Source organism: Xanthomonas cannabis pv. cannabis (assembly GCF_000802365.1).
GTDB classification, from domain to species: domain Bacteria; phylum Pseudomonadota; class Gammaproteobacteria; order Xanthomonadales; family Xanthomonadaceae; genus Xanthomonas; species Xanthomonas cannabis.
Map to the genome: position 1 here is coordinate 1 of NZ_JSZE01000008.1, position 57,671 is coordinate 57,671.

Genomic DNA, 57,671 nt, shown 5'->3' on the forward strand with positions numbered 1-57,671 from the left:
ATATCGAAGGCCTTGGCGGCGCGCTCGGGGTTGGCGCTCACCGCATACAGGCGCTCGCTGCCACCGAGCCAGGCATGCAGGATGCCGCCATTGAGCAGCGTTTCCTGGGTGCCGAAGGTCTTGGAAATCAGGATGCCGGCGGTGCGTGCCGGGTCCAGCGTCGCCAAGGTGCGCTGCATCGCCGCGCCATCGACGTTGGACACGAAATGCACGCGGAAGCGCGCACCGGTGACCGGGCGCAGCGCATCGGCCACTAGGCGCGGGCCCAGGTCCGATCCGCCGATGCCGACACTGACGATGTCGGTGACATCGGTGGCTTCCAGTTGCCGGATCAAATCGCCCATGCGTTGGCGCACTTGCGCAGCCGTTGCATACGCCTCGGAGGCAACCGGCGCATCGGTCAGATCGCCGCGCAACGCGGTGTGCAAGGCCGCGCGTTGTTCGGTGACATTGACCTGCTCGCCACGGAACAGGCGCTGGAACGCACCGGCCAGATCGCGCTCGCGCGCGATGGCAAACAGTGAATCGAGCGCGGCGCGGTCGTACTTCTGGCGCGCGAAATTGAAATACAACGGACCGACGTGCCTGGCGTACTGCGTCGCCCGTTCCGGCTCGGCGGCAAGCAATGCGGGGATGGCAGCGCCGCGCAGGCGCTGGGCGTGGGCGTGGAGCGCGTCGAATCCGTTGGTCTGTGTCATGCGGCCTGGGTGGGGATGCTGTGGTTGGTGTGGGAGATCGCGTTGTGCGCGTTCACGTATACCAGATTGGGCTTGAAGGTCTTGGCTTCGTCTTCGCTCATGCTGGCGAACGCCGCCACGATGATCAGATCGCCCACCTGCACGTGACGCGCAGCGCCACCGTTGAGCGACATGATGCCGCTGCCGTCTTCGGCGCGGATGGCATAGGTGCTGAAACGCGCACCGTTGGTGACGTCCCAGATATGCACCTGTTCGAATTCGCGGATGCCGGTCGCTTCCAGCAGCAGGCCGTCGATGGCGATCGAGCCTTCGTAGTTGAGCTCGGAGTGGGTGACGGTGGCGCGGTGGATCTTGGCTTTGAGCAGGGACAGGTGCATGGACGCAGGCAACAACGAAAGGAAAGCCGGCATTTTAGCGGAAAGCGCCAGCGCCCACCGGTTTGCCGCACGCCCGGTCGTGAGGGCTTCAGGCCGGCCGCGACGCCGGCGCCCGCATGCGGGTCGCGCATGCCCGGCGCCAGCGTCGATCCGGCCGTTTGGCGCGATGCGGCGGATCAGAATTCCAGATTGTCGATCAGACGCGTCGTGCCCAGCCGCGCGGCGATCAGCGCCACGCGGGCGCCGGCATGGCTCTCGCCCGGCTCGTTCAGGTCGGGCAACCGCACCACCGCGTAGTCGACACGGAACCCGGCCTGCTCCAGCGCCTGATGCGCGGCCTGCTCGACCTGCGCACGCGGCGTGCCAGCCGCGTAGCTGTCTCGCATCTGCAGCAGCACCTTGCGGATCTGCGCCGCGATCGGGCGATCGTCTGCCGACAGATACTGATTGCGCGAACTCATCGCCAGGCCGTCGGCCTCGCGCACGATGCTGCCGCCGAGGATCTCGATCGGAAATGCCAGGTCGGCCGCCATCTGCCGGATCACCGCCAGCTGCTGGTAATCCTTCTTGCCGAAGGCGGCCACGTCCGGCTGCACCTGATTGAACAGCCGCGCCACCACCGTGCAGACCCCATCAAAATGCCCCGGCCGGCACACGCCTTCCAGCACGTCGCTGACGCCGGGCGCATGGACCGGCGTGGCCAGCGCGGTGCCGAGTGGATACATGGTCTCCACGTCCGGCAGCCACAACGCGTCGCACCCGGCATCCTCCAGGCCGCGCAGGTCGGCCTCGGGTGTGCGCGGGTAGCGCGCGAAGTCTTCGTTAGGGCCAAACTGGGTGGGGTTAACGAACACGCTGGACACCACGCGGTCAGCGTACTGGCGCGCCAGCATCACCAGCGAGTAATGCCCGGCATGCAGGTTGCCCATGGTGGGCACCAACGCCACGCGCAGGCCTTCGCGCTTCCAGCCGGTGACCAGGGCGCGCAATGCGGAAAGATCGGTCAGGGTCTGGATCATGCGGCGTACGCGTGCTCTGCATCGGGGAAGCTGCCATCGCGCACGGCCTGCGCGTAGGCGCGCACTGCGCCGGCGACCGAGCCGCCTTCGGCCAGGAAATCCTTGACGAACTTCGGCCGGCGGTGGCCGCTGTCCAGGCCCAGCATGTCGTGCATCACCAGCACCTGGCCGTCGCAGCCGGGGCCCGCGCCAATGCCGATGGTGGGCACGCTGAGTTCGGCACTGATCTGTGCGGCGATCGGTGTGGGCACGCACTCCAGCACCACCAGGCTGGCGCCGGCCTCGACCACCGCCTGTGCATCGCGGCGCAGCTGCTCACCGGCTTCGCCGCGGCCCTGCACCTTGTAGCCGCCGAACCGCAGCACCGACTGCGGGGTCAGTCCCAGGTGCGAACACACCGGGATTTCGCGCTCGACCAAGTAACGGATGACCTCGAGCTTGTGTCCGGCGCCTTCGATCTTGACCATCTCCGCACCGGCCTGCAGCAGCTGCGTGGCGGCATCGAGCGCGCGTGCCGGCGTGGCATCGGCCTGGAACGACAGGTCGGCCACCAGCAAGGCCTGCTGCAGCGCCCGCGCCACCGCGGCGGTGTGGTAGACCATGTCGGCGGTGGTCACCGGCAAGGTGGAGTCATGCCCCTGTACCACCATGCCCAGCGAGTCGCCAACCAGGATCAGGTCCACGCCGTTGGCATCGAAGGTGCGCGCAAAGCCGGCGTCGTAGGCGGTCAACATGACCAGTTTTCGACCCGCCCGCTTGGCCTCGGCCAGGGCGGGCACGGTCCAGGGCTTGCTGTCGCTATGGCTGCTCATGAACTCATTACGTGGGGTGATAAGCCGGCCATTATCTACCCAATCGGCTCCAGCCCGCAGCGATCGATGGCTTGCAGGGCGTGCCGCACTGTTCCATGGCCTGGAATGATGGCGTCCGGCGCCAGCTCGGCCAGCGGCAGCAATGCAAAGCCACGCAGGTGCAGATGCGGGTGCGGCACCTGCAGGCGTGGCAGGTCGATCACCTGATCGGCATACAGCAGAAGGTCCAGATCCAGCGTGCGCGGTCCCCAGCGCTCGCCGGCCCGACGCTCACGGCCGAAGGCCTGTTCGATGCCGAGCAAGGCCTCCAGCAGCGGCAGTGGCGCCAGATCGGTGCGCAGCTGCGCGACGGCGTTGATGAAGTCCGGCTGGTCTTCGCGGCCCCAGGCGGGCGTGCGGTACAGACGCGAGGCGGCCACCAGGGTGGTCTGCGGCAGCGCATCCAGCGCGGCGATGGCCGAGCGCACGCTGGCCTCGGCCGGGCCCAGGTTGGCACCCAGGCCGACAAAGGCGATCTGCATGGCTTATTCGCCTGCCGGGGCGCCGGGGCGGCGGCGGCGGCGACGACGCTTACGTGGTGCGCCCTCCTCGCCCTCGTGATCGGACTGCGCCGACTCGATCGCATCCACCAGCTCCTGGCCGGAGGACTTCTGCGCCTCGCGCCAGAACTCGACGTCGGCAGCATGATCGGGCGATGCAAATTGGCGCAGCACCAGGAAATCGAACGCCGCACGGAAGCGCGGATGCGACAGGGTGCGGAACACACGCTTGCGCTGACGCGAGGAGAAGCGCGTCTGCAACAACCAGATTTCCTGCATCGGCAGCGAGAACCGGCGCGGCAATGCGACGCGCTCCAGCTGATGCAAGGTAACGCGGTCGGCGGCACGACGCTGCGCATCTTCCGGTTGCACGCCCTGCGCCTGCAGCCCCATCAAGGTGCGGCAGAACGCCGGCCACAGCAACAGCGCGAACAGGAATGCCGGCGACACCGGCTCGTCGTTGGCAACACGCGCATCGGTATTGCGCAGGCCTTCCAGCACCATCGCGCGCAACGCGCCGCTGCGGTTGGACTTCAGCGCAGCCGCGCTCTCGGGGAACAAGGCGCCGAGCAGGCCGTAACGCTCCAGGCCCTGGAAACTGGCCACGCCATGCCCGGACAGGAACAGCTTGAGGATCTCTTCGAACAGGCGCGCCGGCGCTGCCTCGGACAACAGACCGGCCAGGCGCGGGATCGGCTCGGCAGTGCTGGCTTCGATGTCGAAATTCAATTTGGCCGCCAGCCGCACCGCGCGCAGCATGCGCACCGGGTCTTCCTGGTAGCGCAGCTCCGGGTCGCCGATCAACTTCATCAGCCGTGCCTGCACATCCTCGAAACCGCCGCAGTAATCACGCACCGAAAAATCCTCGATCGCGTAGTACAGGGCGTTGCAGGTGAAGTCGCGGCGGATCGCGTCGTCTTCGATGGTGCCGTAAACGTTGTCGCGCACCAGGCGGCCGTTATCCAGCTCGCGGTCGCCGCTGCCGTCGTCGACGTTGGCGCGGAAGGTGGCAACCTCGATGATCTCGCGGCCGAACACCACATGCGCCAGCCGAAAACGGCGGCCGATCAGGCGACAGTTGCGAAACAGCGCCTTGACCTCTTCGGGCGTGGCGCTGGTGGCGACGTCGAAATCCTTCGGGTGGCCGCCGACCAGCAGGTCGCGGACCGCGCCGCCGACCAGATAGGCGCCAAAGCCCGATTCGCGCAAGCGGTACAACACGCGCAGCGCGTTGGGGCTGATGTCCTTGCGCGAAATGGTGTGCTGATCGCGTGGGATAACGCGCAGCGTGAACGGGGATGTAACTGAGGGTTCGATGATGGCGCTTCCGTCTTGTGTTGCAGGATTGCCCAACGGCTATTACCTCACTATACTAGCGCGCTGCACAAGACGCGACAAAACGCTCCCTTCGTCTAATGGTTAGGACGTGGCCCTCTCAAGGCTAAAACAGGGGTTCGAGTCCCCTAGGGAGCACCACGTCGGTCCTGCTGCAGATCACGCCAAGACCCCGCATTGCGGGGTTTTTGCGTTGTGGGGGTGCGCATTTCCCGGCGATCCAGGCGTGAGCCTTCATTGGGCCGCCACCGCGCGGTACTGAAGCAAACCCACGCCTTCGCCCTTTGTCGGCAATTCCTGCCCCGCCCCATCGGTCGAGATCGGTTGCCGTTACAGGCTGGCTGCCGCGCAAGTGCCCCACGGACCTGCACGCGCCACGCCTGACCCGGTGCGTGCAGCAAGCAGCACCAATCACATCAAGCAATGTGTGTCGACGCACCGGTAGCAGCGACGCAACCTGCGTTGCGCAGCTCGTGCAGGCCGCTGCACCGGGCGGTGAACCAGCGACTGCTTTTGCTCGCAGCGCACACAAGACGCCTCGCACATTTGCAGTACATGCTCGCTCCTCATCTGGCGAATGCGTGTAGGTCAGCCACGTCGCTATCGGTTTCGGCGACCGCATCGTGGGCATGCAGGCTTTCGAGATGGCGTACCGCCACATGAAATGCCGCATAGCGTTCGGCAAGCGCCTGACGCAGGCGCCGCGCGGCATCTTCGACGTACATCAGGTTGGCGCCATTCAAACGGGCGAAGGCCTGCTCGTCGATGCGCCGCACCGCTGCCTGCACCTGCGTGGCCAGTGCGCGCTCGCACACGCCGATCAGCTCGCGAATCTCCAGACGCTGCTGGCGGGCAAGCAGGTCCACCCGCACCTGCGCAATGCTGCGCTGGCTGTGCGGTGTGGCATGCGAGCCATTGACCCGCAGCCACTGCGCCACGTCTTCTCGCTCCAGCGTCTCGCGTCCGGCATGCTGCTGCAGGAAGGCATCGCTCAGCAATTGCCGCGACAAGGCGGCCGAACATGGGCAGGTGGAGGCGTAAAGCACATCGATCTGCAACTGCAGATGGCATTGCCCTGCCCTGCACTGGGCCTCCAGACGCACCGGGTATGCGCGCCACCCGGCCAAGCCCTCGCTCAACAGCGCCGGGGTCCGCAGCATCACCTCGAACGCCAGCGAGACCCGCGCGGCACGACTGCCGCAATCGGCATGGCTGTCGATCAAGGCCTGCAGCAACCGCGACATCATCGCTGGCGAGACCGGCTGTTCCAGATGCCGGTCCAGCAAACGGTACAACCGCGACATATGGATGCCCTTTAATTCGGGCCGCGGCAGATCCACCTGCACGCTGGCGCGCGCGCCCACGGTTGCGCCGGGCTCGGCTTCGTCCAGGCGCACAGGAATGGCAATGTCGTGCATGCCCACCCAGCGCAGCGGTGCGCTCAACGTGGAGGTTTCGGAAACGGCAACATCGGGAAGCGTGGCGGACATCGCAAGCTCGTTGATCGGAAAGTGGGAATACGCGTCGTGCGCGACGGGGAATGCCTAAGAGCGGCTGATGTGCTGGGCGTTGAGAGCGAAGTAGTCGTCGATGCCGGCATGCAGCGTCTGCGCCAGCTCGTCCTGATGGTTGTCGCCGCACAGGCGTCGACAGTCGTCGCGATTGCTCATGAAGCCGGTCTCCACCAGCAGCGACGGAATATCCGGCGATTTCAGCACCGCAAAACCGGCCTGCCCGACCTCGCCCTGATGCAGGTGCGTGACTTGCTGCAAGCGCCCGAGCATCAACCTGCCGAACGCCACACTGCTGGCAATGGTGCCGCTCAACGACAGATCGGCCAGCACCTGGGACAGCACCGGATTGCCCGGAACATGCAGCCGGCGCGCGGTATCGCCCATGGCGTCAGCAGCGTTCTCGCTGTCGGCCAGCCAACGCGCTATGGCCGAACTGGCGCCGTTCGCCGACAGCGCATACACCGATGCACCGCGCGCCTGTGCGTTAGGCGCGGCGTCGGCATGGATGGACACGAACAGATCGGCATTGCGGCGATGGGCGATCAGCACCCGCTCGTGCAAGGGCACGAAACGATCGTCGCTGCGGATCATGGTCGGCCCGTAGCGCACATCGGCGGCCAGACGCTGGCGCAGGCGCGCAGCAATCGCCATCGCAACATGCTTCTCATAACGTGCATCGGCGCTCACCGCACCCGGATCCCTCCCCCCGTGGCCGGCATCGATCGCCACCACATAGGGATGCAGGCGCGATCGGTCAGGCGCGCCCTTCTCGGCCTGCTCTATCGGCGCTGCCACCGCAGCGGCCTCGCTCGCGGACAACGCCACGCCATTGGGCCTGGCAGCAAACTCCAGCACCAGCGTACTGCCCTCCCAGTGCGGGTTGACCGAACATGGCTGCTGCAGATCCAGCACCACGCGCAGACCATCAAGATGCGGCGCACTGCGGATGCGGGCCACCGCTGCGTCGGCGGGTACCGGATCGATACGCGGCAACTGCGACGACACGCCAGGCAGATCGATGACCAGACGGTCGGGATCGGACAACCTGAAACTGCGGTAGGCAAGCTGCGTACTCAGCTCCAGCCGCAGGCGCAACAGCTCGCCCTGCTGCTGCACACTGCATGCCCGCAGGACTGCAAGCCCCTGCGCAGATCCCAGCGCAGATCCTAGCGCAGGCGAAAGCATCAATGCGGCAGCTCCGCCATGCAGCAGGTGCCGGCGCTTCAACACGCCTTCCCCTTACAAGGCAGGCAATCGACTCGCCACGACAAACGGCAGCAAGGCACTCGCGGCGATTCCGGACGGCACACCTGGGACGCAAGAAAACAGGACACGGTAGGCAAGACTGCGCAGCTGCGGATAATCGTTATAACGTAACACCAATCTAGCAAAAGCGAGAGATCACTTGCGGCCCACGCCTCCGCGTTCATCTTTCGTCCAGAAGCCGCCCATGTCACACGATCTCCCCGAGAGCTATGCCGCCTGGCGTCGCTGCATCGAGATCGACTGCGCTCAGCTGCTGACAGCAAACTTCATCGCCCGACGCCTCGCAGCGCTTTCAAGATCCCGCCGAACATCACACCCAGCAATTCCTGCGTCGCTGGGGGCAAGCGCATCATGGGCGGGTGATTAGATGGTTTGAGCGGGCGCTGCAGGATCTAGAACCAGAGCGTTGGTCAGCAGGGCATTCCAAAACATCGTCAAAAACTGCAATCCAAGCGACCTGGGCAGTATGCCAAGCCTATAACACTTGCCGTCTGCTGTTTTGCATATGGAGATCGATGCAACTTTCGTTGATGCCCCGCGCTACGCAGTCGGCAAAGTGTCAAGTACCTGACTTTGCTCGTCTTTCATTAGCAAGGCGGATGTACGAAATTAGCTACAACTCAAGAGGCGGAGCCAGTCCCTCTCAAACATGGACGGTACGAGACGAGTAACTGCCAGCAATTTCGAGTGAAAGCCACCACTCGTCTACTTTATGGCCGTAACGTAAGCGAGCCTGAATCGCAGGCGGAATCGCCCCTAGCAGGGGAAGGCGAAATCATGGATGTAAAGGCGAACGTACTGAAAACGGTATGCGTACTGGCAGGATTTTTGATCTTGGACGAAGCGCAGGCACAAGTCTGCTGCCCGTCTAGCGGCGGTGTCGGTGCGCATGCAATGACGGGACTTGGCGACAGCAACCCCAAGGCGGCTAACCTCTCATTGGATGCTGCATGGTCAATCGTCGAACTCCAACGGGATGGCGTGACCTACCTGCAGATCAACGACACAGCAGGCACCGTGCGGGCGGTGGTGGCACGTGTCGACAATGCGCTCTGGGTAGTACCAATGGGCAAGGATGTAGACCGCGTTTCAATACCAGCCACCAATTCCATTTGGGCCAACACAGCCCCTGCGGTTGCCAACACAGCAATTAGCTACGGGCTTCGCATGGTTTATCGGACTGCAAACTTCACAGTGCACGTCGAGTCGCGAGCCAACGGGGAACACTGGAAGGTCTCTCCTTCAAAGTAACGACAGACGTTTCCGCGACAAGAAAGGTCAGCGTTAGCGCATGGCGGCGACGGAACATGCCGCCATGCGCCTTTAATCTAGCACGAAATTCCGCCTCCGCCTCCGGCGAATCACGCCGCACAGCTTCTACCAGAGATGTATCCGCGAACACACGCAGTGCAACCCCTTGTCCGCCTCGACCCCGCCACACTCGGGCTTGGATAAAATGCTTATCCGAGCGGGGCAGCAACTCGATTGCACTCAGCGTGCAACGATAGGCAGCCAACTGAAGACCAAGCGAGAGCTGGCGGCAATCTCCCTGCAACAGGTATTCAAACTTCGTAGATTTAAAGCGCGCCAACGCTGGAGAACGAAGCGACTGGAACAAGCCATGTGTTTCGATCTCCAATGGATACAGGTTTGCCACATACTCTTGAAGTAGTCGCGATTCAATCACCGCAACACGTGTAATCTCCATTGCCGCCGCGTGATGCCCCCGGGCACGCAAGTCTGCGACGATGTCTTTACGCATCCGATTGATCTGCACATTGACGTCAGAATACTCTACGACTTGGCTGCGCAACGTGCGCTCAGCAGCCAAATAGCTATCTTTTACAGTCTGCTGGGCCTCCGCCCTAATACGACGAATGGTATCAAAACGCTTCAGAGGAACGGTTAACCGAGCACCAAAGATAAAAAGACCCGTACTGACAAAAACATGGAACAATTGAATCAAAAAAAGATTCGGATCGTAATATCCAATCTGATAGACCTTTGGAATACTGATGGCAAGTGCAACAATTGCCACCAAGGCACCTAGCGCAGTGCCTATAAAGCCATGACGTCGAGTCAGAAAAATGGCAGGCCCAATCAAGGAAATCATCAGAACGTTCCGCGGGAGCGGGTCATGCACGTAAGTAAGCATGTAAAACAACGCAACAATGACAATCACCGAAGCGCCAAGATCACGCGGCAAATCAACCCTAACAGGTTGAGACCGTTTAGGCGACCAAAGCATCACTGGAAGCAAGAACATCAGTATACCGAGATAGCTACCAAGCCAGTAACGGAGCAGGAACTCCCAAAAATTTACTGTGGGCGGACCATCCAGCATCGCGTTGACCACAATGCTCCACAACGAATTACAGAAAGCAATGGCAATACCAAAGGGAACCAACCAACGAGCTTGTTGAGCAAGCAGCCGCGCGTGATGCCGGGCTAGCCATATAAAACACGCGATCATCGGCGCGTGCAAAAACGGGCTGAGATAGGCCCATAACATGCTGTAGTCCTGGCGGTAAGCCAGGGGAATGCGAAGCCAAAGCATGGCGGCGGCGTCGCCAGCCAATAAGAATGGCCATTCACGATAAGGCCGAAACAGCAAGGTGACGAAACGCAAACCAACAGGCAAGTACCACTGATCGATAGAGAAGAACCAGAGCATCACGAACGTCAGTCCGTAGCACACGCTGATCATCATGCCCCTGAGGACTTCTTTGGCTACCGGCATACCACCACTCCTTGGTTCCACGATGCTTCCTAGTCTGGAGGGAACTGCTCGACGGAGTATAGCGATGGCGCACACATTGCGATAAAGGCCTACACGTCCCGGCCTACAGCGCGTGCGTTTAACGACACGCATTGCACTTTGCTGGTGCATCCGCCCCATGCATGGGTGAATCATGGGTTCGAAGGCAACGCCAAGTAGCGCATCTCATCGAGGGTCCGCGAAAGCTTGACGCGATCAGGCGAATCGGACCTGGCCGCGTTGCTCGCATTGCCGGTGTCGCTTATGCCTGCATGCATAAGGCTTGGACATGAGGAGGAATTCAAAAAGAAGGCCGCGCATTGCGCGGCCTTCTTCACCTTCCATGCCGATATCAGCATAACTGCCGGAATCAGCCCTCCATTTGTTCCAGTTCCTTGCCCTTGGTCTCGTAGACGTACTTGAGGACGAAGAACACCGAGATGAAGGCGGCGACGGTGTAGATGCCGTAGGCGCCGGCCAAACCAATACTGCCGAGCAGGATCGGGAAGCTGACGGTGATGGCGAAGTTGGAGGTCCACTGCGCGGCGCCGGCAATGGCCAGGCCCGAGCCGCGGATCTGGTTGGGGAACATCTCGCCCAGCATCACCCACATCACCGGACCCCAGGAGGCGTTGAAGAACACCACGTAGACGTTGGCGGCCACCAGCGCGAGCATGCCCATGGCATCGGACATGGCGAGCTTGCCATTGGCGTCCAGCGAAGCGGTGGCGAACGCGTAGGTCACCAGCGCCAGCGACACGGCCATGCCGGCCGAGCCGATCCACAACAGCGGCTTGCGGCCGATCTTGTCGACCAGCATCACCGTGACCAGGCAGGCGCCGATGCTGAGGCCGCCGGAGAGCACATTGATCAGCAGCGCGTCCTGCTCGGAGAAGCCCACCGCCTGCCACAGCACCGCGCCGTAGTAGAACACCACGTTGATGCCGACCAACTGCTGGAACACCGCCAGGCCAATACCGATCCAGACGATCGGGCGGATCTTGCCGGTGGTCTTGTTGATCAGGTCGGAGAACTTGGGCTTATGCTGGTCGGCCGACATCGAGGCGGAAATCTCGCTCAGCTTGGTCTGCGCGGCGGCATTGCCGTACAGGCGCTTGAGCACTACCAGCGCCTGCTCGCGGCGGCCCTTGACCACCAGGAAGCGCGGGCTTTCGGGGATGACCAGCAGCAGCAACAGGAACAGGATCGAGGGGACCGCCTGCATCCAGAACATCCAGCGCCAGGCGGCCTGCCCGGCCCACAACGGCTCGGTGGAGGCACCGGCGGCGTTGGCCAGCAGGTAATTGCTCAGGAACGCGCAGAACAGCCCGCTGATGATGGCGATCTGCTGCATCGTGGCCAGCCGGCCGCGATAACGGGCCGAGGCAACTTCGGCGATATACGCCGGTGAAATGACACTCGCCGCGCCGACGGCAAAGCCGCCCATCACGCGCGCGAAAATGAAAAAGCCGGAGCTGTGCGAGGCACCGGCACCGATGGCCGAGAGCAGGAACAGCGCCGCAGAAATGATCAGGACCGCGCGGCGGCCCCAGCGGTCGGCCAGGCGGCCGGCAAAGAAGGCGCCGATGGCGCAACCCAGCAGCATCGAGGCGACTTCGAACCCGGTCTCGGCGGCACTGGAATTGAAGGTCTGCTTCAGGCCATCGACAGTGCCGTTGATCACGCCGCTATCGAAACCGAACAAGAATCCGCCGATCGTGGCTACGCAACTGATCAGGACGATAAAACGGGTGTTCTCACCGGCATCGGGGGCGCCGTTTACGGAGACACTGGACATGGGTTCACCTGGAAGCATGCAAAGGAGCAGCCACGGGGGTGGCCGACATCGGCCGGCGACGCGCAGTGCGCCGCCGGCCACGGGACATCAACGCGTCAGATACTGATTGATCAGGTTTTCGTAGGCTTCCTGACGGCCGCTGATCTGCTTGGGCGCATTGCCGGCGGCGTACTTGGCCAGATCCGCCAGCGTGCTGGTGCCGTTGGTAAAGTCGGCACCGGCGCCGCTGTCGAAGCTGGCGTAACGCTCGGCGCGCCAGGTCTCCAACGGCGAAGACGTCAGCAATGCGTTGGCCACTTCCAGCCCGCGTGCAAACGCATCCATGCCACCGATGTGCGCCAGGAACAGGTCCTGCGGATCGGACGACTCGCGGCGCACCTTGGCGTCGAAATTCAGGCCACCCGGTGCCAGCCCGCCCTGGCGCAGCACCACCAGCATCGCGCCGACGGTGTCATACAGGTCGGTCGGGAACTGGTCGGTATCCCAGCCGTTCTGCGGGTTGCCGCGATTGGCATCGATGCTGCCGAGCAGGCCGGCATCGGAAGCCACCTGCAGGTCGTGCTCGAAGCTATGGCCCGAGAGCGTGGCGTGGTTGGCCTCGATATTGAGCTTGAAATCCTGGTCCAGGCCGTGCTGACGCAGGAAGCCGATCACCGTGGCGCTATCGAAGTCGTACTGGTGCTTCATCGGCTCCATGGGCTTGGGCTCGATCAGGAAGTTGCCGGTGAAGCCGATCGCGCGGCCGTAGTCGCGTGCCAGGGTGAGGAAGCGCGCCATGTTGTCCTGCTCGCGCTTCATCTGCGTGTTGTGCAGGCAGGCATAGCCTTCGCGGCCGCCCCAGAACACGTAGTTTTCGCCGCCCAGCTCCACCGTGGCATCGATCGCCGCCTTGACCTGCACCGCGGCACGCGCCACCACATTGAAGTCTGGGTTAGTGGATGCACCATTCATGTAGCGCGGGTGCGAGAACAGGTTGGCGGTGCCCCACAGCAGCTTGATGCCGGTGTCGGCCTGGCGCTGCTTGGCGATGCCCACCATGTGCTTGAGGTTGCTTTCGTATTCGCCGATATCGTCGGCATCCGGCGACAGGTCGATATCGTGAAAGCAGTAATACGGCACGCCGAGCTTGGTGAAGAATTCGAACGCGGCATCGGCCTTGGCTTCGGCACGATCGAGCGCGCTGTTGCCGATGTCCCACGGATACGCACGCGTACCCGGGCCGAACGGATCGGCGCCGTTGCCGCAGAAGCTGTGCCAGTAGGCCACGGCAAAGCGCAGGTGCTCGGCCATGGTCTTGTCGCCGATCTTCTTGTTGGCGTCATAGACCTTGAACGCGAGCGGGTTGTCGGAGTCGCGGCCTTCGAAGCCGATCTTGCCGATGCCGGGGAAATATTCCTTCGCGCCGATGAAAACGGTGTTGCTCATGGGGTGTGATGTCCTTGCTGCTGGGGGAGTTGTAGAAAAAAGCGTGTCGCTCAGCCGGCGTAGAGCGGGCTAACGACCTGCAGGTGCTTGAGAAAGGTCTGGTAATGCTGCTGGTACTGGGCCACGCGCTGCGGGTCGGGCTGCGCGGCAAGCGTATCGTCCACCTGCAGGTGCTCCAGCACCACATCCGACAGCGCGGCATCGCCACCATCGTCGCGGTCGCAGGCCCACAGGGCCTGCAGCGCGGCACCGAAGGCCGCGCCTTCGGGCTGGGTTGGCACCACGACCTGCAGGTTGAACACGTCGGCGACCATCTGCCGCCATTGCGCGCTCTTGCTGCCGCCGCCGGTGAGCAGGATGGTGTCGAACTGCAAGCCGGCCGCCACGAAGGCGTCGAAGCCGTTGCGCAGGCTGTAGGTCGCCCCTTCCATGGCGGCGCGATAGAAATGCGCGGCGGTGGTGTTGTGCAGGTCCATGCCGAACAGGCAACCGCGTGCATCGGGCAAGTTGGGCGTGCGCTCGCCGTTGAAGAACGGCAGCAACACCAGGCCGTCGGCGCCCGGCGCGGTGTCGGCGATCATCGCTTCGGTCTGGTCGCGGGTGATGGAGAACATGCGCATCACCGCCTCGGTGGCGACGGTGCAGTTCATCGTGCAGATCAGCGGCAGCCAGCCGCCGCTGGACGAGCAGAACGCCGCCCAGCGTGCCTCGTCGTCCACCACCGGGTGATCGGCGTAGGCGAACAAGGTGCCACTGGTGCCCAGGCTCATGGTCAGGCGGCCCGGCACCACGTTGCCGGTGCCGATGGCGGCCATCATGTTGTCGCCACCGCCGGTGGTGACGCGTACGCCAGCCGGCAAATTCAACGCCTCGGCCGCGGCATCGGACAATGGGTAGACCGCGCCGGTTTCCACCAGCGGTGGCAATGCGTCACGCAGGTCGCGCTGCGCATCCACCGCGCCAAGCATGCGCTCGGACCACTGGCGCGTGCGCACGTCCAGCCAGCCGGTGCCGGAGGCATCGCCGACTTCGGCAAAGCGCTCGCCGGTGAGCCAGAAGTTGATGTAGTCGTGCGGCAGCATCACCGTGGCCATCGCGGCGTACGCCTCGGGACGGTGCTTGCGCGTCCACGGCAACTTGGAGGCGGTGTAGCCGGCCATGATCGGGTTGCCCGCGGTTGCGACGCTGCCTGCCGCGCCGCCGACCGCATCCATGATCTCGTCGCATTCCGGCGCGGTGCTGGTGTCGCACCACAGCTTGACCGGTGCGGTAACGCTGCCATCGGCGGCCACGGGCACAAAGCCATGCTGCTGGCCGGAGACGGAAATGCCGCGCACGCGCGCACGCTGCTCGCCATCGAGCTGCGCAAAGCAATGCACGATGCCATCGATCCACCACTGCGCCTGTTGCTCGCGGGTGCCGTCGTCGCGGCTGATCAGCTCCATCGGCGCTGCGATGGTGGCGACCACGGCGCGGTCCTGCGCGTCGTAGGCCACCAGCTTGACGCTCTGCGTGCCCACGTCCAGTCCTACGTACAAGCTCATTGCTTCACCAATCGGTTGTTGTTGAGTCCCACCTGCTGGGTGCGGCCTGCGCCCAGTTCCAGGTCCAGGGTCTGCCCGGCGTAGGACAGTTGATAACGCCCACCACGATCGCTGTGCACCCGTGCCTGCTGCAAGCGACCGGCGTCCCATTCCAGATCGACGCTGGCACCGCCGCGCACACGCAGGCCGCGCACGCTGCCGCGCGGCCATGCGCTGGGCAATGCGGGCAGCAGGAACACGCTGCCGCCCCAGCTTTGCAACAGCATTTCGGTGATACCGGCGGTGCCGCCGAAGTTGCCGTCGATCTGGAACGGCGGATGTGCGTCGAACAGATTCGGGTAGGTGCGCTCGGGCGAGATCAGCAATTGCAGGATGCGATACGCATGCTCGCCATCGGCCAGCCGCGCCCACAGGTTCAAGCGCCAGCCGATGCCCCAGCCGGTGGTGTTGTCGCCACGGATTTCCAGCGTGCGCCTGGCTGCGGCGGCCAGCTCGGGCGTATCGCGCAGGTTGATCTGGCTGGACGGATGCAGGGCATACAGATGCGAGACATGCCGGTGCTGCATCTCCGGCGCCTGCATGTCCCAATCCTGTTGCCACTCCTGCAATTGGCCGGCCTTGCCGATGCGGTTGGGCGGCAACTGCTCGCGCAGCGTGGTCAGCTGCCGGGCGAAATCCGCATCCACGTCGAGCAGCTTGCTCATGGCGATGCACTGCGCGAACAGGTCACGCAACAACTGCGCATCCATGGTCGGCCCGGCGCACACCGCCGCACCGAACGGGTGCTGGTTTTCCGGCGAGATCGAGGGGTTGGTGACCATCGCCCCGGTCTGCGGGTCGCGTACCAGGGTGGCAACGAAGAACTCCGCCGCGCCCTTGAACAGCGGATAGATCTTGCCCAGGTACGCGCGGTCGCGGCCGTAATCCCAGCGGTCCCACAGCTGCTGCAGCAACCACACCCCGCCCATCGGCCACAGGCTCCACTTGGCCCCATCGATCGGGCCGGCCTGGCGCCACAGATCGGTGTTGTTGTGTACCACCCAACCGGGCGCGTCGTAGAGCGCCTTGGCGGTATGCGCGCCGGTCTTGGCCAGATCGAACAGCATGGATTCCAGCGGTTCAACGCACTCGTGCAGCGCGTTGGCCTCGCTGGGCCAGTAGTTCATCTCGGTGTTGATGTTGATGGTGTACTTGCTTTCCCACGGCGGCTGCATCAGGTCGTTCCAGATGCCCTGCAGGTTGGCCGGCTGGGTGCCGGGCCGCGAGCTGCAGATCAACAGGTAACGGCCGTACTGGTGATACAGCGCGGCCAGTGCCGGGTCGTCGCCGCCTGCAAAGCGTTGCACGCGTTCGCCGGTGGGCAGGCGTGCCGCGTCGCTGGTGCCCAGGTCGATCGCCACGCGCCGGAACAGGCGTTGATGATCGGCCAGATGCGCACGCAACAGCGACGGGAAATCCAGTTTGGCGGCTTTTTTCAAACTTGCTGCGGTCAATGCAAGCGGATCGCCATCGACCGCATCGAAGCGTTGGTAGCTGGTGGCTGCCGTGAGCAGCAGCACCACTTCATCGGCCGCCTCGATGCGCAGACGGTCGCGCAACGCGGTCACCGTGCCGCCCTTCACCTGCGGCAACACCCGCAATGCAAACCGCAGCTTGCCTTCGATGCCGGCGAAGCTGCCGTTGCGGCCGCTGAACAGCAAACCGCCCTGCTCCGCGGTGACCTCGCCGCTTTGCGGGCTGTCGATGCCCACGCGCAGGGAAATGGCGCGTGGCCGGTCGCACGACAAGCGCACCACGATGCAGTGCGATTGCGCCGAAACGAACACCTCGCGCGTGTGCACCGCACCGCCGGAGCGGAACGTGGTGGTGGCCACGGCGGTGTCCAGATCGAGCTGACGCCGGTACGCGCTGATGCCGTCGGCACGATCGAAATCCAGCAACAGGTCGCCCAGCGGTTGATACGGCATCTGCTTGAGCGGGCGCGAGAGCAGCTTGGCATCGGCCAGTTGTTCGGCCTCTGCATAGCGCCCGGCGAAGATCAGCGCGCGCACCTGCGGCAACGCCGCCAATGCGTCCGGGCTGGTGGAATCGTAGGGGCCGCCCGCATACAAGGTGTCTTCGTTGAGTTGCAGACGCTCGTGGGCAATACCGCCCCACACCATCGCACCGAGCCGGCCATTGCCTACCGGCAAGGCCTCCACCCATTCATTGGCCGGTTCGCGATACCACAGCTGCAAGGCACCGACGGGCGCCACCGCTGGCAAACCGCCGGCGGTTGCAGCACGCGCCGCCTGTGCAGCCACCGGCGCGGCGCCCAGGACCGCAAGTGCGGCCCCGGTTGCCTTGCACAGTTCGCGACGGGTCAGCACGGCCACCGCCGTGCTGCATCACCGGAACCGCCCGCGACTGCCTTGCGGCGTTCCGGCATCTGCTTGCTCATCGACTGAAGACAGCCTGCGATCATCGACGACGCGCTTTGCCGGACGCAATCTTGCGCTGCAACACGCTGACCGGCTTGCCGTCGTACTGGATGGTGGTGTCGGTCTTGGGCGCGAGTGCGCCGGCGTCGTCGCGCGGGCCATCGACGAAGCGCACGTTGATGGTTCGTTTGGCCTGCATGCCGGTCCAGCTGCCTTCGCGCTTGCCGATGCTCAGCTCGCCCTTGGCCTGGTTCCAGACCAGCGGGATGCGGCTGAACTCGCCCTTCTCGTAGCCATAGCCCTTGCCGTCGTCCTCATACAGCGAGAACTGGCCATCGGCGCCGGTGTAGACCACCACGGTGAGCGGCGCATCCGGGATCTGGTCCACGTATTCCTGCACCGGGCCGGTCGGCACGATGGAGCCGGCACGCACGAACAGCGGCATGCGTTCGATCGGCGCGGCGGCTTCAATGCTCTGGCCGCCCTCATAGCGCTTGCCGGTGGCGAAATCCAGCCAGCTGGTGCCGGCCGGCAGATACACCTGCCGCGAGGTGGCACCGAAGCTGGTGACCGGTGCGACCAGGAATGCCGGGCCGAACAGGTACTGGTCGTTGATGTCGCGCGCCTTCGCGTCGTTGGGGAAGTCCATCATCATGCCGCGCATGATCACGCCATCGCGCTGGTAGGTATCACCGGCCAGGCTGTAGATGTACGGCAGCAATGCGTAACGCAGGCGGTTGTAGTACGCCATGCTCTCGTAGAACGGCGTGCCTTCCGGGGCGATGTTCCAGATTTCGCGGTACGGGAACTGGCCGTGCGAGCGGAAGATCGGCACGAACGCACCGAACTGGAACCAGCGCGTATTGAGCTCACGCCATTCCGGCAAATGCGCCGGGTCCTGGTTCTCGTAGCGCTTCTCCACCGCAAAGCCGCCGATGTCGAAGGTCCAGTTGGGCAGGCCCGACAGCGCCATGTTCACGCCACCGGAAATCTGCTCGCGGAGGTCATCCCAGCGCGAGACGATGTCGCCGCTCCACACCGCCACCGCGTTGCGCTGCGTGCCGGCGTAGCCCTTGCGCGAGAGGATGAACACGCGCTTGTCGTCGGCCGCGCGATCACCCACGTAGACGCCGTGGGTGTGCGGCAGCGGATAGGAGTTGAAGTACTCGGTGGACGAGCCCAGCGCATTGGGCGTGGTGCGTGCCTTGCGCTCGGCGATGTCCAGGTTGGAATGCACGTCCGGTTCGTCGGCGTCCATCCACCAGGCATCGAAGCCCTTGCTGTTGAGCTTTTCGTTGACCTGACGCCAGAAGATGGCCTGGGCCTTTTCCGAATACGGGTCGTAGAACGAGTTCTTGTAGCCCTTGCCGATCCAGTCCAGCTCACCCACCTCCACGTTGCGCTTGAACATGAAACCGGCAGCGTCCAGTTCCTTGTAGTTGGCGGTGGTGGGATAGAACTTGGGCCAGATCGAAATCATGATCTGCGCGTGCATGTCGTGCACGGCCTTGACCATGCCATCCGGATCCGGGAAGTGCTTGGGGTCGAAATCATGCGAGCCCCAGGCGTCTTCCGGCCAGTACGACCAGTCGAGCACGATGTTGTCCAGCGACAGCTTGCGCTTGCGGTATTCGGCCACCGCGCCCACCAGCTCGTCCTGGCTCTTGTAGCGCTCACGGCTCTGCCAGAAGCCATAGGCCCACTTGGGCAGCATCACCGACTTGCCGGTGAGTTCGCGGTAGCCGGCCACGGCCTGGTCGTACGAGTCGGCCGAGACAAAGTAGTAGTCGATCATCTGCCCCGCTTCGGACCACAGCGACAGGTCCTTCGCTTCGGCAGCCGGCAGCGGGTCGCGATGCAGCAACGCGATGTAGCTGGGGTCGATCAGGTCCCATTCGATCTTGACGGTGTGGCGCGTGCCCGGTTCCAGATCGAGCTTGAATTCGTGATTCCACGGGTTCCAGTTCTGGCGCCAGCGGTCGATCACCAGCTTGCCGTCCACATACAACTTGGCGTATTCGCTCGAATACAGCGAGAAGGTGTGTTCGCCACCGGTGAGCGCTTCGATCTCGCCCTCCCAGGTCACTTGCATGCGGCTGTTCTTGTCCTTGGTGATCGCCTTTTTCGGATACTTGGGCAGATCGCTCAGGTACTGGTAGTTCACCTCGCTCTCGCGGCGTTCGAGGATTTGCTTGCCGTTGATCGCATAGCGTGCGGTGAGCGCGCCGGCCTTGCCCTTGGCGTCGTACAACTTCAGCGTTTTCGGCAGCGGCTGCAGGCCGCGCGGGTCGCCCAGGCGGGTGATCGAGTTGTTGTCCCACAGCAGGCCGTAGTTGCGGCTGGACACCAGGTACGGCACCGCCATGTCGATGTTGTTCTGCTGCAGCTCGACGTTGCGGCCCTTCTGGTTCATCCAGCCCTGCTGGTGCTGGCCGAAGCCGTACAGCGCTTCGTCATCGGGCGACTGGAAGCGCTGACGCACGCTCAGGTATTGCTTGCCTTCCACCTTCAGCGGCGCAAAGCTGCGCCCGCCGGCCACTTCGGCCAGCACCGGCTTGCCGTTGGCATCGGCGAAGCTGACATGGCCATCGACGGTGGAGACGGTGGCGGTGACCTTGCCGGTCTTCAGCTGCACGTTGTCGCCCTGCTCGGCCACCTGGAAGGCGGTGTCGCCCTGCACCGGTACGCGCATCAGGCTGGGGCTGCGGGCGAAGTCGCCGTCCGGGTCCGCGCTGACGCGGATGATGCCGCTATCGACCACCTGCAGACGCACCGGCGCAGCGCCCTTGGCGCTCGGCACCACGGTGACGCCATCGGCGGCCTTGCGGACTTCCTGCGCATGCGCGGCATTGGCCAGCAGGGCCAGCGACAACGCCAGGCAATGGGCCAGCGGTGTACGCCGGTTGGCGGGCACGTTGCCGGCGGAACGGATGGTGGTTTGCATGGTCACTCCCTTTGAATTGCGAAACAGGCTGCGGGGGCAGCGTTGCGTGGTCTTGATGATGGTGTGGTCAACCGCGTTGCAGGCAGTCGTCCGGTGAGCGTGGTAGCGGCCAGGTGCATCGGTGCACCATGCCGCGTCGGTCGCATCTGCTGCGCCGGCATGACGCCGGCGCAGCGGGTGTCACCCACGCTTACTTGAAGGTGGCGAGCTTGATCTTGAGCAGCTGCGGCGCGCTGGAGAAATTGACGCCGTAATCGGTCTGGTCGCCATTCCAGTTGCGCTCGAACTTCCAGTCCGTGCCTTCGTAGACGCCCTCTTCGACGCGGTCGTAAATCATGTTGGCGGTCGCTTCGCTGGCCGGGTGCAGGGTCACGCGCGCGTGGTAGCCGGTGACCAGGAACTCGTCCGGGCCCAGCTCGGCGATCAGCGCAGCACCGATCGGCTCCGGGTTGCCCGGCGGCTCGCCCTTGAACCAGAACTGCGGCACGCCGTAAGTAATGGTGGCGCTCCAACGGTCGTTGAGCTTGAGCTCCTGCACGGCCTGGCCGGGTTCTTCGGCGGTGCCGTGCAGCTTGCCTTCCGACGCGGCCTTGGCGAACGGGCGCATGCCGCGCTTGACCAGGTCAAAGCCCAGCGCGAACGGTGCCAGGGTTTCTTCGTTGACGTGCTTGGCACCCAACGGATAGTTGGAATAGCGCGTGTAATCCATGCCGAACGCCGACCAGCCGATGCCATCGTGGCCCAGCGTCGGGAACAGGTAGCGCGCGTACTCGGGGCGGTTTCCGGTTTCGGCAACGAACAAGGCATTGTCCGGCCGCGCGTAGCGCTCCAGCACCGTGGTGTACATGCGGTATTCGGGCATGTAGATGTCCGGGGCCAGCAGGTCGATATGCGGGCCGGCGGCCTTCCACACATCCAGGACGTTGTCGGTGGGGCCACCGCTGGCGTACTGGCCGGGCTGGCCGGGATTGAACGGGCCACGCAGCGCGGCGTTGACGTACATCGGCAACGGATATTCGGCCTTGCCGGCTTCGGTCACCTGGTCGATGTAGCGGCCGATCGACCAGGCATGGAAGAACTCATCGGCATCGGCACCGAACACCTGCGCCCAGCTGCCGGGCTGCTTGTTCAGGCGCTTGAGCAGTTCCTCCGGCACCGGGCCGTCGAACAGCTTCTGCGCCATCGGCGAGAAGTCGCGCACGCTGCCATAGGTGCCCGCCTCGTTCTCCGGCTGGATCATGATCACGGTGTGTTGCGGGTCAACTTTCTTCAGATGCTGCATGAAGGCGACGAACGCCTTGCGGTCGGCATCCAGGGTGGCCTGCGCATGCGGCGACAGCGAGCCAATCGACTTGCCTTCGCGCGTCACCACGCGCGGGAAACGCTGGTTGTCGGTCTTGACCCAATGCGGCGCGTATTGCGGGCCGTTGTTCTTCCAGGTTGCAAACCACAGCAGCACCAGGCGCACCTTGTGTTCGCGCGCCTGGGTGAGCAGCGTATCGACGAAGGAGAAATCGAACTTGCCTTCTTCCGGCTCCACCTGTTCCCAGGCGATCGGCACCTGCACGGTGTTGGGGCCCAGCACCTGGATCGCCGGCCACACCTTGTCCATCACGCCGGGATAGTTGCTGGAGTTGTTGACCTGCGCGCCGAGGATCAAAAACGGCGCACCGTCGACCATCAACGCATGCTTGCCGTCCTTGCTGACGAACTGCGGCATCGGCGTCTGCGCGGCCGGCGCTGCTGCGCCGCCTGCCGGCGTGGCGGCGGTGTTGGCGGCCGGTGTGGCTGCGCCGGATCTTGCACTGGTGTCCTGCTCGCCGGACTGACAGGCCGCCAGCGCCAGCGTCAACGCAGACAGCAGGAGCGGACGCAGACAACGGCGTGCAGTGGACGAAGAGATCACACGCGTAACGGGGGAATGCATGGACATAAGACTCCGTGTCACCAGGTATCGGTGCGGAAGGGGGAAACAGGAAGGGCGTCGCGATTGACCAGGTTGGCGTCCTCGGGGTTCTCGCTCCAGCCGTAGCGCACTGCCACCGGTGCAGGCACCGCATCGCTGCGCACGGTCACGCGGTCGCCATCGATCTGCGCAGTGGCCGGATGGAAGCGCTGATCGGCGCCGGCAATGCGAAAGCCCTGCACTGCAGCGCCGCCGCGCACCTGCAATGCGCTGCCCTGCAGGTCGAAACTCAGCACCGCCTTGCCGCCGTCAAAGCTCGCCCGCTTGAACACCGGCGCGCTGTACACCAGCGTCTGGCCATAGGCCACATGCCGCGCGGCCAGCGCCAGGCGATGCCCCACATCGCGCTTGTTGGTGGGATGGATGTCGGTGGGGTTGCCGATATCGATGATCACCGCCTGCCCCGTCGCCGGCAGTGCCAGCGTCTTGGACTGCGACTCGCGCAGCAGCGCCCACGGGCTCAGCTCGCCCTTGTCGCCGCCGGCCTTGAAGTTGGCCAGCTGCACCCACAGGAACGGCAGCGTCTTGTCGCCACGCTCGGCGCGCCACTGCTGGATCATCGCGGCGAACTGCTCGCGGTATTTCACCGCGCCGGCCTCGCTGGCATTGGTCTCGCCCTGGTACCAGATCACGCCCTTGACCGGGAACGGCTGCAGCGGATGGATCATCTGGTTGTACAGCAGCGTGGGCAGCTGGTTCTTGTTGTCGGTCAACGACACCCGCACCGCGGCGGGTCGGAATTTCCAGCCGCTCAACGCGCGCTTGGCGCCGACATTGGTCTGCACGAAGCGCTGTTCATCCGGGCCATGCATGCCGCCACCGCCGCTGAGGTCTTCCACGCGCACCGCGATGTGGTTGACGCCGGCATGCAATGCGGACGCCGGCACGCGGTAGACGCGCGGCAGGTTCCACTGCTTCTCGGTGGTGCCGACCTGCTGGCCGTTGACGTAGGTGATGTCCGAGTCGTCGATCTGGCCCACGCCCAGCGCTATGCCGGCCTTGGCCTCGGCAGCGCTCAGGGTCACCGTGGTGCGATACCAGGCGATGCCGTCCATGCCGTCATAGCCGCTGGCTTCCCATTGCTGGGTGGTCGGGATGCTGTCCCAGTCGCTGTCGTCGAAATCAGATTCGCGCCACTGCGGCATGTCGCCATCGACCTTGGGCCAGCGCGCGATGCGCTTGCCGGTGGCCGCCTGCGCGGCAGCATCGCGCTGCTTGATCGCCTCGATCGCGCCCTGGTTCTGGGCGGCATTCAGGCCCAGCGATGCGGCATCCATCCATGCTTCGATGGCGCTGCCGCCCCAGGTGCTGTTGACGATGCCGATCGGCACGCCGGTGATGGCACGCAGCTCCTTGGCGAAAAAGTAACCAACCGCAGTGAACTCACCGGCATTGGCCGGCGTGGCCGCCTTCCAGTCGCCGCCGGTCAGGCGTGCTTCCGGCTGCACCGACCACGACTTGGGCACCTTGAAATGGCGCAGCTGCGGGTCGTTGGCCGCGGCCACCGCCTGTGCGCCATCGCTGGCCTGGGCAAGCGGCCATTCCATGTTCGATTGCCCGCTGGCCAGCCACACGTCGCCCACCAGCACATCGCGCACCTGCACGTCGCCACCGTCGCCCTGCACACGCAGCACGTAGGGGCCACCGGCGGTGTGCGCGGGCAGCCGGACCTTCCACTGCCCGGCCGCATCGGCCTTGGCGGTGGCGCGCTTGCCGTCGAAGCTGACGGTGATGGTCGCCTTCGGCGTCGCCCAGCCCCACACCGGCATCGGCTGGTCGCGCTGCAACACCGCGCCATCGGCGAACAGCAAGGGCAGCGTCGGCTGGGCCAGCGCGAGTGGGCTGGCCAGGGCCAGACCCAGCAGGCATGCGCGGCGAACGAAAGGAACGGTCATGCGGTGATCTCCAGGGTCGGCGCGGCCGGTCGGCGCGCAACGGTTCGGCGGGGGATGAAGGCGGTCACGGTACGACAGCGCGATGACGCGCGCAGGCATGCAGCGCTCATCGTGGGTCGCCGTAGAAGATGCCACGCCCACCGGTGGCGAAATACACCCGACCGTGACGTCGTGGGTCGCCGGTGACGCTATAGGGCTTGCCGAAGCGGTGCGCATCGTCGTTGATGCGCAGCCAGTGCGCGCCTTCGTCGTCGGAACGGAACACGCCATCCACGCCGTCCACGCGGCCGGCCAGGTAGAGCGCCGGCGGCGCCCCGTCACGCAGCGGCTTGCCGATGCCCAGCGAGCGCGCTTCGTCGGGCCTGGACAGGGTCTGCAGGCGTCCGTCCTGCCACCGCATCACGCCCAGCGAGGGGCTGGCCAGATACACCACGCCGGCACGCCATGGATCGGGCCGCAGTTGCGGGCGGGCGCGCTCATCGCGTGCCGGATTGCCGACCTGCTGCCCGGTGTTGCGGAAGCTGGCCCCGCCATCGGTACTTGCATACAGGCCACCGCTGACGGTGTCGACGGCATACCAGCGCTGCGCATCGACGCGGTCGGCCGCCACGACCGCGGTGTCCGGCAGCCCCTGCACGCGCTGCCACTGCTTGCCCATCGTGGCCGTGCGCCAGTTGCCGCCGCCCTGCGGCGCCCAGATCACCTGCGAGGCGTCTGCCGCAATCGCGATGGTGCCTGCGCCCTGCCCGGCCGGCGGTTCACTGGCAAACGCCTCCCAGTGCGCGCCACCGTCGCGCGAGACCAGCGCGCGGATCTCGTTGTTGCGACGGTCGCGCACCGTGCCGCTGCGCACCACCGTCATCGGAACCTGTCCGGCGGCGTCGATGCTTTCGCCATTGGTCAGACGCGGGCCTGCGTATTGCAGCTGTGCGGTATTCAGGTCGTCGTGGCGAAATCCATCGATGTCGCCGAGCGCGCTGAGCAGATGGGCACCGGCCATCGGGCTGAGCAGATCCAGCGGCACGGTTTCTTCCAGCCCGCGGTCCTGGAACCACCACTGCAGTGGCTGCTGCGCACTGGCGAAGTCCTGAAGGTTGCGCGAGGCCCAGATGCCGTAACCGGTGACGAACAGGGCGTGGTTGCTGTCGAACGGATCGATGGCCAGCGCGCCCATCCAGTGCGGACTCGCATGCGAGGTCCACGGCGCGGCGCTGTGATCGAACACCGCGTCGGCCAACAGCGGCGTCCAGTGCTTGCCGCCATCGACACTGCGAAACAGCTCATCGCGCGGCGTGCGGCGACGGAAGGTGCTGGCCAGTATCACCTGCGGCTGTTGCGGATCCACCGCCACCGCGCCCCAGCCGAAGCCGTCGCCATTGGCCGGTTGCGCGATCGGGCTGATCTCGCTCCAGCGCGCCTGCGCGGGGGTGTATTTCCATAGCGCGCCACCGGCCATCAAATCCGGGCCGGGCTGATCGCCGTAGCTCAGATACCAGTGCCCGTCGCGGCTGCCTTCCATATGGCTGGGACGCAGCCCCTGCGGTTGCCCGGGCACTGCCGACCAGCTGCGGCCGGCATCCTCGGAAACATACAGACTGGTCTGCGCGGTGGACACGCCGACGTAGATCCGCGGCGTGGGAGCACCCGCGCGGCCACTGGCGGCGTCGAACACCACAAAGGCGATCCCCACCGCCTGTTCGCGCCCGACATGGTTGCGCGCCGTGGCGCCGGCCAATGCCTCGGCCGGAAATCCCTCCACCCGCGCCCAGTGCGCGCCGCGATCGTTGCTGCGCCACAGGCCGGCATCACGCGAACCCAGCAACAGCACGCGGCCATCGTGCGGGTCCACCGCCAGCCGCTCGCCGTTGGCGCGCCCCAATTGATTGCCGCCGAGCTTGAACGGCAGATCGGCGCGCGCGAAGCTGCGGCCGCGGTCGAACGATCGCAGCACGGCTGCATTGCCGGTACGCTCGTGCATGTAGGTCCCGGCAGCCAGGTAGATGGCCTCGGGGTTGGCAGGATCGATGGCGAAGGCATCGATACCCATCAGGTTCCAGTCGTCGGCGCCTAACCAGTCGGTCAGTGCCACCCACTGCTGCGTTCGCGCGTCCCAGCGGTACGCACCGCCGACATCGGTACGGGCATAGGCAAGATCGCGCTCGGCAGGATGAAACAGCACGCCGGTGACAAAACCGCCACCGCCGATGGCGACGCTACGCCATTGATAGGGACCTGGCGTGGCGGGCTCGGCCGCAGCCACGGTGGACGTCATGAAGAGCAACACCAGCGTCAGGCAAACAGCAGTCAGCCACGCGTGTGCTGCGAAAAGGCGGCGCTTAGTAGGCGGATCGATTACGGCGATCATTCCTCCGGCTCCCCTCGCGATCGATGGCGTGGCCATCGATAGGAAAAACACCGGCCCAACGAGCTGCCTGCACAGCTCGCCGGACCGGAGACGCACTTCCTACGGCGCGTTCTACAGGCTGGCCCGCAACGTCAGGCCATACCGACGATCGTTGATCACGAAGTCGCGGTAGCGCGACTCGTTACCCAGGTAGCTTTCGCGACGGGTATCGAGCAGATTCACGCCGTCCAGCGAAATCGACCACACATCATTGATGTTGAAACGCAGCGAGGCATCCAGCTGGCCGAAGCCCTTGTTGTAGACCGGCAGGTTGCCGGTGCCGTTGCCCGCGGTGGTCACCAGCCAGTCGCTGCGCCAGTTGTAGGCCACACGGCCCTGGAAGCGCGCCGTTTCGTAGCTGAGGATCGCGTTGTAGCTGTTCTTGGACAGGCCTTCCAGCGGCACGGTCAGCGCCTGGCCATTGGTGTCGGTAGCAGTGGGGCTCGGCGCCTCGCTGTCGACGTAGGTGTAGTTGGTCTGCAGGCCGAAGCCGCTCAGCCAGCCCGGCAGGAAGTCGAAGAACTGCGTATAGCCCAGCTCAGCACCACGGATCTTGCCGGCATCGCCGTTGACCGGGCGGGTGATCTCTGCGGGACGCCCACCATAGGTCTCATCAAACACCGCGCTGGCGATGAAGCCCTCCACTTTTTTGTAGAAAGCTGTGCCGTACACCATGGAGCCTTGCCCAAAATACCATTCCAACGCAGTGTCGAACTGATCGGCTTTCATAGGCTCAAGATCCGGGTTACCCGCGCTGCCAATAAACGTCGAGCCGCCTGCACCGGTATTGGTTCCCAAACTCAAATTAGGATTGAGTCGATCAAACGTCGGGCGGGAAATGCCACGCGAGGCAGCGAAGCGCCACTGCAGCTGATCACTGAGCATCCAACGCAAATTCAAGCTAGGCAACACGTCAGTGTAGGTGCGTTGAACATCGACTGGGATCAAACCGCCGCCCTCCGAATCCGTTCCGGTTCTCACCCCTTGTGAACCTACCTCAGTACGCACAACGCGCACACCGATGTTGCCGTCAAACGGGATGTCGCCATCCACGCCGAAACGCAGTACACCATACGCCGCGTAGGTCTTTTCGTTCTGCGTGTTGATGTTGTTGGGTGCAAATACAAGCGGGCTGGCGCCAAACGTGGCCAGAGTCTGCTCATAGTTTGACACTGCCGAATTGGCTGCTGTCAGCGTGCGTCCAAAAGTGTTGCTTTGTCCGCGGAAAAAATCGGTAATTGGATTGTTCGTGAGACCGATGCTGGGGAAAGCCGCGAATGGCGAGTCGGTCGCAGCACCGCAGGCGGTGTTCAAACACATGAAGCGCCACACGTTGCCTTTTGTTTCGGCATCGCGATCGGTATAACGCACACCCGCCTTGAAGCTACGCACGAAGTCGCTATCGAACGCCAAGTCCATGTCCGAACGCCAGGCGAACTCCGTACCTTCATTGTCGTCCTTGTTGTCCAGGTGGTAGCGCCAGCCGTCGTAGTTGTTGACGTCGGCTAGATATCCCTCTGAGCCGCTGGCATCGGTGACGGACAGGCGCGGCAGCGTGCCACGGAAGTCGACGTTGAACTGCGGGCTGGTGTCTTGCCCGGTTGCTAAGATGTACCGGGTACCCTTGGTGGTGGCATCAACGTACTGGAAGTCGGTGCTCAGGGTCAGCTTTTCGTTGACCGTCCACTTGGCACCCAGCGAGTAATCGGTGGTCACCGAGTGACGCTCGGTCAAGCTGGTGTTGGATTCGGTCGGCACATTCTGGAACGAGCCATTGACGAATTCGTTGCGACCGTTGACCTGGATACCGGGCAATCCTTGAATCGGATTTTGTTGGGTCAGCGCAAAGAACGAATAATCTTGCCAGCTGAAGTCGTAGTCCGAACGCAGCACCTGCGTGTAGACCTCGACCGAATCGTTCGGGCGCCACTGCATCGCAAACGCGCCGGTCTTGCGCTCGCGCTCACCGACGGTGGTGTTGATGCCGGCACCGTGCGGTACCGACACGCCCTGCCCTTCGTAGCCCGGCAGATCGGTCTGGGTATACCACGGCTCGATCGAGATGGTGTCCTGACGGAACGGGCTCTTCTGCTGCGAATAGTTCACCAGGATGCCGATCTCGCCGATGCCGGTCTGCCAGCGATCGCTGAACAGGCCCGAGAACGCCGGCTTGCCGTCGTCGGCCAGGTCGTAATAGTTGTACTGGACGCTGCCGGCGATCTTGCGGCCTTCATAGTCGAACGGCAGGCGCGTGCGCAGGTCGACGGTGCCGCCCAGGCCACCTTCGATCATGTCGGCCGACGGGTTCTTGTACACGTTGACGCCGCCGAGCAACTCGGCCGACACGTCTTCGAAGCTCAGGCCACGGCCGTCGTTGGCGGTGAAGATGTCGCGGCCATTGAGCTCGGTGCGCACCTGGGTCAGGCCGCGGATGGCGATCGAGCTGCCTTCGCCGTAGTTGCGCGAAATCTGAATGCCGGAAATGCGCTGCAGCGCTTCGGCGACGTTGTTGTCGGGCAGCTTGCCGATGTCTTCGGCAACGATGGAATCGACGATCTGCTCGGCGTTCTGCTTGACCAGCTGCGCCTTGGTGACGCTGCTGCGGGTACCGGTGACCTGCACCGTGTCCAGCTGCTGGGTGGTCGCATCCGATACCGGTGCGGCAGTGGTGGTCGCATCCTGCGCATAGGCCTGCGCGCTCAACAAGGTAGCCACACTGATGGCCATCACGGAGCGGCGGAAATCACGGATCGAACGCTGACCCACAGCCCGGCCTGCCGGAATGTGGCGATGTTGCACTGACATGGTGCTCCCTCCCAGGACGCATGTACTGCTTGTTTTTAGCGGGCAGGTGCGCGAACGCCCTGCCCGTCGTTGTTGCTGGCCCGTATCTGCGCCCGGGACACCGGGTCAGCGGATGCGCGGTTTGCCCTGGCGGGCGGACCTGCGGCTGCGGCGGGAGCATAGGGCGCGGCCGTCATGCCACACCAATGAAATATTCCTGGAAAGCTATTCGTTAAAACTATAGCAACACCGGAAAACCCGGCAGGTCCGGCATCACGGCCCGAACCTGCGGACTCATACCTGACGGACCCAACTGTGCAGATCGCTGCACAGTCGGGCCGTGACCGTGCGCACTTACCAATTCATGCGCAGCACCAGCGAGTAGCGCCGGTCGTTGACGAACTGACTGCGGGTGTACAGCCGCGTATCCACCTCGCCCCCCTCGTAGGAGGTGGGCCCCATCAGCACCTTGGTCTCGGTATTGGTCAGGTTGTTGGCCTGGATCCCCAACTGCAGGTGTTCGTTGAAGCGGTAGAAGAACGAGCCATCCAGCTGGCCATAGTCGTCGGCCCAGGTCGGCAACCGGGTGGCCGCGTCGCTGGTGGTCAGCAGGTAGCGCGAGCGCCAGTTGTAGGCCAGTCGCAGCGACAGTGGGCCCTTCTCGTAGATGCCGGCCAGGTTGTAGCTGCGCCGCGACAGACCTTCCAGCGGCAGCTCCACGCCTTCCACCGTGGTGCGGGTGTACGGGTCGATGGCGGTGTTGGCGCCGCCCTTGCTGTCGACGAAGGTGAAGTTGGCATTGATGCCGAACCCGCTCATCCAGCCCGGCAATTCGTCGAAGAACTGCGTATAGCCCACTTCGGCGCCGCGAATGGTGCCTTCGTCGGTGTTGTAGGGCCGGGTCACCAGCCACTGCCGGTTATCGTAGGTCTCGCTGCGGGTCTGGGTGGAGAAGTAGTCCTTGACCTTCTTGTAGAACAGCGTGGTGTACAGCATGTCGCTGTTGTCGAAGTACCACTCCAGTGCGGTGTCGAACTGGTTGGCGGTCATCGGCTTGAGGGTCGGATTGCCCGCGGTACCGACAAAGTTCGTCGCATTGCCGGCGTCGTCGGTCTCCACGTTGAGCAGCACGTAGGGCTGCAGCTGGGTGTAGTCCGGGCGCGCCATCGCCTTGGAGGCGGCGATACGCCACTGTAGGCTGTCGGTGAAACGGAAACGCATGTTCAGGCTCGGCAGCACGTTGGTGTAGCTGCCCTGCGAGTTGTTGTCGAAGTACTGCCCGGTGTAGCGGGCCTGCAGCTCGGGCGAAACGTTCAGGCCCGACAGGTCCTGGAACTGGCCGAAGCCTTCGGCCTGGGTCTTGGTCTGCACGATGCGCACACCGATATTGCCGTCCACCGGCACGCCCCAGGCCTCGTCGTTACCGAAGTACAGCGCCGCGTAGGCGGCCTGGGTACGCTCGAACTGGCGGTTGGTGTCCTGCGGCTGGTAGGTGTCCGGTGCCCAACCGGAACCGCGCAGCGCCACGATCTGCTGCTGCAGCAGTTCCGAGGCGCGACGGTAGTTCTTGACCAGCCCCCCATTGGGCACCACCAGCGTGGTCGGCACGTTCACCCCGCCGCGGAAGAAGTCGGAGAAGGTGAACAGCGACGACTCGTTGGGCAGGTACTGCGACATGTTGGCCAGGCCATTGGCGCTGCCGGGGATGGCTGCCCAGTTGTCCGACAGCACGCCCCAGTTGTACCCGGAGTTCTTGTTGGTCTGATTGCGGTCGGTGGCGCGCATGCCGAAGCGCGCAAAGCGCAGCCAGCTGCTGTCCTGGAAGGTGTATTCCAGGTCCACGCGCGTGGACAGCTGGCGCCCGCGGTTATGCCCCAGGTGATCCATCGCCGCCGCCCAGAAATAATTGGACGGGTCCTGGGTGAAGCCCTGGTTGGCGATCTGCACGGTCGGATACTTGCCCGACACGTCATAGGTCAACCCCGGCAGATAAGTCGCGCTGAACACGGTGAAGTCGAGCTGGTCGTTTTCCGACTGCACCAGCTGCACGTCGCCCTTGATCTGCAGGTTGTCGTTGAAGTAATGGCTGAAGCCCACCGACAGGTCCGAGGTGGTGGTGCGCTGCTCGGAATAGCGGTTATCGGTATTGAAGCGCACACCATCGCCGGTCAGCAGGCCGCGCCAGGAGTTGGACACCGGCGAGCCGCGCTGGAATACGCCGTCCTGGTCGTACTGGAAGGTGGTGCCCGGCGCCGGGCTGATGCTGTTGTTGCTGTCGTTGAAGAACGCGGCGCGCTCCTGCCAGTTCATGTCGTAGCGCGAACGCAGGTACTGCGCGTAGATCTCGGTCTGGTCGCTGGGCTTCCACTGGAAGGCTGCGGCGATACCATCGCGCTTACGCTCGAAATCCAGCTGGCGCCAGTTCACCCCGCCCGGCACGAACACCTCGCTGCGCCCGCTGCCGGCCAGCACCGCATCGTCGGTCCGACGCACGTACGGCTCGACCTGGATGCCGTCCGAGCGGGTCGCCAGTTCCGAATGGGCGATATCGATCATGAAGCCCATTTCGCCGACGCCGGTGTCCCAGCGGTCGCTGAACAGGAACGAGGCCGACGGCTTGTACTTCTTGCTCATGTCGCCCCAGTTGACGTCGACGTTGCCGCCGACGATCCGGCCAGGGTTGTCGAACGGCATGCGCGTGCGCAGGTTGACCGTGCCGCCCAGGCCGCCCTCGATGATTTCGGCCGACGGATTCTTGTAGACATCCACGCCGGCCATCAGCTCGGCCGGCACGTCTTCGAAACTCAGGCCACGGCCGCTGGCGGCGCTGAAGATGTCGCGTCCATTGAGCTCGCCACGCACCTGGGTCAGGCCGCGGATCATCACGCCACTGCCTTCGGCGGAGAAGTGATCCGGGTCGCTGCGCGCGGCGAAGTGGTCGATGGTCACGCCGCTGACGCGCTGCAGGGTTTCGGTGACGCTGCGGTCGGGCAGCGCGCCGATGTCTTCGGCGCTGACCGAATCCACGATCTGGGTGGAATCGCGCTTGATCACCTGCGACTTGATCAGGCTGGCGCGTACGCCGCGCACTTCCACCGTGTCCAGGTCCACCGCGCTGGCACCGGCGGTGCCTGAAGGCGCCCCCCTGGCCGCCGGCGCCTGCTGTGCGTATACCGGCGCAGCGAGCAGCAGCCCGATGCTGACGGCCATGGTCGAATGACGCAAACGTGGGGCACGGCACGCACGCACGCCCGTGCCTGCCGAGGCATGGCTTGAAAACTTGGACATCTGAATCCCTCCCAGGACGCAAGACGACTGAAGACTGGTTGTCGCGACGCAAGACGCCCCGCGTGATCGTATCGGGACCGGCGCCGAGGCCAGTCCCGCTTTCGCTGCATGGCGGCTTTGCCGCCGATCACCTGCCCGACTTCACGTGCGCTTCAGCGTGCGATCTGACGCACAGATATAGGCGCGCGGTTTAGCGCCAGCCAATGAAAAATTCACAGGCTGGTATTACCCCATGGAATACAAATGGAAGAGCTTGTTAGGCAAGGAATTCCGGCCCGCGCAATCCCGGATACAGCCGTCGCGCCGTGGTGCGCAATGCCTGCAGGATGCGTTCGGCACCCGGCGGAAGGATGTAATCGCGCCGACGGATGATGCCGAACGATTCCATCCGCACGCCCAGTTCGATCGGCAGCACGGTCAGCAATTTGGCCTGGATCAGCGGCGCCACCGATTCCACCGGCAAGGCCGTCAGCATGTCGGTGCCACGCAGCAGGGTCGAGGTGACCGGGAGTGACGAAGTCTCGATGGCGTTGGTCGGCGTCTGCACGCCGTGCTCCATGAACATCGAATCCAGGCGTGCGCGCAGCACGCTGTCGGCCGGCGGCAGGATCCAGCCATGCCGCACCAGATCCGCATGCTGCAGGCCAGTCCGGCTGGCCAGCGGGTGGCCGGCCCGCGCAATCACCGAATGCGGCTCGTCGGCCAGCGGCTCGAACTCCAGTTCGCCCACGCCCTCCGGGCCGAGGATGCGCCCGATCACGATGTCCAGTTGCCCATCCAGCAACTTCGCCACCAGCGGGCGGCTGTAGTCCATCTCCACCCGCACCAGGATGTCCGGGAACTCGCGCTTCACCTCCGCAATGGCCTGCGGCACCAGATTGGTGCCCGGATTGACCACGGTCCCGATCGAGGCCTGGCCCATGCGGCCGGCGCGCAACGCGGCGATCTCTTCCTGCGCGCGGCCGATCTCGGACATCGCCGCGCGGGCGCGCCGGATCAGCACGTGGCCGTACCAGGTCGGCTCGACACCGCGGGCATGCCGCTCGAACAATTTCACCCCCAGCATGTCCTCCATTTCCGCCAGCAGCTTGGAGGCCGCCGGCTGGGTCATGCTGGCGGCCTCGGCCGCACGCAGCACCGAGCGTTGTTCGTGCAGATGCAGCAGCAGCAGGAGTTGGCGCGTCTTGAGCCGGGCTGCGTTGAACCATGGGGTACCGGAATTTGCCATGAGATGCGGTTGCGGCCGTGTATTCGTCGGAGGAATAGAATATGCCGAAAATTTCATTTGCAGCACATATCTCCCCGCGCGAGGCTAGCGCTCGCCGCAGCAGGAGCCCCTACCTCCCGGGCGCGGCCAGAACAGACGTGACCCATCTTCGACGAGGTGGCAACACGCACGCCATGACCGCGGAGGTGGACGACGATGACGGCATCTTGCCGGCCACTTGCGGGCCGTTGCTCCAGGCGTGCTGCGCGCGCCACGCCGCCTCCGGCGCGTTGCGGCGCCTCTTCCCCGCCCTGCGTTTTTCTGCTGCATTGCGCAGCGGCGACGGCTTGTTGCCGCGCGCAGTGCGCAAGTTCCCCCGACGTTGCCGGCCACCGGGTCGCCAATGGCCGCTTTCCGCTCTCTCGCGAGTAACCGCATGACCTCAGATACCACCGCCAGCCTGTTCGCCCTGCCCCTGGTCGCCATCCTGCGCGGCATCACGCCGGAAGAAACGCTAGCCCACGTCGGCGCGCTGATTGACGCCGGCTTCGACGCGATCGAGATCCCGCTCAATTCGCCGCGCTGGGAGCAGAGCATCGCGCTGGCCCAGCAGACCTATGGCGAGCGCGCCTGGATCGGTGCCGGCACCGTGCTGCGCAATGAAGACGTCGACACCCTGGCAGAGATCGGCGCGCGCTTCATCGTCACTCCCAACACGCGTCCGTCGCTGATCCGCCATGCGGTGTCGCGCGGGCTGACCGTGGTGGCCGGCTTCGCCACCGCCAGCGAGGCGTTCGACGCCATCGATGCGGGCGCCACCATTCTCAAGCTGTTCCCGGCAGCGACCTATGGCGCCGCGCATGTGCGCGCATTGCGCTCGGTGCTGCCCAAGCACGTCCCGGTCTACGTGGTCGGCGGTGTCAGCCCGCAGACCCTGGCCGGCTTCATCGCCCAGGGCGCGGCCGGCGCCGGCATCGGCGGCGAACTGTACAAACCCGCGCAATCGCTCGAAACAACCCAGACGCATGCACGCGCCTTCGTGCAGGCCTACCAGGAACTGCAAGGATGAAGATCACCCGCCTCACCACCTACCACGCCGCACCACGCTGGCTGTTCCTCAAGGTCGAAACCGACGAGGGCATCACCGGTTGGGGCGAGCCGGTCATCGAAGGCCGCGCGCGTTCGGTGGAAGCTGCCGTGCACGAACTGGCCGGCTATGTCGTCGGCAAGGACCCGGCGCGCATCAACGACCTGTGGCAGACGATGTACCGCGCCGGCTTCTATCGCGGCGGCGCCATCCTGATGAGCGCCATCGCCGGCATCGATCAGGCGTTGTGGGACATCAAGGGCAAGGCGCTGGGCGTACCGGTGTACGAGCTGCTGGGCGGGCTGGTGCGCGACCGTATGAAGACCTACCGCTGGGTCGGCGGCGACCGCCCCGGCGCCATCATCCAGCAGATCACCGACTACCGCGCGCTGGGTTTTGACACCTTCAAGTTCAACGGCACCGAAGAAATGAAGCTGATCGACAGCGCGCGTGCGGTCGATGCAGCAGTGGTCAAGGTGGCCGAAATCCGCGAGGCCTTCGGCAACACCATCGACTTCGGTATCGACTTCCACGGCCGCGTCGGCGCGCCGATGGCCAAGGCGCTGCTGCGCGAGCTGGAACCGTTCAAGCCGCTGTTCGTCGAAGAGCCGGTACTGGCCGAACAGGCCGAGTACTACCCGCGCCTGGCCGCGAGCACCTCGATTCCGCTGGCGGCCGGCGAGCGCATGTTCTCGCGCTTCGAATTCAAGAACGTGCTGTGTGCCGGCGGCATCGGCATGGTGCAGCCTGATCTCTCGCATGCCGGCGGCATCACCGAATGCGTCAAGATCGCCGCGATGGCCGAAGCCTACGACGTCGGCTTCGCCCCGCACTGCCCGCTCGGCCCGATCGCGCTCGCCGCCTGCCTGCACGTGGACTTCGTCTCGCACAACGCGGTGCTGCAGGAACAAAGCATCGGCATCCACTACAACGAAGGCGCCGACCTGCTCGATTACGTCATCAATAAAGACGACTTTCAGTGTGTCGATGGCAGTATCGCTGCCCTGCCCAAGCCCGGGCTCGGTGTGGAGATCGACGAAGACATGCTCAAGCGCGCAAACGAAAACCCGCCGGACTGGCGCAACCCGGTGTGGCGCCATGCCGATGGCAGCATCGCCGAATGGTGAGCACGCCCGAGCACACCGCCGTACTGGCGGTCGATAGCCGCTGCACGCATGGCGAAGGGGTGCTGTGGTGCGAGCAGCGCCAGGCGCTGTACTGGGTCGACATCGTTGAAAAGCGCCTGTGGCGGCATCATCCGGCCACGGTGCAATCGCGCTGCTGGACGCTGCCCGATCGCCCGGGCTGCCTGGGCCTGATGGACGACGGCCGCGTGCTGGTCGCCTTGGCCAAGGCGATTGGCGTGGTCGATCCGGACAACACCGACGCCGACCTGCTGTCATTCGAAAAACTGGCCGATATCGAAGCCGACAACCCGCTCACGCGCAGCAACGATGGCCGCGTCGACCGGCATGGCAATCTGGTGTTCGGCACCATGGACGAACACGAGAGCAAGGCCGCGCGCGGCGCGTTCTATCAATTTTCGCTGAAGCACGGCTTGCGCGCCTTGCCGTTGCCGGGCGTGTCGATCCCCAACTCGATCTGCTTCAGCCTGGACGGCCGCACGCTGTACTACTGCGACTCCGTGCGCCCGCAGATCCTGTGCTGCGACTACGACCCGGAGACCGCGCAAACCAGCAACACGCGCGTGTTCGCCACCCTGGATCGTGACGACGCCGAGCCGGATGGCTCGATCATCGACAGCGAAGGCCACCTGTGGAACGCGCAATGGCGCGCCTGCCGCGTGGTGCGCTACCGCCCCGACGGCAGCGTGGAGCGCATCGTGCAATTGCCGATCAAGCACCCCAGCTGCAGCGCGTTCGGCGGCGCGGCGCTGGACCGCCTGCACGTGATCTCCTCGCGCCTGGACCATAGCGCCGAAGAACTCGCGCGCATGCCAGAAGCCGGCAGCCTGTTCGTGTGCGACCTCGCCATCGCCGGCCTGCCCGAAAGCCGGGTGGCCAGCGCATGATCGCCGTCGATTGGGGCACCAGCAGCCTGCGCGCCTATCTGCTCGACGCCACCGGCGCCGTACTGGAGCAACGCCGCGGCAGCGACGGCATCCTCGCCTGCCAGGGCCGCTTCGCCGAGGTACTCACCAGGCTGATCGCCGACTGGAACGGCCCGCTGCTGCTGTCGGGCATGATCGGCAGCCGCAACGGCTGGGTCGAACAACCCTATCTGCCCTGCCCGGCCGGCACCACCGCGCTCGCCCAGGCGATGCGCAGCGAAGACGACCTGCTGCCCGGCCGCACGTTGTGGTTCGTGCCGGGCGTGAGCACCGGCGAACACGACGGCGTGCCGGACGTGATGCGTGGCGAAGAAACCCAGCTGGTCGGCCTGATCGCCGCACTTGGCGGCGGCGAGCATGTCGCCTGCCTGCCCGGCACGCACAGCAAGTGGGCGCGGATCGCCAACGGCCAGTTGACCGGGTTCGCCACCGTCATGACCGGCGAGCTGTATGCCGTGCTGCGTCAACACAGCATCCTCGGCAAGCTGATGGACGACGATCACGCCGAACTGGACGCCGCCGCATTCCTGCAAGGTGTCGACCGCAGCGCCGACTCCGGCGGCCTCAGCCACCACCTGTTCGGCACCCGTACGCTCGGCCTGTTCGAACGGCTGTCCTCTGCGGCACTGCCGTCCTACCTCTCGGGCCTGTTGATCGGCCACGAACTGCGCGAGCACCGCGGCGATCACGCCATCGTGCATCTGGTCGGCAGCCCGGCGCTGGCCCAGCGGTATGCCCTGGCGCTGCAGCATCTGGGCGTCCAAAGCCAGCTGCATCCGGAAGACCTGGCAGCGGCAGGGTTGTTCGCGCTGGCCAGGCAGCGCGGACTGGTCTGACCGAAAAAACGCAGGAGCATAAGCCCCTCTCCCTGCGGGAGAGGGGTTGGGGTGAAGGTAGGCGGCAGACAGCCAACTCGACGAACTCACCCAACACTGCTCAAAGCGAGCACCGCCGTCAGCCAACCTGACTAACCGACAGGCACTACTTGCGCAGGACGGTACGCAGCTGCCGCAGCAAAAATCGCAACGCCACCCTTAAAGATCATCCACTCCACACCCGTCCCCCGACTGCTTTAGAATTGACAGGCTAAACGCCGGATTCCGCCATGCCTTTTGTTGTCACCGAAAACTGCATCAAGTGCAAATACACCGACTGCGTCGAGGTCTGCCCGGTGGATTGCTTCCACGTCGGCCCGAACTTTTTGGTGATCGATCCGGACGAGTGCATCGACTGCACCCTGTGCGAGCCCGAGTGTCCGGCCAATGCGATCTACCCGGAAGACGACGTGCCAGCAGGTCAGGAAGCCTTCGTCGCGCTCAATGCCGAGCTGGCCAAGGCCTGGCCGGTGCTGACCGTGCGTCAGGAACCGCTGCCCGATGCGGCCGAATGGGACGGCAAGCCGAACAAGCTGCCGCTGCTGCAGCGCTGATCGCCGCAATCAGATGCGGCGCCGCGCCCACAGCGCAGCCGCAACCCAACCGCATAACGCAAAACGGGCGCCAGGGGCGCCCGTTTTGCTGTCCAGCCGTGTGCCCCGCTCAGCCGCCAAGCTTGCTCTTGAGCGAGCTGATCACCGCCACCGGCGCCGCTGCCGTGGCCGGCATGCCGCGCGGGTCCACTGCCGACACGTAGCTGCCCGCATCGACCTTGACCACGCGCACCAGGAAGCTGGAGCCTTCGTAGCTCACATCGTAGGAACCCAGCATCTGCGCCTTGCTGGCGATGGTCAGGCCCGGAATCTCGGCCAGCGCCGTGCCGACCTTGGCGAACACCTCATCGCGCTCGCCGGCCACGGTAAAACCGCTGTTGGCGCTCGCCGACGGCGGCGTGTTGGCGTTCTGTTGCGTGGTGGAGGCCAGGGTTGGCACCTTCATCGCACCGGAGGTGTCGGGCAGGTTCAGGTCCGGCGGCACTTCCAGCGGCCGGGCTTCGGGGGCCAGCGCATAGTCGCCGCGCGCGCCCTTGTGAAACCAGCTGCAACCGCTCGTGGCAGCGACGGTGGCGGTCGCCAGCAACGCGAGCGACAGCACGCGGACGGGGGAAACGGAATGACGCATCGATAGATCTCCTGGGTCAGGCCGCGAGCATTTCGCGGCTGGAAAGCGCTTCCAACGCAATGGCGTCGGCGGCAAGGCGGTCGGCGGCAGGCTGGTGCGCCGCGGAGAGTGGCAGCAGCGGCAAGCGCAGGCCGTGCCCGATCCCGGCGCGCTGCAGCAACGCCTTGACCGGGATGGGATTGGATTCGATCCCGCAGAAGCTGTGATATTCGCTCAGGCGCGCATCCCAGGCGGTGGCGGCCTCGCGCTGGCCATCGCGGGCCAGATCGCACAGGCGACGGTAGGCTGCCGGCAAGGCATTGGATGCCACCGACACCAGCCCCGCAGCGCCGGACAGCATCGCGTGCGCTGCGCTGCCGTCATCGCCGCTGAGCACCACGAAGCTATCGCTGCGCAGCGCCACCAGTGCGGCAACGCGCTCGGGCTCGCTACGGGCCTCCTTGATGCCGACGATGTTGGGGTGCCCGACCAGCTCGGCCACCGTCTCCGGCAGCAGGTCGCAGCCGGTGCGGCCAGGCACGTTGTACAGCACCACCGGCAAACCGCCGTTGTCGGCCACTGCCAGGAAGTGTGCTTTCAGCCCGGCCTGGGTCGGACGCACGTACGGCGGCGTGACCACCAACGCGTACTGCGCACCCAGCGCGGCGGCGCGGCGTGTCTGCGCAATGGTTTTTGCCGTACCGGACAGCCCGGTGCCGGCCAGCACCGGCACCCGGCCAGCCACCTGCGCCACCGCGGCGCGCAGCAGCGTGTCGTATTCGTCGTCGCTCAGCGCGGCGGCTTCGCCGGTGGAGCCGGCGACCACGATTCCCTGCACGCCACCGTGCAGCTGCTGCTCCAGCAGCCGCCGCCAGGCATCCAGGTCGAGTGCGCCATCCGGACCGAAAGGGGTCGCCAGCGCGGTGATGATGCCGGAAAGGGACAAGATTCTGCTGCTCTTACGTGACAGGGGAGGCCCGCGCGGGCGCGGGTTGAGACCACCCGCATGTTACTTGCGGCGCGAAACCACGGGCAAGTATGCTGGTCACCGCCAGGGCGCCTGCCCGGGCGGCCATTCAGCCTGATGCAATGCCGGAAGCCCCTTTGACCGACTCGACACCCCGGCCTTTGCCGACCGAAAACCACCTCCTGATCAACGCCTACACGACGCATCCGGAGTCCCCCCTGTTGCCCGTCACCCGCCGCATCGCCGACAGCGGCTGCAATCTCGTGGACGCCCGTCTGGCCACGGTGGGGCGCGATGTCTCGGTTACCGCACTGGCCACCGGCTCCTGGGATTCGGTCGCCAAGCTCGAAGCGATGCTGACCCGGCTCGAACGCGAGGAAGGCCTCAAGCTGGTGTGGTACCGCACCGGCCCCAAGCAGACCCAGTCCAACCTGCTGCCCTACATCGTCGAAGTGATCGCCGCCGACAAGCCCGGCATCCTGTTCCAGCTGGCCGACTTCTTCGACCGCCAGGGCATCACCATCGAAAACCTGCAGAGCACGCGCTATCGCGCCATGCAGACCGGCGCGGAGATGTTCTCTGCGCAGGTGACGATCGGGGTGCCGGCCAACATGCACATCGCCGCATTGCGCGATGATTTCCTGGAATTCTGTGATCACCTCAATCTCGACGCGATCATGGACCCGATGAAGTTCTAAGGCAGACGTACGATGGCCATCGCCCAATCCGCGCTGAAACAGATGTTCGACCACATCCGCTCCGAGACCGACTGGAACCTCGATGGGCCGCTGCGCTGGGAATATTTTTTTGCCGATCCGGCGCAGGAGCCGCTGCAGAAACTCGCCGAGCAATTGACCCAGGATGGCTACCGCGTCATCGATATCTTTCTCGGCGAACGCGACGAAGACGATGGCGACGACGAGGAGTCGTATTTCCTGCATGTGGACAAGAAAGAGCACCACACCATCGAGTCGCTGAATCAGCGCAATGCGCAGTTCGACGCACTCGCCAAACGTTTCCATGTGGCTGCTTATGATGGGATGGATGTCGGCCCGGCCTGACCGCGCCGCACGCCCCTCCCCCTGAGGCTGAGCAACGATGACCGACGCCGCACTGCAACTGCCCGCCGCAACCTTCGACCTGCCGCTGTCGCTCTCCGGTGGCGCCCAGGCCAGCCTGCGCGACTATGCCGGTAAATGGCTGGTGCTGTACTTCTACCCGAAGGACAGCACCCCCGGCTGCACCACCGAAGGCCTGGACTTCAACGCGCTGCTGCCGCAGTTCAAAAAAGCCGGCGCTGTGGTGTTGGGCGTCTCGCGCGATTCGGTGAAGTCGCATGACAACTTCTGTGCCAAGCAAGGCTTCACCTTCCCCTTGATCAGCGACGGCGATGAAGCGCTGTGCCGCGCCTTCGACGTGATCAAGGAAAAGAACATGTACGGCAAACAGGTGCTCGGCATCGAGCGCAACACCTTCCTGCTGTCGCCCGAGGGGCATGTCGTGCAGGCCTGGCGCAAGGTCAAGGTCGCCGGCCATGCCGAGGCCGTGCTGGCTGCAGTGAAGGCGCACGCCAAACAGTGACCCCCCTCGCCTCCCGCGTCCTCCATCACCCTGCACCTGCAGGCGTGATGGCTCGCCCCTGCTCCATCACTTGGAACACCCAATGACCCGAGGCAAGCGCATCTACGTGCTGGACACCAACGTGCTGATGCACGATCCCACCGCGCTGTTCAAGTTCGAAGAACACGATGTGTTCCTGCCGATGCAGGTGATCGAGGAGCTCGACAACGCCAAGAAGGGCACCTCCGAAGTCAGCCGCAATGCGCGCCAGGTGAGCCGGTTCCTGGACGAATTGCTGGAAAACACCAACGCCGAGCAGATCCAGGCCGGCATCCTGCTCAGCCACCCGCAGGGGATCCAGCTCAAGGGCCAGGCCGCGATCGGCCGGCTGTTTTTCCAGATCAAACCGATCGACCCGGGCCGCACCTTCGGCGCCATGCTGCCGGACAACAAGATCCTGGCCTCGGTGCTGGCGCTGTGCGAAGACCATCCGGACGTGCCGGTCATTCTGGTGTCCAAGGACATCAACCTGCGCATCAAGGCCTACATCAGCGGCCTGGTGGCGGAGGATTATCAGAACGACCGCGCGCTGGACGATTTCAGCCTGCTGTTCACCGGCGCCATCGAGCTGCCGGAAGACTTCTGGCAGAAGCACAACGAAGACCTGCGCAGCTGGAACGAACGCGGCCGAACGCACTACGAGATCGTGCTGGCCGAAGACGAAGACTGGTACCCCAACCAGTACCTGTACCTGCCTGGCGAAGACGAAGTGGAACTGCGTGTGGCCAAGGTGGGCGGCGGCAAGGCCACGCTGTGCCTGGTGGACGACTTCCGTAGCGGCCAGCATGCGGTGTGGGGCATCGTGGCGCGCAACCGCGAGCAGAATTTCGCGCTCAATGCCTTGATGGACCCGGAGATCGATTTCGTCACCCTGCTCGGCACCGCCGGCACCGGCAAGACCCTGCTCGCGCTCGCCGCCGGCCTGGCGCAGACCATGGACCAGCAGCGTTACCGCGAGATCATCATGACCCGCGCCACCGTCAGCGTGGGCGAAGACATCGGCTTTTTGCCCGGTACCGAAGAAGAAAAGATGACCCCGTGGATGGGCGCGCTGACCGACAACCTGGAAGTGCTCACGCACAATCAGGAAGGCGGCGCATGGGGGCGCGCCGCCACCAACGACCTGCTGGCAAGCCGCATCAAGATCCGTTCGATGAACTTCATGCGCGGCCGTACCTTCCTGTCGCGGTATCTGATCCTGGACGAGGCGCAGAACCTCACGCCGAAGCAGATGAAGACGCTGATCACCCGTGCCGGCCCCGGTACCAAGATCGTGTGCCTGGGCAACGTCGAACAGATCGACACGCCCTACCTCACCGAAACGACCTCGGGCCTGACCTACGCGGTGGATCGCTTCAAGGCCTGGCCGCACAGCGCGCACATCACACTACGGCGTGGCGAGCGCTCACGCCTGGCCGACTTCGCCTCGGAGGTGTTGTGATGCGCGCGCTTCGCGGCGCGGCGGCGCTGGCCGTGCTCGCGCTGGCCGGCTGCGCCACCACGCAGGGACCATCCAGCGTGCCGACCAATCTCAAGAACGGGCAGTCGTGGATCATCACGCGCCAGGGCGTGGCCGAGCAGGTGCTGCAGACCTGCTCGCGCGACAGCCCGGCGCGTCATCCGGGCCAGATCACCGGCTACTGGGCACCGAACCATCAGCAGATCGAACAGCTCGAATCCCGGCAGGACGCGTTGACGCCCACCATCGCCGAGCCACGCGAGTTCGACCGCCAGTACGTGGGTGTGGTGATCGGGGGCCAGCAGCTGATCTACATCAACGCCTTCAAGCTGCCGAACACGCCGCAAATGAAACCGGCCAACGAGGCGATCCAGGCCTGCGATGGCGGCAACATGTTCTGGGGTGCGTTGTACGACCCGCAGACCGGCGCGTTCTCGCAGATCGCGGTGAACGCGGCACCGCCGTGATCCTGCCGTAAGCGCTGGCAGGCGCAAGCAGCGTTCAGACACCGGTTCTGCACAGCTGCAATCGGAGCGTGCAGAATCGGCGCATGACCACGCCCAGCACGCTGTCCGCATTGACCATCGCCGGCTCCGATTCCGGCGGTGGAGCCGGCATCCAGGCCGACCTCAAGACCTTCGCCGCGCATCGCGTGCACGGGTTATCGGCGATCGCCGCATTGACTGCGCAACATACCCGCGCCGTCACCGCCGTGCACATCCCGCCACTGCCGTTTCTGCAGGCGCAGGTGGATGCCTGCTTTGCCGATTTCCAGATCCAGGCCGTCAAGCTCGGCATGCTGGCCAATGCCGACGTCATCCATTGCGTGGCCGACCTGCTCGAACGGCATCGCCCACCATTCGTGGTGCTCGATCCGGTGATGGTGTCCACCAGCGGCGCACGCCTGCTCGAAGACGCCGCACTGGACGCCTTGCGCACCCGTCTGCTGCCGATGGCCACGCTGGTCACCCCCAACACGCCCGAAGCGGAGCTATTGACCGGCCGCCGCATCGACGACGCCGATGCCGCCGAACACGCCACCGCCGCACTGCTCGACCTGGGCGCCAACGCGGTGCTGCTCAAGGGCGGCCATCTGCACGAAGGCGCACGTGTGTTCGATCGCTTCGATGACGGCGTCACCCAGGATGCCTTCATGCATCCACGTGTGCAGGTCGACGCACATGGCACCGGCTGCAGTCTGTCGGCCGCGATCGCCGCGCAACTGTGCCAGGGCCTGTCGCTCCTCAATGCCTGCGAAGCGGCCATCGACTACGTGGCACGCGCAATCCACCTCGGCCAACGCCCCGGGCACAGCGATGTGCTCGTGCTCGACCACTTCGGCGCTGCGCACGGCGCATGAGCGTACACAGCACCACCATGAGCGCGAGCGCCGCCGACGGGCACCACTGGCAGGTGATGCGCTACGCGCCGGCACAACCACTGGCCGCGCTGCTATGGCTGCCGGCCTTGGGCGTGGCGGCGCGGCATTATCAACCGTTCGCGCAGGTGCTCGCATCGGCCGGCATCGCGGTGTATCTGCACGAATGGCGTGGCAATGGCAGCAGCAGCCTGCGCCCGTCGCGCGAGCACGATTGGGGCTACCGCACGCTGCTGGCCGAGGATCTTCCGGCCAGCCACGCCTTGCTGGATCGGCACGACCCGCAACTTCCACGCATCCTGGGCGGCCATAGCCTGGGCGGCCAACTGGCCTGCTGTCACGCCGCGCTGCGGCTCACGCCGGCGACGCATGCCTCTCCGCTTGCACAGCTGTGGCTGGTGGCCAGCGGCTCGCCCTACTGGCGCCATTTTCCGCGCCCCATGCGCTATGGCCTGCCATTGGCATTTCGCGCCCTGCCGTGGCTGGCAAAGCTGCAAGGCGTGTTGCATGGGCGCAAGCTCGGCTTTGGCGGGACCGAAGCGCGCGGCCTGATCGCCGACTGGGCACAGGTAGGCCGCAGCAACCGCTATCGCGCCGCCGGCGCGACCTGGGATCTGGAACATGCACTGGGCGCATTGACCACTCCGATCACTGCGCTGACCTTCGCACGCGACAACTTCGGCCCGCCGGCGGCGTTGCACGCACTGCTGGGCAAGATGCCGCAGGCACATGCCCGGCTGCAGCACCTGCAGGATGCGCAGCTGGGCGTGCGCAGCGATCACTTCGCATGGATGAAGGCGCCCGCTGCAGTGGCTGCCGCGCTCGTTGGCAGCCTTGATGTCGAGGCCAACGGCAATCGAAGTTCACAAGGGGATTGACGAGTACGTCAGGCATCCGCATAATTCCGCTCCTGACGAGGCGCCCGTAGCTCAGTTGGATAGAGTACCTGGCTACGAACCAGGCGGTCGGGAGTTCGAATCTCTCCGGGCGCACCATCTTCAGGAACCACAAAAGACAGCATTGAACCGCTGTCTTTTCAGTTAAACGTCCAGCTGTGTTGCAGCGGATGGCAAGTCAAAACAAGATATGCGCCCGTAGCTCAGTTGGATAGAGTACCTGGCTACGAACCAGGCGGTCGGGAGTTCGAATCTCTCCGGGCGCACCAATCTTGAAGAAAACGACCAGCTTGCTGGTCTTTTTTTTGCCCGTCGTTTGCTTCCTGCCCTGCACGTCCGGCATGCAGCCACGCAAGGACGAGCCGCGGCATGACGCTGGAAACCAGGACAAGATCGCCGATACGCTCAACACCCGGGACATGGGTTGCCGCGCGCATCGCCGTGCAGGCAGAACGGTCGCACTGCCGAAGCAAGCGACTTTCACTGCGCACGTCGACGCCTGCACACGACGATCAAGCCGTTGTGCGCACCGCTTCCACCTCGCCCACCACCACGACCGGCAACAACGAGGTCACCGGATGGCCGGCGTCGCGCCATGCATCCAGCCCGCCGCGCAGCGGGCGCACATCGCGATAGCCACGCTCACGCATCCGCCCCGCCAACCAGGCCGCAGAGACTTCGTCCGGGCATGCGCAATAAATCACCACACTGCGCTCGCGCGGCACGCTGGCCAGGATCTGCGCAAGCTGACGCTCGTCGGCGAATACCGCGCCAGGGATCGTGTAGGGCTGCAGGTCGCGATACCCCGGTGCCCGGATATCCAGCACGGTGGGCCGCAGGCTTTCATCGCCATCCAGCAACGGCACCAGTTCGTCCACCGCGATGCGCGCATGGTCCAGCGACCGCAGCAGGCTGTGGCGGCGCCACCAGCGCCAGCCGACGTAGCCCGCCAACAGCGCTACGAGCACCGCCACGGCTCCCGAGCCCAGCTCCGACAGGAAGCCGAGCACATCCTGCACCTGATCGGCGAACACGGCCCCCAGGCCCAGCCCGACCAGGGCCCACAGCGAGGCACCGAACGCGTCGTAGCGCAGGAAGGCGCCGGGCCGTACCCGCATCGCGCCGGCCATGGGCACCGACACCATCGACAAGCCCGGCACGAACTTGGCCACGGCCAGCACCCGCACACCCCAGCGCGAGAAAAACCGCTCGGTCTGCTTCATGCAGGTATCGCGCGACAGCGACAACCGGCATAGCGACTGCAAGGTGCGGTTACCGAAACGACGGCCGGCCAGATACCAGGCCAGATCGCCCAGCAGGCTGGCCAATACCGACACGCCCCACGCCGCCAGACCGGCCAGCCACGCATCGCTACCACCGCGCAGCGCGTAACCGGCTCCAACCAGCACCAGTGTCGGCAACGCCGGGACCGGCAGCCCGAGCGACAATGCCAGTACGTTGGCGAATACCAGCGCCAATCCGTACTGTTCGATCAAGCCTTGCATGCGGGGACCCTGCGCGACGGCGAGCGGCCATTATCCGCCCTTGGTCATGCCACCGGCTGCCTGGCAGCAACGAAACGATACGTTTCGGCAAGCGACTGCAACCAGTGCGCGAACAAGTGGTCCCGACGCAGGGCGCGCCGCCACCACCCAAGCGCCTCGCCCTCCTCGCCCGGCCGCCACGCCAGGTAGAACGTCTCGTCGGCTTTGGGGGTTTCCACGGGCACCTCGACCAGCAGGCCGTCGTGCAGCGCGCCGCGTGCGTACGGCTCGGGCAGGAAGCCGTAGCCGGCACCGCCAAGCTGCAACAGCAGCTTGGTGTGCATGTCCGGCACGGTCAGCACATCGCGCCCGGACAACAGGCCGACGGTACGCGGCAGCAGACGCCGCGCCGAGTCCGCTACGGCAATCGCCCGATGCTCGGCCAGCTCGGCCACGCCCAGTCGTTGCGCGCCCGCCAGAGGATGCGTGGCCGCAACCGCGAACACGAAGCGCAAGGTGCCGATCGGCTCGGCGACATAGCCGCCACCGCTCGGCCCCTCGCCGGCCGCCACGATCAGGTCCACACGCCGGTCCAGCAAGGCCTCCCAACTGCCAGACAGCGATTCGCTGAGCACGCGCAGCCGGGTGCTGTCGGCCACCGTGTAGAAGTCCAGGATCTGCGGTTGCAACAACGCCGCCGGCAGGACCGCGTCCAGCCCGATCGCGAAATCCGACTCCCAACCCGAGGCTACCCGCCGCACCCGCACCTCCAGCTCCTGCGCGGCGCGCAACAGATGCCGCCCTTCGCGCAATAGCTCGCGCCCGGCCTGCGTCGGCGTCGCCTTGGGCCCGACCCGCTCGAACAGCTGCACTCCCAGGTCCTCTTCCAGCTTGGACACCGTGTAGGAGATGGTCGAGGGCACCTTGAACAACACCTTGGCCGCCGCGGCAAAGGAACCACGGCGGTCGATCGCATCCAGGATCTGCAAGGCCTCGAGGCTGATTTTCATTGTTCGAATTTTTCGATGATAGCGGCCAAATCTACTCGCTTTTTATCCCGCCCGTACAAGCAGAGACTACGCATCAAGCCGCTGGGACAGCAATTCAGTCCCCGGCGCCAATTCGAATCTTTCAAGGAGCAGCATCATGTTGAATGTCCGCAAGAGCGAAACCCGTGGCCGCGCCGAACACGGCTGGCTGTCCTCGCGCCATACCTTCTCCTTCGCCAGCTACCACGATCCGCGCCATATGGGCATCGGCCCGCTGCGGGTGATCAACGAAGACAAGGTGGTTCCGGGCGAAGGCTTCGGCACCCACGCCCACCGCGACATGGAGATCATTTCCTACGTCCTGGGCGGCGCGCTGGAGCACAAGGACAGCATGGGCACCGGTTCGGTGCTGCACTACGGCGATGTGCAGCGCATGAGCGCGGGCAGCGGCGTGACCCATAGCGAGTTCAATCACTCGTCCAGCGAGCCGGTGCACTTCCTGCAGATCTGGGTGATGCCCGAGCGCAACGGCATCGAACCGAGCTACGAAGAAAAGCACTTCGATGCCGACAGCAAGCGCAACCAACTGCGCCTGATCGCCTCGCCCGGCGGCGAAGACGGTTCGCTCCGGTTGCACCAGGATGCACGCCTGTATGCCTCGATCCTGGACGGCGATGCACGCCTGCAACAACCGCTGGCCGAAGGGCGCATCGGCTACGTGCAGGTGGCGCGCGGCAGCCTCAGCATCAATGGGCAGGCATTGTCGGCCGGCGATGCCGTGCAGATCATCGGCGAACCGGAGATCGTGCTGGCCGATGCCCGCGATGCAGAAGTGCTGGTCTTCGATCTGCCCAAGTAAGTGCCGATACGCCACTGCGGCACGCGCAGGCTTGCGCGGCCTGCATCGGGCGGGGGCACGCGTCAAAACACAAAGCCCGCTTCTGCGGGCTTTGTGTCGTATGCGGGTGTCCTCGTCCTGTCATCCACGTCTGACGCCCCTGGCAGACATCATGCCGCGCTGATGCCTCCATGTACCGCCTTGTGCCTAGGCCGCCTGCGGCTTCATGTCCGGCGCGCCGGCTGCCGCAGCGCCGGGATCGTCACCATTGACCAGCGCGAACAATGCGTCGGCATCGGCTTCCAGCACACGCGCCGATCGCGCCAGATCATCGACCATCTGTGCCTGGTCGCGCGCCTGCACGCCGATCGATTGCAGCGCCGTGTTGGCGGTCGAAATGTCCTGCGCCTGCTCCTGGCTGGCCGCCGCGATCTGCTCCACGGTCGCGGTGACGCGCAGCACCGAGGTCACCACATCCTGCATGACGACACCAGCCTGTTCGGCCAGGCGCGAGCCATCGCCGACCTGGTCGGTCGCGTTGTCGATCAGCGAGCGGATTTCCTTGGCCGAAACGCTGCAGCGCTGCGCCAGACTGCGCACTTCGGTCGCCACCACGGCAAAGCCACGGCCCTGCTCGCCCGCCCGCGCCGCTTCCACGGCCGCATTGAGCGCCAGGATATTGGTCTGGAAGGCAATGCCGTCGATGACCTCGATGATCTGACCGATCCGGTCGGTGGCCGAACGGATGCCGGCCGTGGTCTTGACCACGTCGGCAATCACGTCCGCACCGCGCCGCGCCACGGTAGCCGACTCCTCGGCCATGCGTCGCGCCGAGCCGGCATTGTCGGAGTTGGCGCGCACCGTCGCGGCCAGCTGATCGATCGTTCCGGACGTCTGCGCCACCGCGCTGGACTGCGTGGACACGCGGTTGACCAGATCCTGGTTGCTTGCGGAAATATGATGCGACTCGCGCTGCACGTTCTGCGCGATGCTCATGGTCTGCCGCATGAGGTCGCGCATGCGTTCGGTCGAGCGCACCTGGTCGGTCACGTCGGTGGCGTACTTGACCACCTTGTACGGGCGCCCGGACACATCCAGGATCGGGTTGTAGGACGCCTGGATCCACACCGCACTGCCGTCCTTGTGCAGGCGGCGATACCGGCCCACATCGAACTGGCCGCGCGCCAGCTTCGCCCAGAAGTGGCGGTACTCGTCGGATGCGCGGTAGGCGGCATCGACAAAGACGCCATGGTGCTTGCCGATCGCCTCTTCCGCCGCATACCCGAGAATCGCCAGAAAGTTGTCGTTGGCAGCCAGCACGCGGCCGTCGAGATCGAACTCGATGACCCCCATCACCTTGTCGATGGCGCGCATGCGGCCATCCGCATCGGCGGAATCGATCACCTGGCGCGTCACATCGGTGGCGTACTTGACGACCTTGTATGGGCGACCCAATGCATCGAGGACCGGGTTGTAGGACGCCTGGATCCATACCTCGCCACCGTCCTTGCCGACGCGCTTGTAGCGACCGGCATCGAATTCCCCGCGACCAAGCGCGTCCCAGAACGCACGATAGGCGGCCGACTGACGCGTTTGCGCATCCACGAACATGCCGTGGTGTTTGCCACGGATCTCGTCGAGCCGATAGCCCATCACCTGCAGGAAGTTCTGGTTGGCATCGAGCACCGTGCCATCCAGCGAAAATTCGATGACTGCCATGACTTTGTCGATTGCGTCGATCCGCCCTTCGAAATCGGCGGTCTGCCGCACCTGCTCGGTAATGTCGGTGGCGTACTTCACCACGCGGTAGGCCTTGCCCGCTCGGTCCAGCAATGGATTGTAGGAGGCATTGATCCAGACCTCGCGGCCGTGCTTGTCCAGGCGGCAGAAACGCCCTGCGTTGAAATCGCCGCGCCGCAGCGCCGCCCAGAACTGGCGATAGCTATCGCTGTCGTGATCGCTCTTGGTCACGAACATGCGGTGATGCTGGCCAACGACCTCTTCGCGCCGGTACCCCATCAACGACAGGAAGTTCTGATTGACCTCGAGAATGCGGCCATCCAGATCGAATTCGATCACCCCCATTACCCGGTCCACCGCGTTGGCCTTGTGCTGCAACCCACGGCTCCAGGAAGAGAACAGGCGTCCAAGCAACGATAGGCGCATCACATCGACATCCGAGATATGGGTCACCCCCTTAACGACCTGCGCGCCGGTTACTTGACCGCAATTGCAACCGGCGTCTCGCGCGGTTCAGATGCAGCCACGTTGCAAGCCGACCTCAACCAGGCAGGTTCATCGTGGGAACATCCAGACGGCCGTCTTGGCCGCCGGCCTCACTGCCTCAATCGATAAGTAGACGCGCGTCAACAGCGTGGCCTGCACGGGCGATGCCATGAGCTTCGGATCCAGATACGACCGAGCCCACCAGCTGGATCTTGAAGGCGCTGCATATGCGCAGGAGCAGGTCGTCGTGTCAGATCAGCCATTGCCTGAGTTGCACGCACCCCAGCGATGGACACTGCGCGCGCACACGGAGTTGGTTTGCCGCAACCAGCTGCAGTGAAGCTCACAATGGTCGATACCCGGCACCAGGGATCACTGGTCGGCCGTCACTTCCAGGCGCAGGCCGCCTGCACGCCCGGCGACGTGACTGCGTTTCTCGCAGCACAGCTGCGCATTGCGTGCTCACGCATCGGGTCGGACGCACAGGAACGACACGTGAGTGCAACGCACGTCGTCGCAATGCGCGATCATCGTTCGGCATTCGGCGTTCGGCATGGCAGCAGTGAGAACAGCGAAAAGCCGGATGACCAGATCATGCATTCGCTGCGATGGCTGCCACGCAGTCCGCGTTGCAGGCGCAAAGCAACCGGAATCGATCAGGAATCCCCAATCGGATGGAACGCGGAATGGAGTCGATGCGCCATCATCCGCGATCTGCCATTGGCCGCTTTACCACGTGCCGCTTCGCAGACAGTCGCACGCCGAAACGCTCCTTACCCAAACCAAGAACAAAAACAAAAACGCCTGCAAATCAATGATTTGCAGGCGTTCGGAACACTGGCGGAGCGAGAGGGATTCGAACCCTCGATAGAGCTTTTGACCCTATACTCCCTTAGCAGGGGAGCCCCTTCAGCCGCTCGGGCATCGCTCCAGTTTTTGCGTCCTGCCGCGATGTCCGTGGCAGGCCGCGAAGAATACCGGGTAACAGGGGCTAACGTAAACCCTTTATGACGATCAATTCGAAGAATCGTCGCCGTGATGCGCGCCAGAGGCAACCGGCTCGTCCCCACGTTGGATGCGCTGATAGATCTCTTCGCGATGCACAGCCACATCTTTCGGTGCGGTGATACCGATACGCACCTGATTACCCTTGACGCCGAGCACGGTAACAGTGACCGAGTCGCCGATCATCAAGGTTTCGCCTACCCGGCGAGTGAGGATCAACATTTTGCAAATCTCCTGGAACCGGTGGGTTTCCCACCAGCATCGACGGCCTCCTGAGTGAGACGCGCCCTAGGTAAAGGGAATAGACCAGAAATGGTAGCGGGACATCCTGCCAGCCATCAAGGCATAGCAGGACAAGTGTTCAGCCCAAGTGTTGCTTGACCCAGGAGGGCACGCCTTCGAGTGCGGTCGCAAGGGCGGGCCCGTCCTCGCCACCACCCTGGGCGAGATCCGGACGGCCACCGCCCTTGCCCCCGATCTGACTGGCGATATGGCCGAGGAGTTCCCCCGCCTTTACCTTGCCAGTTGGGCTGCCATTCACGCCGGCAACGAGCGCAACCTTGCCGGCCGATGCACCGGCCAACACGATCACCGAATCGCCCAACTGCTGCTTCAAACGGTCCATCGCATCGCGCAGTGCCTTTGCGTCGAAACCTTCCAGGCGCACCGCAACCACCTTGACCCCGGCAACGTCGATCGCACCGGCACCGAGGTCGGCCGTGGCGCCGGAGGCCAGCTTGGCCTTGAGCGATTCCAGCTCGCGCTCCAGCCGTTTCTGACGCTCGGTCAGCGCCCGCACCTTATCGACCACCTCGGTGGTGTTGCTGCCGAGCAGACTGGCCGCGTCGGACAAACGGCGCTCTTCGTCGGCCACGTAGTCCAGGGCGCCCTGCCCGGTCACCGCCTCGATGCGGCGCACGCCAGAGGACACGCCGCCCTCGGAGGTGATCTTGAACAGACCGATGTCACCGGTGCGGGTGACATGGGTGCCGCCACACAATTCGGTCGAATAACCGCCCATCTTAAGGACACGCACATTTTCGCCGTACTTCTCGCCGAACAAGGCCATCGCGCCAAAATCCAGTGCCTCCTGCATGGCCATGTTGTGCACTTCGACGCTGTGGTTGGTACGCACTTCGGCGTTGACCTTGCGCTCGATCACCGCAAGTTCTTCCGCGGTAATGGGCTGGAAGTGCGAGAAGTCGAAACGCAGGCGATCGGGCGCCACCAGCGAGCCCTTCTGCTGCACATGCGTGCCCAGTACTTCGCGCAGCGCGGCGTGCAGCAGGTGCGTCGCCGAATGGTTGAGGATGGTCTTGCCGCGGCGCTGCACGTCGATGCCCCCGGCCAGCACATCGCCCAGCGCGAGCGTGCCTTCGGTAATGCGTCCCACATGGCCGTGGAACTGGCCGGCAAATTTCTGGGTGTCTGCAACCTCGATCGATACATCGGTGTTGCTCAACTGCCCGCTATCGCCGACCTGTCCACCGGATTCTGCATAGAACGGGGTGCAGTCGGTGAACACGATGACCTCATCACCAGCCTCGGCACGCTCGACCGGACGGCCCTGCTTGAGCAGCGCGACAACCTTGAGCGCGTCGGCGTCGTGCGCCTCATAACCCAGGAACACGGTCGGCGACATGGTGGCAACCAGATCGGCGGGTAGCGCGACGCCGCCGCCGAACTTGCCTGCCGCGCGCGCGGTTTCGCGCTGCCGCTCCATCGCAAACTCGAAGCCCTCCATATCGACCCGCATGCCGCGCTCACGTGCGATGTCGGCGGTCAGGTCGACCGGGAACCCGTAGGTGTCGTACAGACGGAAGGCATCGGCGCCGGGAATGACGTCCTGCGAGCGTGCCGCCACGTCGTCGAAGATCTTCATGCCGGCGTCCAGCGTCTCGGCAAAGCGCTCCTCTTCCGCCAACAGGGCGCGTGCCACGGTGTCCTGCGCGGCGGCCAACTCCGGGTAGGCCTCGCCCATCAGCTCGACCAGCGTCGGCACCATCTTGCTGAAGAACGGCTGGCGCACACCCAGCATCCAGCCATGGCGCAACGCACGCCGGATGATCCGCCGCAGCACATAGCCGCGCCCTTCGTTGGAAGGCAGCACGCCATCGACGATCAGGAACGAACAGGCGCGGATGTGATCGGCGATCACACGCAACGACTTGTTTTCAAGATCGGTGATGCCGGTCAGCGCGCTGGCCTTGCCGATCAAGGCCTGGAACAGATCGATTTCGTAGTTGGTATGGACGTGCTGCAGGATCGCGGCCAGACGCTCCAGCCCCATGCCGGTGTCCACGCACGGTGCCGGCAGCGGCACCAGGGTGCCGTCGGGCTGGCGGTCGAACTGCATGAAGACCAGGTTCCAGATTTCGATGAAGCGGTCGCCATCTTCGTCGGGCGAGCCGGGCGGGCCGCCGGCGATGTGATCGCCGTGGTCGAAGAAGATCTCGGTACACGGACCGCACGGACCGGTGTCGGCCATCTGCCAGAAGTTATCCGACGCATACGGCGCGCCCTTGTTGTCGCCGATGCGCACGATGCGGCTTTCCGGAATGCCGATCATGTCGCGCCATAGGGCGAATGCCTCTTCGTCGGTGTGATACACCGTGACCAGCAGGCGGTCCGCCGGCAGTTTCCAGACCTGGGTCAACAGCTCCCATGCCCAGGCGATGGCGTCCTTCTTGAAGTAGTCACCGAACGACCAGTTGCCGAGCATTTCGAAGAAGGTGTGGTGGCGCGCGGTATAGCCCACCGAGTCCAGGTCGTTGTGCTTGCCGCCGGCGCGCAGGCAGCGCTGGACGTCCGCGGCGCGCACGTAGCTGCGCTTTTCTGCGCCAAGGAAGACGTCCTTGAACTGGACCATGCCGGAATTGGTGAACAGCAAGGTCGGGTCGTTACCCGGCACCAGCGGCGCGGATGGCACGATGGTGTGGCCCTTCCCCTCGAAAAACGCGAGGAAGTCACTACGGATCTGGGAAGTGCTGAATTTGGCGGGTGCGTTCATGAGCTGGCATTGGGCGGGCGGCAGTCCCGGTCACCCAATGAAATGTGGGCGCAGAGGAGCGGAACAACCTGAAACCACGAAGGGTAGCAGGCCTGACGCCCTCAGTCCTCAAGGTCGAAGCGGGTGGCGCGACGAATACAGTCGCCGTCGAAACCGCGCCTGGCCAATAGATCGGCGGCCTTGCGCCGCTGCGGCAGATCGACCGGCCCTTCTTCACCAAACCGGCGCCGGATCAGATCGCGTGCGTTCTCGATCCAATCGCCTTCAAACGTGGCCATGGCAGCACTGACGGCATCGCTATCCAGGCCATGGGTTCCCAGTTCGGCACGGATGTGCAGCGGGCCATAGCCCGAACCGGCGCGGTTACGGACCACGGCCGCGGCAAACCGGGCGTCATCCTGCCAACCCTCACCCGCGAGCCGCTCGACCGCGGCCTGTGCGGCCTCCGGCTCGATTCCGCGTGCCAATAGCTTTCGGTTCAATTCCTTGCGTGAATGCTCGCGTCGCACCAGCAGGCCGAGTGCGCGCTGGACCGGCGTCTGCTCCTTGAACCGGCGTCCCCGCTTTGGTGCGGGTTCTTGCTCGTCCATCGTGACGTGTCCTCCTAACGCTGAATCAATGCGCCCTCCGTGGCGCCTGCCCTCCTGGCCTTCGATAGATCTACCGCGAGAAGCAACGGCACTGACTCCGCCGTCCTCGCGATAGAAAAACTTGGCGCATCACCTGCAGCGGGCTAACACGCTGATCGAGAGCGCTTGAGCCCGCCGAGTCCATTACCGGACCTGGCGGACCGTTTGAACTGCCACCGCGCCTGTCGCAGCCGGTCGCCAGCGGTTGCGCTTATTCCTTCTCGGCGTCGTCGCCTGCTTCGCGCGGCGCTTCGGCGGGCTGGAACTTCTCGCGCAGCTCTGCTTCGAGCTTAGCGGCGACCTGCGGGTTGTCGCGCAGGTAGCCACGCGCATTGTCCTTGCCCTGACCGATACGCTCATCGCCGTAGCTGTACCAGGCACCTGCCTTGTCCACCAGCTTGGCTTCCACACCCATGTCGATCAGTTCGCCTTCACGGCTGATGCCTTCGCCGTAGAGGATTTCGGTCACGATCTGCTTGAACGGAGGCGCCAGCTTGTTCTTGACCACCTTGATCTTGGTCTGGTTGCCGATGATCTCGTCACCCTTCTTGATCGCGCCGATACGACGGATGTCCAGGCGCACGGAGGCGTAGAACTTCAATGCGTTGCCGCCGGTGGTCACTTCCGGGCTCTGGCCCGGCATCATCACGCCGATCTTCATGCGCAGCTGGTTGATGAAGACCACCAGCGTGTTGGATCGCTTGATGTTGCCGGTCAGCTTGCGCAGGGCCTGGCTCATCAGGCGCGCCTGCAGACCCGGCAACTGGTCGCCCATTTCGCCTTCGATTTCCGCCTTCGGGGTCAGCGCGGCCACCGAGTCGACCACCACGATGTCCACCGAGCCCGAGCGCACCAGCATGTCGGCGATTTCCAGCGCCTGCTCACCGGTATCAGGCTGCGACAGCAGCAGGTCGTCGACGTTGACGCCCAGCTTGGCGGCATAGATCGGATCCAGCGCGTGCTCGGCATCGATGAAGGCAGCCGTACCGCCCTTCTTCTGGCACTCGGCAATGGCCTGCAGGGTCAGCGTGGTCTTGCCCGAGGATTCCGGGCCGTAGATTTCCACGACGCGACCTTTCGGCAGGCCGCCGATCCCCAGTGCAATGTCCAACATCAGCGAACCGGTCGGAATGATCTCGACCGCCTCGATCACGCGGTCGCCCATGCGCATCACGGAGCCCTTGCCGAATTGCTTTTCGATCTGGCTCAGTGCGGCGGAAAGGGCGCGCTTCTTGTTCTCATCCATCTGGGTGATCCTTGTCAGTGATTTCGGTGTGGAGCTAATGTAGCGGCGGTGTATCGCAGAGGCTGAGACTGGCGGCGACACACTCAGATTAACGATGCAGCCCCTGCGCTGGCAGCGGTGAATCCTGCGCTACCGGCTGAGAAAAAAGCCAGCGCGCACATCGGCACAATCCTTAGCGATTGGGCCTCAGTAGCCCGCAATACAGGCCTTCGATCGCGAAATCCTGATCCGGCAGTACTTCGATCGGCGCATAGTCCGGGTTGCGCGGCAGCAGCCGTATCCGGTCCTTGCCGATCTTGAGCAACTTGACCGTGATCTCTTCTTCGATCCGGGCCACCACGATCTGCCCGGAGCGGGCTTCGCGGGTGCGGTGCACGCCAATCAGGTCGCCGTCGAAAATGCCTTCGTCGCGCATGGAGTCGCCCTGTACCTTGAGCAGATAGTCCGGCGAGGGCGAGAAAAACACGCGGTCGAGCACGACGAAGTCGTCCGAGCCGATGTCGGCACCAATCGGCAAGCCCGCCGCCACGCGGCCCAGGACGGGCAAGCGCAGCACGTCGTCGCGCGCTGGCTCGCTCACCGGCGGCGTGCGCGGCTGCGCGCCCTGCCCGGCCAGCCGAATCCCGCGCGCCTGTCCCGGCACGCGGCGGATGGCGCCGGCCTGCTCCAGGGCCTCCAGGTGATATTGCGCGGCGCGCACGCCCTTGAAGCCGAAAGCGCGGGCGATTTCGGTCTGC

General features: G+C 64.7%; 44 protein-coding genes, 4 tRNA genes and 1 pseudogene (1 of these 49 running past the window's edge). 18 read left to right on the forward strand and 31 right to left on the reverse strand.

Annotated elements, in window-relative coordinates; translation table 11 throughout:
* The 6 genes from OZ10_RS02090 to pcnB all read right to left on the reverse strand — a co-directional run.
* The coding region (locus OZ10_RS02090) for a glucose-6-phosphate isomerase (RefSeq protein ID WP_039563810.1) at window positions 1-698 on the reverse strand (698 nt) is incomplete at its 3' end.
* Entirely contained in the window at window positions 695-1,075 is a 381-nt protein-coding gene (panD, locus tag OZ10_RS02095; protein ID WP_003481969.1) for an aspartate 1-decarboxylase, read from the reverse strand. The genes OZ10_RS02090 and panD, both read right to left, overlap by 4 nt.
* A gap of 176 nt (window positions 1,076-1,251) precedes the next feature.
* A complete protein-coding gene (gene panC / locus OZ10_RS02100) occupies window positions 1,252-2,094 on the reverse strand; it encodes a pantoate--beta-alanine ligase (RefSeq protein WP_039413134.1) in 843 nt (280 codons plus the stop codon).
* Window positions 2,091-2,906 carry a 3-methyl-2-oxobutanoate hydroxymethyltransferase gene (gene panB, locus OZ10_RS02105; protein ID WP_039413131.1) on the reverse strand — a complete coding sequence of 272 codons (816 nt, stop codon included), beginning with the start codon at window positions 2,904-2,906 and terminating at the stop codon, window positions 2,091-2,093. Before panB ends, panC begins: the two co-directional genes overlap by 4 nt.
* 35 nt (window positions 2,907-2,941) lie before the next feature.
* Complete coding sequence (folK, locus tag OZ10_RS02110; RefSeq protein WP_039413128.1) at window positions 2,942-3,427, reverse strand: 2-amino-4-hydroxy-6-hydroxymethyldihydropteridine diphosphokinase; 486 nt, start codon at window positions 3,425-3,427, stop codon at window positions 2,942-2,944.
* Window positions 3,428-3,430: 3 nt separating this feature from the next.
* Window positions 3,431-4,798, reverse strand: a complete 1,368-nt coding sequence (pcnB, locus tag OZ10_RS02115; RefSeq protein ID WP_039413126.1) for a polynucleotide adenylyltransferase PcnB — start codon at window positions 4,796-4,798, stop codon at window positions 3,431-3,433.
* A 48-nt stretch (window positions 4,799-4,846) separates the two neighbouring features.
* Here pcnB and OZ10_RS02120 point away from each other — a divergent pair.
* Window positions 4,847-4,921: transfer RNA gene (locus tag OZ10_RS02120), tRNA-Glu, on the forward strand.
* Window positions 4,922-5,346: 425 nt separating this feature from the next.
* Here the strand turns inward: OZ10_RS02120 and folE2 are convergent.
* Both folE2 and OZ10_RS02130 read right to left on the reverse strand, forming a co-directional pair.
* Window positions 5,347-6,270: a GTP cyclohydrolase FolE2 gene (folE2, locus tag OZ10_RS02125; protein ID WP_039563811.1), complete on the reverse strand. Its 924-nt coding sequence runs from the start codon at window positions 6,268-6,270 to the stop codon at window positions 5,347-5,349.
* Between the two features lie 54 nt (window positions 6,271-6,324).
* Window positions 6,325-7,521 (reverse strand): N-acetylmuramoyl-L-alanine amidase, encoded by a 1,197-nt coding sequence (locus OZ10_RS02130; protein WP_039413120.1) that lies wholly within the window; start codon window positions 7,519-7,521, stop codon window positions 6,325-6,327.
* 223 nt (window positions 7,522-7,744) lie between these two features.
* Between OZ10_RS02130 and OZ10_RS22665 the strand changes: the two are divergent.
* Together OZ10_RS22665 and OZ10_RS20910 are read left to right on the forward strand one after the other, a co-directional pair.
* Window positions 7,745-7,949: pseudogene (locus tag OZ10_RS22665) on the forward strand (hypothetical protein); the annotation flags it as partial.
* Window positions 7,950-8,247: 298 nt separating this feature from the next.
* Window positions 8,248-8,811, forward strand: coding sequence for a hypothetical protein (locus tag OZ10_RS20910; RefSeq protein ID WP_228891081.1), 564 nt, complete (start codon window positions 8,248-8,250; stop codon window positions 8,809-8,811).
* Here OZ10_RS20910 and OZ10_RS02135 read toward each other — a convergent pair.
* The 12 genes from OZ10_RS02135 to OZ10_RS02190 all read right to left on the reverse strand — a co-directional run bounded on the left by OZ10_RS02135 (window position 8,750) and on the right by OZ10_RS02190 (window position 34,014).
* On the reverse strand, window positions 8,750-10,300 hold the full coding sequence (locus tag OZ10_RS02135) for an MASE1 domain-containing protein (protein WP_039413117.1): 1,551 nt from the start codon (window positions 10,298-10,300) through the stop codon (window positions 8,750-8,752). The two genes, OZ10_RS20910 and OZ10_RS02135, sit on opposite strands and share 62 nt — an antisense overlap.
* Window positions 10,301-10,688: 388 nt before the next feature.
* Window positions 10,689-12,116 (reverse strand): sugar porter family MFS transporter, encoded by a 1,428-nt coding sequence (locus tag OZ10_RS02140; protein WP_039413115.1) that lies wholly within the window; start codon window positions 12,114-12,116, stop codon window positions 10,689-10,691.
* Between the two features lie 87 nt (window positions 12,117-12,203).
* Window positions 12,204-13,541 (reverse strand): xylose isomerase, encoded by a 1,338-nt coding sequence (xylA, locus tag OZ10_RS02145; protein ID WP_039563812.1) that lies wholly within the window; start codon window positions 13,539-13,541, stop codon window positions 12,204-12,206.
* A 50-nt stretch (window positions 13,542-13,591) separates the two neighbouring features.
* Entirely contained in the window at window positions 13,592-15,085 is a 1,494-nt protein-coding gene (gene xylB / locus OZ10_RS02150) for a xylulokinase (RefSeq protein ID WP_039563813.1), read from the reverse strand.
* A complete protein-coding gene (locus OZ10_RS02155; RefSeq protein WP_039563834.1) occupies window positions 15,082-17,454 on the reverse strand; it encodes a glycoside hydrolase family 95 protein in 2,373 nt (790 codons plus the stop codon). The genes xylB and OZ10_RS02155 overlap by 4 nt, the downstream gene beginning before the upstream one ends.
* 91 nt (window positions 17,455-17,545) lie before the next feature.
* On the reverse strand, window positions 17,546-20,449 hold the full coding sequence (locus tag OZ10_RS02160) for a TIM-barrel domain-containing protein (protein WP_039563814.1): 2,904 nt from the start codon (window positions 20,447-20,449) through the stop codon (window positions 17,546-17,548).
* A 190-nt stretch (window positions 20,450-20,639) separates the two neighbouring features.
* On the reverse strand, window positions 20,640-22,382 hold the full coding sequence (gene galD / locus OZ10_RS02165; protein WP_039563815.1) for a GH35 family beta-galactosidase GalD: 1,743 nt from the start codon (window positions 22,380-22,382) through the stop codon (window positions 20,640-20,642).
* Window positions 22,383-22,393: 11 nt separating this feature from the next.
* Complete coding sequence (locus tag OZ10_RS02170) at window positions 22,394-24,310, reverse strand: sialate O-acetylesterase (protein ID WP_039563816.1); 1,917 nt, start codon at window positions 24,308-24,310, stop codon at window positions 22,394-22,396.
* Window positions 24,311-24,416: 106 nt separating this feature from the next.
* Window positions 24,417-26,675, reverse strand: coding sequence for a sialidase family protein (locus tag OZ10_RS02175; protein ID WP_039563817.1), 2,259 nt, complete (start codon window positions 26,673-26,675; stop codon window positions 24,417-24,419).
* Window positions 26,676-26,786: 111 nt separating this feature from the next.
* Window positions 26,787-29,519, reverse strand: a complete 2,733-nt coding sequence (locus tag OZ10_RS02180) for a TonB-dependent receptor (protein WP_039563819.1) — start codon at window positions 29,517-29,519, stop codon at window positions 26,787-26,789.
* Between the two features lie 333 nt (window positions 29,520-29,852).
* A complete protein-coding gene (locus tag OZ10_RS02185) occupies window positions 29,853-32,786 on the reverse strand; it encodes a TonB-dependent receptor (RefSeq protein ID WP_039563820.1) in 2,934 nt (977 codons plus the stop codon).
* A 256-nt stretch (window positions 32,787-33,042) separates the two neighbouring features.
* Complete coding sequence (locus OZ10_RS02190) at window positions 33,043-34,014, reverse strand: LysR family transcriptional regulator (RefSeq protein ID WP_039404278.1); 972 nt, start codon at window positions 34,012-34,014, stop codon at window positions 33,043-33,045.
* A 415-nt stretch (window positions 34,015-34,429) separates the two neighbouring features.
* On the opposite strand from OZ10_RS02190, the gene OZ10_RS02195 reads away from it, so the two are divergent.
* From OZ10_RS02195 to fdxA, 5 genes are all read left to right on the forward strand, one after another.
* Window positions 34,430-35,062 (forward strand): 2-dehydro-3-deoxy-6-phosphogalactonate aldolase, encoded by a 633-nt coding sequence (locus OZ10_RS02195; RefSeq protein WP_039404275.1) that lies wholly within the window; start codon window positions 34,430-34,432, stop codon window positions 35,060-35,062.
* Window positions 35,059-36,207: a galactonate dehydratase gene (gene dgoD / locus OZ10_RS02200; protein ID WP_039404273.1), complete on the forward strand. Its 1,149-nt coding sequence runs from the start codon at window positions 35,059-35,061 to the stop codon at window positions 36,205-36,207. Before OZ10_RS02195 ends, dgoD begins: the two co-directional genes overlap by 4 nt.
* Window positions 36,201-37,112 (forward strand): SMP-30/gluconolactonase/LRE family protein, encoded by a 912-nt coding sequence (locus OZ10_RS02205; protein WP_039563821.1) that lies wholly within the window; start codon window positions 36,201-36,203, stop codon window positions 37,110-37,112. The genes dgoD and OZ10_RS02205 overlap by 7 nt, the downstream gene beginning before the upstream one ends.
* Window positions 37,109-37,987, forward strand: coding sequence for a 2-dehydro-3-deoxygalactonokinase (locus OZ10_RS02210; protein ID WP_039563822.1), 879 nt, complete (start codon window positions 37,109-37,111; stop codon window positions 37,985-37,987). The genes OZ10_RS02205 and OZ10_RS02210 overlap by 4 nt, the downstream gene beginning before the upstream one ends.
* Window positions 37,988-38,256: 269 nt before the next feature.
* Window positions 38,257-38,580: a ferredoxin FdxA gene (gene fdxA / locus OZ10_RS02215; protein WP_039404267.1), complete on the forward strand. Its 324-nt coding sequence runs from the start codon at window positions 38,257-38,259 to the stop codon at window positions 38,578-38,580.
* A 109-nt stretch (window positions 38,581-38,689) separates the two neighbouring features.
* Here fdxA and OZ10_RS02220 read toward each other — a convergent pair whose 3' ends face one another.
* Both OZ10_RS02220 and dapA read right to left on the reverse strand, forming a co-directional pair.
* Window positions 38,690-39,208 (reverse strand): hypothetical protein, encoded by a 519-nt coding sequence (locus OZ10_RS02220; RefSeq protein WP_039563823.1) that lies wholly within the window; start codon window positions 39,206-39,208, stop codon window positions 38,690-38,692.
* A gap of 16 nt (window positions 39,209-39,224) precedes the next feature.
* Window positions 39,225-40,133: a 4-hydroxy-tetrahydrodipicolinate synthase gene (dapA, locus tag OZ10_RS02225; RefSeq protein ID WP_039563824.1), complete on the reverse strand. Its 909-nt coding sequence runs from the start codon at window positions 40,131-40,133 to the stop codon at window positions 39,225-39,227.
* Between the two features lie 92 nt (window positions 40,134-40,225).
* Here dapA and OZ10_RS02230 point away from each other — a divergent pair, with 92 nt between their 5' ends.
* The 9 genes from OZ10_RS02230 to OZ10_RS02270 all read left to right on the forward strand — a co-directional run bounded on the left by OZ10_RS02230 (window position 40,226) and on the right by OZ10_RS02270 (window position 45,776).
* Window positions 40,226-40,852, forward strand: coding sequence for a glycine cleavage system transcriptional repressor (locus tag OZ10_RS02230; protein ID WP_081419256.1), 627 nt, complete (start codon window positions 40,226-40,228; stop codon window positions 40,850-40,852).
* Between the two features lie 12 nt (window positions 40,853-40,864).
* Window positions 40,865-41,215 carry a ribonuclease E inhibitor RraB gene (locus OZ10_RS02235; protein ID WP_039404257.1) on the forward strand — a complete coding sequence of 117 codons (351 nt, stop codon included), beginning with the start codon at window positions 40,865-40,867 and terminating at the stop codon, window positions 41,213-41,215.
* A gap of 37 nt (window positions 41,216-41,252) precedes the next feature.
* Window positions 41,253-41,735, forward strand: coding sequence for a peroxiredoxin (locus OZ10_RS02240; protein WP_039563825.1), 483 nt, complete (start codon window positions 41,253-41,255; stop codon window positions 41,733-41,735).
* A gap of 82 nt (window positions 41,736-41,817) precedes the next feature.
* Window positions 41,818-43,215: a PhoH family protein gene (locus OZ10_RS02245; protein ID WP_039404251.1), complete on the forward strand. Its 1,398-nt coding sequence runs from the start codon at window positions 41,818-41,820 to the stop codon at window positions 43,213-43,215.
* On the forward strand, window positions 43,215-43,700 hold the full coding sequence (locus tag OZ10_RS02250) for a hypothetical protein (RefSeq protein WP_039404249.1): 486 nt from the start codon (window positions 43,215-43,217) through the stop codon (window positions 43,698-43,700). Before OZ10_RS02245 ends, OZ10_RS02250 begins: the two co-directional genes overlap by 1 nt.
* Before the next feature lie 83 nt (window positions 43,701-43,783).
* A complete protein-coding gene (thiD, locus tag OZ10_RS02255; protein ID WP_039404246.1) occupies window positions 43,784-44,593 on the forward strand; it encodes a bifunctional hydroxymethylpyrimidine kinase/phosphomethylpyrimidine kinase in 810 nt (269 codons plus the stop codon).
* Window positions 44,590-45,489, forward strand: a complete 900-nt coding sequence (locus OZ10_RS02260; RefSeq protein WP_039404243.1) for an alpha/beta hydrolase family protein — start codon at window positions 44,590-44,592, stop codon at window positions 45,487-45,489. Before thiD ends, OZ10_RS02260 begins: the two co-directional genes overlap by 4 nt.
* Before the next feature lie 40 nt (window positions 45,490-45,529).
* Window positions 45,530-45,606, forward strand: a tRNA-Arg gene (locus OZ10_RS02265).
* Between the two features lie 93 nt (window positions 45,607-45,699).
* Window positions 45,700-45,776 (forward strand) — tRNA-Arg (locus OZ10_RS02270).
* 243 nt (window positions 45,777-46,019) lie between these two features.
* On the opposite strand, the gene OZ10_RS02275 is transcribed toward OZ10_RS02270, so the two are convergent.
* Both OZ10_RS02275 and OZ10_RS02280 read right to left on the reverse strand, forming a co-directional pair.
* Window positions 46,020-47,012 (reverse strand): DedA family protein/thiosulfate sulfurtransferase GlpE, encoded by a 993-nt coding sequence (locus OZ10_RS02275; protein WP_039563826.1) that lies wholly within the window; start codon window positions 47,010-47,012, stop codon window positions 46,020-46,022.
* A 44-nt stretch (window positions 47,013-47,056) separates the two neighbouring features.
* Window positions 47,057-48,001 (reverse strand): LysR substrate-binding domain-containing protein, encoded by a 945-nt coding sequence (locus OZ10_RS02280; protein WP_039563827.1) that lies wholly within the window; start codon window positions 47,999-48,001, stop codon window positions 47,057-47,059.
* A 136-nt stretch (window positions 48,002-48,137) separates the two neighbouring features.
* Here OZ10_RS02280 and OZ10_RS02285 point away from each other — a divergent pair, with 136 nt between their 5' ends.
* Window positions 48,138-48,839, forward strand: a complete 702-nt coding sequence (locus OZ10_RS02285; protein ID WP_039563828.1) for a pirin family protein — start codon at window positions 48,138-48,140, stop codon at window positions 48,837-48,839.
* A 186-nt stretch (window positions 48,840-49,025) separates the two neighbouring features.
* Here OZ10_RS02285 and OZ10_RS02290 read toward each other — a convergent pair whose 3' ends face one another.
* The 7 genes from OZ10_RS02290 to lexA form a co-directional block, all read right to left on the reverse strand.
* Entirely contained in the window at window positions 49,026-50,960 is a 1,935-nt protein-coding gene (locus tag OZ10_RS02290) for a methyl-accepting chemotaxis protein (protein ID WP_202902977.1), read from the reverse strand.
* A 922-nt stretch (window positions 50,961-51,882) separates the two neighbouring features.
* Window positions 51,883-51,975, reverse strand: a tRNA-Ser gene (locus OZ10_RS02295).
* An 83-nt stretch (window positions 51,976-52,058) separates the two neighbouring features.
* Entirely contained in the window at window positions 52,059-52,271 is a 213-nt protein-coding gene (gene csrA, locus OZ10_RS02300) for a carbon storage regulator CsrA (protein ID WP_003481884.1), read from the reverse strand.
* Between the two features lie 139 nt (window positions 52,272-52,410).
* Entirely contained in the window at window positions 52,411-55,059 is a 2,649-nt protein-coding gene (alaS, locus tag OZ10_RS02305; RefSeq protein WP_039563829.1) for an alanine--tRNA ligase, read from the reverse strand.
* Window positions 55,060-55,160: 101 nt separating this feature from the next.
* Window positions 55,161-55,649: a recombination regulator RecX gene (gene recX, locus OZ10_RS02310; protein ID WP_039563830.1), complete on the reverse strand. Its 489-nt coding sequence runs from the start codon at window positions 55,647-55,649 to the stop codon at window positions 55,161-55,163.
* A gap of 250 nt (window positions 55,650-55,899) precedes the next feature.
* Window positions 55,900-56,934 (reverse strand): recombinase RecA, encoded by a 1,035-nt coding sequence (gene recA / locus OZ10_RS02315; protein WP_039404226.1) that lies wholly within the window; start codon window positions 56,932-56,934, stop codon window positions 55,900-55,902.
* A gap of 172 nt (window positions 56,935-57,106) precedes the next feature.
* Window positions 57,107-57,671, reverse strand: partial view of a transcriptional repressor LexA gene (gene lexA, locus OZ10_RS02320; protein WP_039563832.1) — the 3' portion only. It continues 77 nt past the right edge of the window; 565 of the gene's 642 nt are visible here — the last part of the coding sequence; the start codon falls outside the window, past its right edge; the stop codon is at window positions 57,107-57,109.

What these genes read in the sequence shown, in the direction of transcription:
- panD (WP_003481969.1), bottom strand. Translation starts at nt 1,075, where the DNA reads ATGCACCTGTCCCTGCTCAAAGCCAAGATCCACCGCGCCACCGTCACC.
- panC (WP_039413134.1), bottom strand. Translation starts at nt 2,094, where the DNA reads ATGATCCAGACCCTGACCGATCTTTCCGCATTGCGCGCCCTGGTCACC.
- panB (WP_039413131.1), bottom strand. Translation starts at nt 2,906, where the DNA reads ATGAGCAGCCATAGCGACAGCAAGCCCTGGACCGTGCCCGCCCTGGCC.
- folK (WP_039413128.1), bottom strand. Translation starts at nt 3,427, where the DNA reads ATGCAGATCGCCTTTGTCGGCCTGGGTGCCAACCTGGGCCCGGCCGAG.
- folE2 (WP_039563811.1), bottom strand. Translation starts at nt 6,270, where the DNA reads ATGTCCGCCACGCTTCCCGATGTTGCCGTTTCCGAAACCTCCACGTTG.
- OZ10_RS02135 (WP_039413117.1), bottom strand. Translation starts at nt 10,300, where the DNA reads ATGCCGGTAGCCAAAGAAGTCCTCAGGGGCATGATGATCAGCGTGTGC.
- OZ10_RS02140 (WP_039413115.1), bottom strand. Translation starts at nt 12,116, where the DNA reads ATGTCCAGTGTCTCCGTAAACGGCGCCCCCGATGCCGGTGAGAACACC.
- xylA (WP_039563812.1), bottom strand. Translation starts at nt 13,541, where the DNA reads ATGAGCAACACCGTTTTCATCGGCGCGAAGGAATATTTCCCCGGCATC.
- xylB (WP_039563813.1), bottom strand. Translation starts at nt 15,085, where the DNA reads ATGAGCTTGTACGTAGGACTGGACGTGGGCACGCAGAGCGTCAAGCTG.
- OZ10_RS02160 (WP_039563814.1), bottom strand. Translation starts at nt 20,449, where the DNA reads ATGCAAACCACCATCCGTTCCGCCGGCAACGTGCCCGCCAACCGGCGT.
- galD (WP_039563815.1), bottom strand. Translation starts at nt 22,382, where the DNA reads ATGTCCATGCATTCCCCCGTTACGCGTGTGATCTCTTCGTCCACTGCA.
- OZ10_RS02170 (WP_039563816.1), bottom strand. Translation starts at nt 24,310, where the DNA reads ATGACCGTTCCTTTCGTTCGCCGCGCATGCCTGCTGGGTCTGGCCCTG.
- OZ10_RS02175 (WP_039563817.1), bottom strand. Translation starts at nt 26,675, where the DNA reads ATGATCGCCGTAATCGATCCGCCTACTAAGCGCCGCCTTTTCGCAGCA.
- OZ10_RS02180 (WP_039563819.1), bottom strand. Translation starts at nt 29,519, where the DNA reads ATGTCAGTGCAACATCGCCACATTCCGGCAGGCCGGGCTGTGGGTCAG.
- OZ10_RS02185 (WP_039563820.1), bottom strand. Translation starts at nt 32,786, where the DNA reads ATGTCCAAGTTTTCAAGCCATGCCTCGGCAGGCACGGGCGTGCGTGCG.
- OZ10_RS02190 (WP_039404278.1), bottom strand. Translation starts at nt 34,014, where the DNA reads ATGGCAAATTCCGGTACCCCATGGTTCAACGCAGCCCGGCTCAAGACG.
- OZ10_RS02195 (WP_039404275.1), top strand. Translation starts at nt 34,430, where the DNA reads ATGACCTCAGATACCACCGCCAGCCTGTTCGCCCTGCCCCTGGTCGCC.
- dgoD (WP_039404273.1), top strand. Translation starts at nt 35,059, where the DNA reads ATGAAGATCACCCGCCTCACCACCTACCACGCCGCACCACGCTGGCTG.
- OZ10_RS02205 (WP_039563821.1), top strand. Translation starts at nt 36,201, where the DNA reads ATGGTGAGCACGCCCGAGCACACCGCCGTACTGGCGGTCGATAGCCGC.
- OZ10_RS02210 (WP_039563822.1), top strand. Translation starts at nt 37,109, where the DNA reads ATGATCGCCGTCGATTGGGGCACCAGCAGCCTGCGCGCCTATCTGCTC.
- fdxA (WP_039404267.1), top strand. Translation starts at nt 38,257, where the DNA reads ATGCCTTTTGTTGTCACCGAAAACTGCATCAAGTGCAAATACACCGAC.
- OZ10_RS02220 (WP_039563823.1), bottom strand. Translation starts at nt 39,208, where the DNA reads ATGCGTCATTCCGTTTCCCCCGTCCGCGTGCTGTCGCTCGCGTTGCTG.
- OZ10_RS02230 (WP_081419256.1), top strand. Translation starts at nt 40,226, where the DNA reads ATGCTGGTCACCGCCAGGGCGCCTGCCCGGGCGGCCATTCAGCCTGAT.
- OZ10_RS02235 (WP_039404257.1), top strand. Translation starts at nt 40,865, where the DNA reads ATGGCCATCGCCCAATCCGCGCTGAAACAGATGTTCGACCACATCCGC.
- OZ10_RS02240 (WP_039563825.1), top strand. Translation starts at nt 41,253, where the DNA reads ATGACCGACGCCGCACTGCAACTGCCCGCCGCAACCTTCGACCTGCCG.
- OZ10_RS02245 (WP_039404251.1), top strand. Translation starts at nt 41,818, where the DNA reads ATGACCCGAGGCAAGCGCATCTACGTGCTGGACACCAACGTGCTGATG.
- OZ10_RS02250 (WP_039404249.1), top strand. Translation starts at nt 43,215, where the DNA reads ATGCGCGCGCTTCGCGGCGCGGCGGCGCTGGCCGTGCTCGCGCTGGCC.
- thiD (WP_039404246.1), top strand. Translation starts at nt 43,784, where the DNA reads ATGACCACGCCCAGCACGCTGTCCGCATTGACCATCGCCGGCTCCGAT.
- OZ10_RS02260 (WP_039404243.1), top strand. Translation starts at nt 44,590, where the DNA reads ATGAGCGTACACAGCACCACCATGAGCGCGAGCGCCGCCGACGGGCAC.
- OZ10_RS02275 (WP_039563826.1), bottom strand. Translation starts at nt 47,012, where the DNA reads ATGCAAGGCTTGATCGAACAGTACGGATTGGCGCTGGTATTCGCCAAC.
- OZ10_RS02280 (WP_039563827.1), bottom strand. Translation starts at nt 48,001, where the DNA reads ATGAAAATCAGCCTCGAGGCCTTGCAGATCCTGGATGCGATCGACCGC.
- OZ10_RS02285 (WP_039563828.1), top strand. Translation starts at nt 48,138, where the DNA reads ATGTTGAATGTCCGCAAGAGCGAAACCCGTGGCCGCGCCGAACACGGC.
- csrA (WP_003481884.1), bottom strand. Translation starts at nt 52,271, where the DNA reads ATGTTGATCCTCACTCGCCGGGTAGGCGAAACCTTGATGATCGGCGAC.
- alaS (WP_039563829.1), bottom strand. Translation starts at nt 55,059, where the DNA reads ATGAACGCACCCGCCAAATTCAGCACTTCCCAGATCCGTAGTGACTTC.
- recX (WP_039563830.1), bottom strand. Translation starts at nt 55,649, where the DNA reads ATGGACGAGCAAGAACCCGCACCAAAGCGGGGACGCCGGTTCAAGGAG.
- recA (WP_039404226.1), bottom strand. Translation starts at nt 56,934, where the DNA reads ATGGATGAGAACAAGAAGCGCGCCCTTTCCGCCGCACTGAGCCAGATC.